Source organism: Trichocoleus sp. FACHB-90 (assembly GCF_014695505.1).
GTDB lineage: Bacteria > Cyanobacteriota > Cyanobacteriia > Cyanobacteriales > FACHB-T130 > Funiculus > Funiculus sociatus.
Map to the genome: position 1 here is coordinate 114,507 of NZ_JACJOK010000081.1, position 57,671 is coordinate 172,177.

General features: G+C 46.0%; 49 protein-coding genes (2 of these 49 cut by a window edge). 27 read left to right on the plus strand and 22 right to left on the minus strand.

The window, feature by feature from the left end; genetic code table 11:
* The 3 genes from H6F74_RS24210 to H6F74_RS24220 form a co-directional block, all read right to left on the minus strand.
* Positions 1-28, minus strand: partial view of an ABC transporter substrate-binding protein gene (locus tag H6F74_RS24210; protein ID WP_190444690.1) — the 5' end (the start) only. Its footprint begins 1,403 nt before the window's first position; only the first 28 of its 1,431 coding nucleotides appear in the window; it begins with the start codon at positions 26-28; its stop codon lies beyond the left edge, outside the window.
* A gap of 24 nt (positions 29-52) precedes the next feature.
* A complete protein-coding gene (locus H6F74_RS24215; protein WP_190444691.1) occupies positions 53-1,507 on the minus strand; it encodes a serine/threonine-protein kinase in 1,455 nt (484 codons plus the stop codon).
* An 83-nt stretch (positions 1,508-1,590) separates the two neighbouring features.
* Positions 1,591-2,595 (minus strand): LysR family transcriptional regulator, encoded by a 1,005-nt coding sequence (locus H6F74_RS24220; RefSeq protein ID WP_190424554.1) that lies wholly within the window; start codon positions 2,593-2,595, stop codon positions 1,591-1,593.
* A gap of 289 nt (positions 2,596-2,884) precedes the next feature.
* Here H6F74_RS24220 and H6F74_RS24225 point away from each other — a divergent pair, with 289 nt between their 5' ends.
* Positions 2,885-3,598 carry an NnrU family protein gene (locus tag H6F74_RS24225; protein WP_190444692.1) on the plus strand — a complete coding sequence of 238 codons (714 nt, stop codon included), beginning with the start codon at positions 2,885-2,887 and terminating at the stop codon, positions 3,596-3,598.
* 208 nt (positions 3,599-3,806) lie between these two features.
* Complete coding sequence (locus H6F74_RS24230) at positions 3,807-4,148, plus strand: thioredoxin family protein (protein WP_190424558.1); 342 nt, start codon at positions 3,807-3,809, stop codon at positions 4,146-4,148.
* Positions 4,149-4,182: 34 nt separating this feature from the next.
* Here the strand turns inward: H6F74_RS24230 and H6F74_RS30690 are convergent, their stop codons facing one another.
* Positions 4,183-4,311, minus strand: a complete 129-nt coding sequence (locus H6F74_RS30690) for a hypothetical protein (RefSeq protein ID WP_277875858.1) — start codon at positions 4,309-4,311, stop codon at positions 4,183-4,185.
* A gap of 92 nt (positions 4,312-4,403) precedes the next feature.
* Between H6F74_RS30690 and H6F74_RS24235 the strand changes: the two genes are divergently transcribed.
* The 5 genes from H6F74_RS24235 (at position 4,404) to H6F74_RS24255 (ending at position 10,934) form a co-directional block, all read left to right on the plus strand.
* A complete protein-coding gene (locus H6F74_RS24235; protein ID WP_190444693.1) occupies positions 4,404-6,500 on the plus strand; it encodes an NAD(P)H-quinone oxidoreductase subunit 5 in 2,097 nt (698 codons plus the stop codon).
* 143 nt (positions 6,501-6,643) lie between these two features.
* A complete protein-coding gene (gene ndhD1, locus H6F74_RS24240; RefSeq protein WP_190444694.1) occupies positions 6,644-8,221 on the plus strand; it encodes a photosynthetic/respiratory NAD(P)H-quinone oxidoreductase subunit D1 in 1,578 nt (525 codons plus the stop codon).
* Between the two features lie 325 nt (positions 8,222-8,546).
* A complete protein-coding gene (gene thrC / locus H6F74_RS24245; RefSeq protein ID WP_190444695.1) occupies positions 8,547-9,839 on the plus strand; it encodes a threonine synthase in 1,293 nt (430 codons plus the stop codon).
* Between the two features lie 91 nt (positions 9,840-9,930).
* Complete coding sequence (locus H6F74_RS24250; RefSeq protein ID WP_190424568.1) at positions 9,931-10,206, plus strand: MoaD/ThiS family protein; 276 nt, start codon at positions 9,931-9,933, stop codon at positions 10,204-10,206.
* A gap of 50 nt (positions 10,207-10,256) precedes the next feature.
* Positions 10,257-10,934, plus strand: a complete 678-nt coding sequence (locus H6F74_RS24255; RefSeq protein ID WP_190444696.1) for a DUF2996 domain-containing protein — start codon at positions 10,257-10,259, stop codon at positions 10,932-10,934.
* Positions 10,935-11,040: 106 nt separating this feature from the next.
* Here the strand turns inward: H6F74_RS24255 and H6F74_RS24260 are convergent, their stop codons facing one another.
* Positions 11,041-11,517 (minus strand): NINE protein, encoded by a 477-nt coding sequence (locus H6F74_RS24260; protein ID WP_190444697.1) that lies wholly within the window; start codon positions 11,515-11,517, stop codon positions 11,041-11,043.
* Between the two features lie 35 nt (positions 11,518-11,552).
* Between H6F74_RS24260 and H6F74_RS24265 the strand changes: the two genes are divergently transcribed.
* The 3 genes from H6F74_RS24265 to H6F74_RS24275 all read left to right on the plus strand — a co-directional run bounded on the left by H6F74_RS24265 (position 11,553) and on the right by H6F74_RS24275 (position 13,722).
* The gene (locus tag H6F74_RS24265) at positions 11,553-11,699 is read left to right on the plus strand and encodes a hypothetical protein (protein ID WP_190444698.1); all 147 of its coding nucleotides are present in this window, start codon (positions 11,553-11,555) and stop codon (positions 11,697-11,699) included.
* A gap of 116 nt (positions 11,700-11,815) precedes the next feature.
* Positions 11,816-12,892: a magnesium-protoporphyrin IX monomethyl ester (oxidative) cyclase gene (gene acsF / locus H6F74_RS24270; RefSeq protein WP_190444699.1), complete on the plus strand. Its 1,077-nt coding sequence runs from the start codon at positions 11,816-11,818 to the stop codon at positions 12,890-12,892.
* Between the two features lie 161 nt (positions 12,893-13,053).
* Positions 13,054-13,722 (plus strand): hypothetical protein, encoded by a 669-nt coding sequence (locus tag H6F74_RS24275; protein WP_190444700.1) that lies wholly within the window; start codon positions 13,054-13,056, stop codon positions 13,720-13,722.
* 375 nt (positions 13,723-14,097) lie between these two features.
* Here H6F74_RS24275 and H6F74_RS24280 read toward each other — a convergent pair whose 3' ends face one another.
* A complete protein-coding gene (locus H6F74_RS24280; protein WP_190444701.1) occupies positions 14,098-14,334 on the minus strand; it encodes a hypothetical protein in 237 nt (78 codons plus the stop codon).
* A 153-nt stretch (positions 14,335-14,487) separates the two neighbouring features.
* Positions 14,488-14,748, minus strand: a complete 261-nt coding sequence (locus tag H6F74_RS24285; RefSeq protein ID WP_190444702.1) for a MoaD/ThiS family protein — start codon at positions 14,746-14,748, stop codon at positions 14,488-14,490.
* A gap of 525 nt (positions 14,749-15,273) precedes the next feature.
* Between H6F74_RS24285 and H6F74_RS31195 the strand changes: the two genes are divergently transcribed.
* The gene (locus H6F74_RS31195; protein WP_190444703.1) at positions 15,274-17,709 is read left to right on the plus strand and encodes a bifunctional serine/threonine-protein kinase/ABC transporter substrate-binding protein; all 2,436 of its coding nucleotides are present in this window, start codon (positions 15,274-15,276) and stop codon (positions 17,707-17,709) included.
* 8 nt (positions 17,710-17,717) lie between these two features.
* On the opposite strand, the gene H6F74_RS24295 is transcribed toward H6F74_RS31195, so the two are convergent.
* The 3 genes from H6F74_RS24295 to H6F74_RS24305 form a co-directional block, all read right to left on the minus strand.
* Positions 17,718-18,326 (minus strand): J domain-containing protein, encoded by a 609-nt coding sequence (locus H6F74_RS24295; RefSeq protein ID WP_190444704.1) that lies wholly within the window; start codon positions 18,324-18,326, stop codon positions 17,718-17,720.
* An 89-nt stretch (positions 18,327-18,415) separates the two neighbouring features.
* Positions 18,416-19,009, minus strand: a complete 594-nt coding sequence (locus H6F74_RS24300; RefSeq protein ID WP_190444705.1) for an ATP-dependent Clp protease proteolytic subunit — start codon at positions 19,007-19,009, stop codon at positions 18,416-18,418.
* Between the two features lie 90 nt (positions 19,010-19,099).
* Positions 19,100-19,759, minus strand: coding sequence for an ATP-dependent Clp protease proteolytic subunit (locus H6F74_RS24305; RefSeq protein WP_190444706.1), 660 nt, complete (start codon positions 19,757-19,759; stop codon positions 19,100-19,102).
* Between the two features lie 391 nt (positions 19,760-20,150).
* On the opposite strand from H6F74_RS24305, the gene H6F74_RS24310 reads away from it, so the two are divergent.
* Both H6F74_RS24310 and H6F74_RS24315 read left to right on the plus strand, forming a co-directional pair.
* Positions 20,151-21,392 (plus strand): VWA domain-containing protein, encoded by a 1,242-nt coding sequence (locus H6F74_RS24310; protein WP_190444707.1) that lies wholly within the window; start codon positions 20,151-20,153, stop codon positions 21,390-21,392.
* A 163-nt stretch (positions 21,393-21,555) separates the two neighbouring features.
* The gene (locus H6F74_RS24315) at positions 21,556-22,029 is read left to right on the plus strand and encodes a GNAT family N-acetyltransferase (RefSeq protein ID WP_190444708.1); all 474 of its coding nucleotides are present in this window, start codon (positions 21,556-21,558) and stop codon (positions 22,027-22,029) included.
* Positions 22,030-22,323: 294 nt separating this feature from the next.
* Here the strand turns inward: H6F74_RS24315 and H6F74_RS24320 are convergent, their stop codons facing one another.
* The gene (locus H6F74_RS24320) at positions 22,324-23,403 is read right to left on the minus strand and encodes a PIN/TRAM domain-containing protein (RefSeq protein ID WP_190444709.1); all 1,080 of its coding nucleotides are present in this window, start codon (positions 23,401-23,403) and stop codon (positions 22,324-22,326) included.
* A gap of 368 nt (positions 23,404-23,771) precedes the next feature.
* Between H6F74_RS24320 and hemW the strand changes: the two genes are divergently transcribed.
* Together hemW and H6F74_RS24330 are read left to right on the plus strand one after the other, a co-directional pair.
* Positions 23,772-25,034, plus strand: coding sequence for a radical SAM family heme chaperone HemW (gene hemW / locus H6F74_RS24325; RefSeq protein ID WP_190444753.1), 1,263 nt, complete (start codon positions 23,772-23,774; stop codon positions 25,032-25,034).
* Positions 25,035-25,124: 90 nt separating this feature from the next.
* Positions 25,125-25,850, plus strand: coding sequence for a rhomboid family intramembrane serine protease (locus H6F74_RS24330; protein WP_190444710.1), 726 nt, complete (start codon positions 25,125-25,127; stop codon positions 25,848-25,850).
* 181 nt (positions 25,851-26,031) lie between these two features.
* On the opposite strand, the gene H6F74_RS24335 is transcribed toward H6F74_RS24330, so the two are convergent.
* Positions 26,032-26,325: a hypothetical protein gene (locus tag H6F74_RS24335; protein WP_190444711.1), complete on the minus strand. Its 294-nt coding sequence runs from the start codon at positions 26,323-26,325 to the stop codon at positions 26,032-26,034.
* Between the two features lie 841 nt (positions 26,326-27,166).
* Between H6F74_RS24335 and H6F74_RS24345 the strand changes: the two genes are divergently transcribed.
* Positions 27,167-29,572: an NACHT domain-containing NTPase gene (locus tag H6F74_RS24345; RefSeq protein ID WP_190444712.1), complete on the plus strand. Its 2,406-nt coding sequence runs from the start codon at positions 27,167-27,169 to the stop codon at positions 29,570-29,572.
* Positions 29,573-30,496: 924 nt separating this feature from the next.
* Here H6F74_RS24345 and H6F74_RS24350 read toward each other — a convergent pair.
* Both H6F74_RS24350 and H6F74_RS24355 read right to left on the minus strand, forming a co-directional pair.
* Positions 30,497-30,661, minus strand: a complete 165-nt coding sequence (locus tag H6F74_RS24350; protein ID WP_190444713.1) for a hypothetical protein — start codon at positions 30,659-30,661, stop codon at positions 30,497-30,499.
* 119 nt (positions 30,662-30,780) lie between these two features.
* Positions 30,781-31,206, minus strand: coding sequence for a hypothetical protein (locus tag H6F74_RS24355; RefSeq protein ID WP_190444714.1), 426 nt, complete (start codon positions 31,204-31,206; stop codon positions 30,781-30,783).
* A 478-nt stretch (positions 31,207-31,684) separates the two neighbouring features.
* On the opposite strand from H6F74_RS24355, the gene H6F74_RS24360 reads away from it, so the two are divergent.
* The 4 genes from H6F74_RS24360 (at position 31,685) to H6F74_RS24375 (ending at position 37,475) form a co-directional block, all read left to right on the plus strand.
* Positions 31,685-31,888, plus strand: a complete 204-nt coding sequence (locus H6F74_RS24360; protein WP_190444715.1) for a hypothetical protein — start codon at positions 31,685-31,687, stop codon at positions 31,886-31,888.
* 572 nt (positions 31,889-32,460) lie between these two features.
* A complete protein-coding gene (locus H6F74_RS24365) occupies positions 32,461-34,311 on the plus strand; it encodes a DUF5942 domain-containing protein (protein ID WP_190444755.1) in 1,851 nt (616 codons plus the stop codon).
* On the plus strand, positions 34,308-34,538 hold the full coding sequence (locus tag H6F74_RS24370) for a hypothetical protein (protein WP_190444716.1): 231 nt from the start codon (positions 34,308-34,310) through the stop codon (positions 34,536-34,538). The genes H6F74_RS24365 and H6F74_RS24370 overlap by 4 nt, the downstream gene beginning before the upstream one ends.
* A 447-nt stretch (positions 34,539-34,985) precedes the next feature.
* A complete protein-coding gene (locus tag H6F74_RS24375) occupies positions 34,986-37,475 on the plus strand; it encodes a CHAT domain-containing protein (RefSeq protein ID WP_199301589.1) in 2,490 nt (829 codons plus the stop codon).
* Between the two features lie 95 nt (positions 37,476-37,570).
* Here H6F74_RS24375 and H6F74_RS24380 read toward each other — a convergent pair whose 3' ends face one another.
* A complete protein-coding gene (locus H6F74_RS24380; protein WP_190444717.1) occupies positions 37,571-38,296 on the minus strand; it encodes a hypothetical protein in 726 nt (241 codons plus the stop codon).
* A 165-nt stretch (positions 38,297-38,461) separates the two neighbouring features.
* Between H6F74_RS24380 and H6F74_RS24385 the strand changes: the two genes are divergently transcribed.
* Both H6F74_RS24385 and speA read left to right on the plus strand, forming a co-directional pair.
* Positions 38,462-38,638 carry a hypothetical protein gene (locus H6F74_RS24385; RefSeq protein ID WP_190444718.1) on the plus strand — a complete coding sequence of 59 codons (177 nt, stop codon included), beginning with the start codon at positions 38,462-38,464 and terminating at the stop codon, positions 38,636-38,638.
* 34 nt (positions 38,639-38,672) lie between these two features.
* On the plus strand, positions 38,673-40,706 hold the full coding sequence (gene speA / locus H6F74_RS24390; protein WP_190444719.1) for a biosynthetic arginine decarboxylase: 2,034 nt from the start codon (positions 38,673-38,675) through the stop codon (positions 40,704-40,706).
* A gap of 189 nt (positions 40,707-40,895) precedes the next feature.
* Here the strand turns inward: speA and H6F74_RS24395 are convergent, their stop codons facing one another.
* The 3 genes from H6F74_RS24395 to H6F74_RS24405 form a co-directional block, all read right to left on the minus strand.
* A complete protein-coding gene (locus H6F74_RS24395) occupies positions 40,896-42,089 on the minus strand; it encodes an HhoA/HhoB/HtrA family serine endopeptidase (protein WP_190444720.1) in 1,194 nt (397 codons plus the stop codon).
* A gap of 316 nt (positions 42,090-42,405) precedes the next feature.
* Positions 42,406-44,793, minus strand: a complete 2,388-nt coding sequence (locus H6F74_RS24400; RefSeq protein WP_190444721.1) for a CBS domain-containing protein — start codon at positions 44,791-44,793, stop codon at positions 42,406-42,408.
* Positions 44,794-45,491: 698 nt separating this feature from the next.
* Positions 45,492-47,327, minus strand: a complete 1,836-nt coding sequence (locus H6F74_RS24405; protein WP_190444722.1) for an NFACT RNA binding domain-containing protein — start codon at positions 47,325-47,327, stop codon at positions 45,492-45,494.
* A 273-nt stretch (positions 47,328-47,600) separates the two neighbouring features.
* Here H6F74_RS24405 and H6F74_RS24410 point away from each other — a divergent pair, with 273 nt between their 5' ends.
* The 3 genes from H6F74_RS24410 to H6F74_RS24420 all read left to right on the plus strand — a co-directional run bounded on the left by H6F74_RS24410 (position 47,601) and on the right by H6F74_RS24420 (position 49,533).
* On the plus strand, positions 47,601-47,864 hold the full coding sequence (locus H6F74_RS24410; RefSeq protein WP_190421478.1) for a DUF370 domain-containing protein: 264 nt from the start codon (positions 47,601-47,603) through the stop codon (positions 47,862-47,864).
* Positions 47,865-48,040: 176 nt separating this feature from the next.
* The gene (gene gmk, locus H6F74_RS24415) at positions 48,041-48,619 is read left to right on the plus strand and encodes a guanylate kinase (protein ID WP_347269550.1); all 579 of its coding nucleotides are present in this window, start codon (positions 48,041-48,043) and stop codon (positions 48,617-48,619) included.
* 215 nt (positions 48,620-48,834) lie between these two features.
* Positions 48,835-49,533 carry a hypothetical protein gene (locus tag H6F74_RS24420; RefSeq protein WP_190444723.1) on the plus strand — a complete coding sequence of 233 codons (699 nt, stop codon included), beginning with the start codon at positions 48,835-48,837 and terminating at the stop codon, positions 49,531-49,533.
* 163 nt (positions 49,534-49,696) lie between these two features.
* Here H6F74_RS24420 and H6F74_RS24425 read toward each other — a convergent pair whose 3' ends face one another.
* The 4 genes from H6F74_RS24425 to H6F74_RS24440 all read right to left on the minus strand — a co-directional run bounded on the left by H6F74_RS24425 (position 49,697) and on the right by H6F74_RS24440 (position 54,923).
* Entirely contained in the window at positions 49,697-50,068 is a 372-nt protein-coding gene (locus H6F74_RS24425) for a hypothetical protein (RefSeq protein ID WP_190444724.1), read from the minus strand.
* A 67-nt stretch (positions 50,069-50,135) separates the two neighbouring features.
* Positions 50,136-51,848, minus strand: a complete 1,713-nt coding sequence (locus H6F74_RS24430) for an AarF/UbiB family protein (protein ID WP_190444725.1) — start codon at positions 51,846-51,848, stop codon at positions 50,136-50,138.
* A gap of 170 nt (positions 51,849-52,018) precedes the next feature.
* Positions 52,019-52,234: a hypothetical protein gene (locus H6F74_RS24435; protein WP_190444726.1), complete on the minus strand. Its 216-nt coding sequence runs from the start codon at positions 52,232-52,234 to the stop codon at positions 52,019-52,021.
* 70 nt (positions 52,235-52,304) lie between these two features.
* The gene (locus H6F74_RS24440; RefSeq protein WP_190444727.1) at positions 52,305-54,923 is read right to left on the minus strand and encodes a M1 family metallopeptidase; all 2,619 of its coding nucleotides are present in this window, start codon (positions 54,921-54,923) and stop codon (positions 52,305-52,307) included.
* 540 nt (positions 54,924-55,463) lie between these two features.
* Here H6F74_RS24440 and H6F74_RS24445 point away from each other — a divergent pair.
* Both H6F74_RS24445 and H6F74_RS24450 read left to right on the plus strand, forming a co-directional pair.
* Complete coding sequence (locus tag H6F74_RS24445) at positions 55,464-57,131, plus strand: DUF3352 domain-containing protein (RefSeq protein WP_190444728.1); 1,668 nt, start codon at positions 55,464-55,466, stop codon at positions 57,129-57,131.
* A gap of 332 nt (positions 57,132-57,463) precedes the next feature.
* A protein-coding gene (locus H6F74_RS24450) for a class I SAM-dependent methyltransferase (protein ID WP_190444729.1) crosses the window boundary here: on the plus strand, positions 57,464-57,671 show its start. 707 nt of this gene lie beyond the right edge of the window; 208 of the gene's 915 nt are visible here — the first part of the coding sequence; the start codon lies at positions 57,464-57,466; its stop codon lies beyond the right edge, outside the window.

A 57,671-nucleotide genomic window follows, 5' to 3' on the forward strand; every position in this document is an offset into this window, starting at 1 on the left:
GAACCGCAGTTTCATTTTTGTGAGACATAAAGCGGTCAATTATACAAGAGATTTAAAACATACTAGAAAGCAATTTGTAGATGAGGCGAAACAGAGCTGTAATTGCGATCGCGCCCGCCGCAGCTACAATCGCCACAAATAATACACCCGCGATCGCAGGATTTCCAGGTATCAAGCTGGCAATGAAGGGTTTCACTCCGGGGAGGAACATCACAACTAGCAGGGTAATGCCAGCGATAATTGGCAAATCCTTGCCTTCAATTATGCGGCGATATTGGACAAAAATCAGACCTCCGATAACCATCCCTAATAATCCAATGCTAATCCCTGGTGATGGCAAAAGACTGCTCAAGGCTATCAACAATAAGCCACCCTCAAACCCAGTGAAAGCTGCCCCTGCCAAGATTTCTATTAGAGAAAATCTCCGTTTAGAGGGAAGTGGGACGGGGGCTGGCGGTTGAGTCGGTGCGGGTGTTGGGAGGCTAACAGGCGCTACTGGGGCTACTGGGCGGGTTGAGGGAACCTGAGTCGGTGCTACTGGTTGCGGCGATGGCGTTGTTTGGTTGATGGCATTGATGGCGTTGAGAACTTCCTGGGCAGACTGAAAGCGTTGATTGGGTGCAGACAATAGCATTCGGTCGAGGATTTGGGCAAAGCGATCGCTTACTTGTGCCTGACTTCTCCAGTTCCACTGGTTGTTGAAAGTATCAAATAGCTCGTTTGACTGTTTGCCAGTCAGCAAGGTAATGCAAGTCACAGCCAAAGCATACAAATCTGTTGACGGGTAGATTTGTCCCCTACTCATTTGCTCTGGTGGCGCGAATCCCATCGAATAAATCCCAGTTGACGATCCACCTGGCGTTCCCTTCGTCACCTGCTTGACGGCACCAAAATCTAACAGATAAATCAAACCGTCTTTACGACGCATGATGTTAGAAAGCTTAATATCTCGGTGGATCGAGTTATTCTCATGGACAAACTTCAGCACCGGGAGGATTTCCTGCAACAGTTGCAACACCTCGGCTTGTGAGAACTGTCCCTTAGCCGCTAGTTCCTCCTCCAAGTTTTGTCCATCGATAAATTCCTGTACCAGATAGAAAAACTGATCTTGTTTTCCCGTTTGCATACTGGGCAGTGTTATTTCAAAGAAAGCAAACAAGTCTGGAATTTGCGGGTGTCTGCCCAAGTCTTCTAAAACTTCGCCTTCCCGTTCAAATAAATTTTGGGCGATTTGTAGCTGTTCCGGGTTTAAGTCGCCCACAGGCTGAAACTGTTTTACCACGCAGTAGCGCATACCAGGAGTGCGGCGATCGCGTGCGAGAAACGCCGCCCCAAATCCCCCACGCCCCAACAGCTTCGTTGGCACATAGCGCCCATCTAAAATTAGGGGCATTCCACAAGTAGTGCAATACTTTTGTTGCACCGTCTTGAGAATAGTGTTGTTATCGAGATCGGAAAAAAAGTTTTGGGGTCGGGGGCAGCCTGGACGGGTGCAATAAATTTCCATGAGTCATGAGTCATTAGTCCTTGCCGTTAGTCATTAGCCATTGGTCATACACTAAGGACTAAGGGCTAATGACTAACCTAAGCTTAACTTCCTGCTGGGTTAGGAGCAGCTGCTTTAAAAGCATCTGCTTCAAGGACAGATGACTCCTCCAGCACCTTTCCCCATCCAGGTGAGGCAAATTCTGGCAAAATTTCTTTAGTAAAAGCTTCTGCTGCCTTAGAGCGGTAGCGATTCGGGTTAACAATCACCCACAGCGTCCGTTTAACCACTACATCGTCAATGTGAGCCCTGTGGAGAACGCCCATCTGCAACTCTTTTTCTATCGCCGAAACTGAAACAAAAGCTGCTCCTAATCCTGCTTGCACAGCATTTTTTATCGCTTCAATCGAGTTTAGTTCCATCTCGATTTTGAGGCGGCGAGTATCAATGTCACTGCGGGTTAGCACTTGGTCAATCACCTTACGAATGGTTGATTGAGAGTCTAAGGCAATAAACTGCAATTTATACAAATCTTCTCTGTGGATGGTTTCCAGTTTGGCGAAGGGATGAAAGACTGGCAAGATCAGCGCCAACTCATCTTCGGCGTAGGGAATAATATCTAAGGAGTCATGTAGCTCAGAAGGAACTTCTCCGCCGATAATTGCCAGGTCAACTTGCCCATTAGCGACACTCCAAGCAGTGCGGCGCGTCGAGTGAACGTGTAATTGCACTGCTACATCCGGATATTGTTGCCGAAACATCCCAATCATCCGGGGCAACAAATACGTTCCTGTCGTCTGAGAAGCACCGATAATCAGTGTACCGCCTTGGAGATTTTGCAAATCTTCAATCGCGCGGCAAGTTTCCTGGCAAAGTGTCAGGATTTTTTCCCCATAGCTGAGGAGGAGATGCCCTGCTTCCGTTAGCTGGGCGCGGCGTCCACCCCGGTCGAACAACGGCACATCTAACTGTCGCTCTAAGTTTTGCACTTGGAGGCTGACAGCGGGTTGCGAGACATACAGGCTATCGGCGGCACGCTTGAAGCTCCCCTCAGCGGCGATCGCTTTAAGAATGCGGAGTTGGTCTAAAGTGAAAGGAAGGTCAGACATACAGGCTTTACCTGAAACAGGGGAAGGAGCGACTGAGGCAACTAACAATTTTGGAGATCGCGCTTCCTTTGAGCGTGATTTATTGCCCACGACCTTGTCAAGCCTCTCAGTCATCGACAGTAACACAACACGAGATCAAGTCCCGCGCTTAATATTTGGGGGTATGGTTTTTGCTTAGAGAATGGGTAATCGGTAATGGCGAAAAAGAAAATTGGCACCTACCTATATAAACCTATTACCTTTTTCGCCATTACCCAGTCCAAAAGTCCCTATTGTGTAATCGAAGTTTATGTTATTTGAGGTTCTTACTCCTAGCCACTGGGTAATGCTGGCGCTACTTTTAGGGTTTGCGATCGCTCACAGTGGGTTAGCGGCGCTAAGACCGTGGGGCGAAAAACGCATCGGCCCCCGACTCTACCGCATCCTGTTTGCCCTCGTCAGTCTTCCCTTGGCGGTGGTGTTGATAATTTACTTTTTCAATCATCGCTATGATGGTGTCCAACTGTGGCAAGTTCAAGGTGTAACAGGCGTGCAAACGCTGGTATGGGTACTCTCAGCCATCTCCTTTTTGTTTCTCTATCCTGCCACCTTCAATTTGCTGGAAATTGCCGCCATCGAAAAGCCCCAAGTCCATCTGTACGAAACTGGGATTATCCGCATCACCAGGCACCCCCAAATGGTAGGACAGGTAATTTGGTGTATTGCCCACACGCTTTGGATTGGCACCAGCTTCACCCTATTGACATCAGTAGGATTAGTGCTACACCATTTATTCGCAGTATGGCATGGCGATCGCCGTCTTTTAGCTCGCTATGGAGAAGCCTTTGTTGCTGCCAAATCTCGCACCTCCGTCATCCCCTTCTTGGCGCTTCTGCAAGGTCGTCAAACCCTTAAGTTGCAAGAATTTCTCCGTCCCTCCTATGCGGGAGTCGTCGGTTTCATCCTGCTGCTGTGGTGGGCGCACCCCTTGTTGATTGGATCAACAGCAAAACTCAATTGGTAGTTTAGTGATCAAAAAGATCAAAAAGCGTCACGCGATCCCAATTGGATGTAGCATGATCCCAAATAGCCATATGCAATTAGGAATAGTTAACAGGTAACAGGTGATATCGAGTAAGTAGTTTTACTCATTTATTGACCAAGTTTCCTATAGCCTACAACCTAATAACGCAGGCTATTAATAGTAAAAAACCATAAAATCTAGAGGGATCATGGTGCTTTCTGTAAGCGAACGGACGTTTACACAAGAAGTTTTAGAATCTTCGACCCCTGTTTTAGTTCATTTTTCCGCACCTTGGTGTGGAGTGTGTCGGTTGATCAACCCTCTCCTGACGCGATTTCAAGCGGAATGGGGCGGACAAGTTAAATTAGTTGGAATTAACGCCGATCAAAATTTGAAGCTGGCGAATACTTATCGCCTGAAAACTCTGCCAACGCTAATCTTGTTTGAAGGTGGCAAAGCGGTACACCGCATCGATGGCTTCCAAGGACGGGATGATTTACGGCTAGGGCTGGAGAAAATTATGGTTAGCTGTCTGCCGAATTCGGCTTAAAAAGGGGCTGGGGACTAGGACTAGGGGCTGGGGACTAGGGAGTAAGTAAGACTTTTCCCCAATCCCCAATCCCCAATCCCCAATCCCCAATTCCCCAAAAACAAACCCATTGGTTATCTCTACCGATGGGTTTATTTTTTTCTATTGCTTTGTCGCTTCCCAACCGGTTAGTTATAAATACTTTAGAGGACTGTATATGTCACAATGTAAACGGTCTTGCCAAATTAGTGAAGAAATATAAAGTAGGCGTTAGTGATGGAACCACTCTATCAGTATGCCTGGATCATCCCGGTGCTGCCACTAGCTGGGGCGATGCTGGTCGGTCTGGGACTAATTTCGATTAACCAACTTACTAACCGTCTGCGGCAGTTAAACGCCGTAGTTATAGTTTCCCTGTTGGGGGCGGCGATGGGTTACTCCTTAGCTTTGCTTTGGAGTCAATTTCACGGACACCCCCCCTACACCCGCGCCCTAGAATGGGCAGCAGCAGGAAATTTTCACCTGAATATGGGCTACACGATTGACCACTTAACAGCCTTGATGCTGGTCATCGTGACGACAGTAGCCTTCCTGGTGATGATTTACACCGATGGCTACATGGCTCACGATCCGGGGTATGTGCGATTTTACGCCTACCTGAGCCTATTTAGCTCCTCAATGTTGGGTCTAGTGGTCAGCCCGAACCTGGTACAGGTTTATATTTTCTGGGAACTGGTCGGTATGTGTTCGTACCTACTGATCGGGTTCTGGTATGACCGCAAAGGGGCAGCTGATGCCTGTCAAAAAGCTTTTGTAACCAACCGCGTTGGCGATTTTGGTCTGCTGTTGGGGATGCTGGGGCTTTACTGGGCAACTAGCAGCTTTGAGTTCGACGTGATGGGCGATCGCTTGCACACATTGGTCGAATCTGGCTACCTCAGCGCTGGTCTTGCCGCCCTGTTCGCAGTTTTAGTATTTATGGGGCCTGTGGCAAAATCTGCCCAGGTTCCCCTACACGTCTGGCTACCAGACGCGATGGAAGGCCCTACGCCCATCTCGGCGCTGATTCACGCAGCAACGATGGTGGCGGCTGGTGTTTTCCTAATTGCCCGGATGTATCCGGTGTTTGAAGGCATCCCAGTGGCAATGGATGTGATTGCCTGGACGGGAGCCGTTACCGCCTTTACAGGTGCCACAATCGCTATTACCCAAAACGATATCAAGAAGGGTCTAGCCTATTCCACTATGTCCCAACTGGGCTACATGGTGATGGCGATGGGAGTAGGGGCATACACTGCTGGTTTGTTTCACCTGATGACTCACGCCTACTTCAAGGCGATGCTGTTTTTGGGTTCTGGTTCTGTAATTCACGGCATGGAAGATGTTGTGGGTCACGATACCGCCCTAAATCAGGATATGCGGCTGATGGGGGGATTGCGAAAGTATATGCCGATAACCGCCATGACGTTTTTGGTGGGAACTTTGGCGATTAGTGGGATTCCGCCTTTTGCTGGCTTCTGGTCGAAAGATGAAATATTGGGTTCTGCCTTTGGCGCTAATCCGTTGCTGTGGGGTATCGGTTGGCTGACGGCTGGGATGACCGCTTTTTATATGTTCCGGATGTACTTCCGGACGTTTGAGGGCGAATTCCGGGGCAATGAGATGGATATTCGCAAGCAACTTCTAGCAGGCGCTAAATCTAGCTTAGAACTGAGTTCTGAGTCCGCAACCCTTAGTCCTAATTTTGGACCTGGGGCAATGGATACCAGAGAGTTGAAGGCTAAAGCACATGATAGCCACGACGGCCACAGCCACAGCGAGTATCCCCACGAGTCACCAATTTCTATGACGCTGCCACTACTAATTTTGGCAGTGCCTTCGGCGCTAATTGGTTTGGTGGGAACGCCATTCCACAACTACTTTGAAGAGTTCATTCACGCGCCAAGCGAGTCCGTTGAGGAAGTTTTGGAAAAAGCAACCGAGTTCAACTTGACGGAATTTCTAATCATGGGTGGTAATTCGGTAGGAATTGCCTTGATCGGAATTACTTTGGCTTCTCTGATGTACTTGCATGGCAAAATCGATCCGGCAGCGATCGCATCCAGAATCCCCTTCCTGTACAAGCTGTCTCTCAACAAGTGGTACTTTGACGAAATTTATGACAACCTTTTCGTTCAGGGATGCCGCCGCATAGCACGACAAGTTATGGAAGTGGACTTTCGAGTTGTCGATGGTGCAGTCAACCTCACCGGATTAGCTACCCTCTTAAGTGGTGAAAGCCTGAAATACTTTGAAACTGGTCGCGTCCAATTCTATGCGCTGATTGTGTTTGCTGCGGTGCTGGTAGGCGTGATTGTCTTTGGTGTCACTTGATATTGGGGAATGGGGACTGGGGACTGGGGACTGGGGACTAGCGGCTAGAGACTGGGTAAGACTTTTCACCAATTCCCAATAACCCAATCCCCAATCACCCTTTCCCCAATTGCCAATTAGCAAATAGCAATTAGCAATTACCAATGAATGCAAACTTTCCTTGGCTGACTTTCATCATTTTGTTTCCCGTCGCTGCCTCTCTGCTGGTGCCGCTGGTGCCGGATAAAGATGGCAAAACAGTGCGTTGGTACGCCCTGATTGTCGGGCTGATTGATTTCGCGGTCATAGTATACACCTTCTATACCCAGTACGACTTTTCTAACCCCGGTTTGCAACTGGTAGAGAGTTATTCTTGGGTGCCGCAGCTGGATTTAAAATGGTCGGTGGGCGTAGATGGCTTGTCAATGCCCCTGGTGTTGCTTACTGGCTTCATCACCACACTGGCAACTTTGGCAGCTTGGCCTGTAACTTTTAAGCCGAAGCTGTTTTACTTTTTGCTTCTGGCAATGTACGGCGGTCAAATTGCCGTGTTTGCTGTCCAAGATATGCTGTTGTTTTTCCTAGTGTGGGAACTGGAACTGATTCCGGTATACCTGCTACTGGCAATCTGGGGCGGTAAAAAGCGTCTTTACGCGGCGACCAAGTTTATCCTCTACACCGCAGGCGCTTCGCTGTTCATTTTAGTGGCAGCGCTGGCGATGGCATTCTACGGCGATACGGTAACGTTCGATATGAGCGCGCTGGCTGCCAAAGATTACGCCCTGAATTTCCAACTCTGGATTTACGCCGGATTCCTAATAGCCTACGGCGTTAAGCTGCCCATCATTCCCCTACATACCTGGCTTCCTGATGCCCACGGCGAAGCTACCGCGCCCGTGCATATGTTGCTGGCGGGAATTTTGCTGAAGATGGGCGGCTACGCGCTGATTCGGATGAACGCCCAGATCCTCCCTGACGCTCATGCGCTGTTTGCGCCAGCGTTGGTGATTCTGGGTGTTACTAACATCATCTACGCTGCTCTCACCTCTTTTGCCCAGCGCAACCTGAAGCGCAAAATCGCCTATTCCTCAATCTCTCACATGGGATTTGTGCTGATTGGGATTGCCTCATTCACCGATTTAGGTTTGAGTGGTGCGGTACTGCAAATGGTTTCCCACGGCTTAATTGGGGCGAGTTTGTTCTTCCTGGTGGGAGCGACTTACGATCGCACTCACACGCTGATGCTGGATGAAATGGGCGGTGTTGGGCAGAAAATGCGGAAAATTTTCGCCATGTTCACCACCTGTTCTATGGCATCTTTGGCATTGCCTGGGATGAGCGGCTTTGTGGCGGAATTGATGGTGTTTGTCGGCTTTGCTACCAGCGATGCTTATAACCCGACTTTTAAGGTGATAGTCGTCTTCCTAGCGGCTGTTGGTGTGATTTTGACACCAATATACCTACTCTCGATGCTGCGGGAAATTTTCTACGGTTCGGAGAACAAGGAATTAGTTGAACACGAAGCCTTGATCGATGCTGAACCACGAGAGGTGTTTATTATTGCCTGTCTGTTGGTGCCAATTATTGGCATTGGTTTTTATCCGAAGTTGTTGACGCAGATTTATGATGCGACAACGATACAGCTGACGGCAAGATTGCGAGATTCTGTACCGTCTTTGGCGCAACAGCGACAGAGTACGGAAACCGTGTCTTTGCGTGCGCCGGAAATTGGTGCTAATTAAAATGCCGAATGCCGGAAGGCGCAGCTACGCAAAAAGCCCCCGTGTGGGGGCTTTTTGTTTTGGGGATGCGATCGCGGTGAAGAATTACTTACCAAGCCAAAAGATATATTTATTCTCAGGTTGCTAATAATTTTGGTTCGTTTATCCAAAAGCTCTAAATTATCTTCACCCCAGAGCAACACACCTTGTTAACCGTGGGGAATAGTTAACACAACTAGCGTTCTGTTAATCCCGACTAAAATAGTCGGATATGTTTGACGGGTATTTTTACCTGTGCTAGTATCAACCGAACTGATGACGGAAGTTCAGTAGAGTGTAAATACCCATGACCCAGGCAACCCAGTCAACGACGGCAACCTTTAAAGCGCTTAAGTGTAAAGAGTGCGGCACCGAGTACGAACCCAAGGCAACTCATGTATGTGAGTTTTGTTTTGGCCCTTTGGAAGTAACCTATGACTACGATGCGCTGCGCCGCACCGTTACTCGTGAAAGTATTCAGAAAGGGCCGAACTCAATTTGGCGCTATCGTCCATTTTTGCCAGTTGTCACCGAAACACCGATTGATGTAGGAACTGGCATGACACCGCTAGTTAAAGCAAATCGCTTGGCACGTCGCCTGGGTATTAAAAATCTTTATATAAAAAACGATGCCGTCAATATGCCCACCCTGAGCTTTAAAGATCGGGTGGTGTCGGTGGCTTTAACAAGAGCGCAGGAGTTAGGTTTCACTACGGTGTCCTGCGCCAGTACAGGAAATTTGGCTAATTCTACAGCTGCGATCGCTGCCCACGCCGGACTAGACTGCTGCGTTTTCATTCCCGCTGACCTCGAAGCTGGCAAAGTCCTGGGTACGCTCATCTACGGCCCTACCGTTATGGCAGTTCAAGGTAACTACGACCAAGTAAACCGCCTCTGCTGCGAAGTTGCCAATACACAAGGATGGGGATTTGTCAATATCAACTTGCGCCCCTACTACTCGGAAGGTTCCAAAACCCTCGGCTATGAAGTTGCAGAACAGCTAGGCTGGCAGTTGCCGGATCATATCGTCGCCCCTCTTGCCTCCGGCTCTCTGTTCACCAAAATCTACAAAGGCTTCCAAGAATTTATCAAAGTCGGTCTAGTTGACGAAAAGAGCGTCCGTTTCAGTGGCGCACAGGCAGAAGGTTGTTCCCCCATTGCCCAAGCTTATCGGGATGGACGCGACTTTGTGACCCCAGTCAAGCCGAATACGATTGCTAAATCCATCGCTATCGGCAACCCTGCTGATGGAGTCTATGCGCTGGAAATAGCCAAGAAAACAAACGGCAGCATCGAATCAGTCAACGATGCGGAAATTGTTGACGGCATGAAGTTGTTGGCTGAAACTGAAGGCATCTTCACCGAAACTGCTGGCGGCACAACTGTGGCTGTGCTGAAAAAGCTGGTGGAAGCTGGTAAGATTGATCCTTCGGAAACCACTGTTGTATATATCACGGGCAACGGGCTGAAAACGCAGGAAGCCGTGCAAGGATACATTGGTGAACCGCTGACAATTGAGGCGAAGTTGGATAGTTTCGAGCGTGCCTTGGAGCGATCGCGTACACTGGAGCGTCTCGACTGGCAGCAAGTGCTGGTCTAATTTTCTTAGCACCGAGGTAGAGCCTCCTCCCGTCTCGTTCCCAGTCAGATGCTGGGAACGAGAAATTGACAATTACCAATTACTGATTACTATGTCCGTCAAAGTATTAATTCCCACTCCTCTACAAAAGCTGACAAACAATCAAGCCGCTGTCGAAGGTAATGGCAGTACGATTAGTGAATTGCTCGAATCCCTAGAGCAAAGCTTCCCTGGCATCAAAATGCGTCTTTGCGACGAACAAGGGGAGGTACGCAGATTTGTAAACTTCTACGTTAACAGCGAAGACATCCGCTTTTTGGAAGGAGCCAAAACACCTCTCAAAGAAGGCGATGAAGTAAGCATTGTGGCAGCGCAGGCTGGAGGCTGATTCAAGTTAGGATTGGCAATAAAGGAACCGTCAAGCCTTGGAGTAGAAGAATGCCAGAAGAAATTAATCATAATGATGCTGAAGAGATAGCTCCCAGCACTGTTGATAAACAAGCTCCCGATGTTTCTGAGGACAATGCTCCCAGTACCGACTCGGATGTAGCAACCAACATTCCTACAGCAAACGCCCCCGACCCCGCATCCACCAATCCAGAAGTCAACCCTAATGCTGCTGGGGAGAAATCTTCTACCGCGGCATCAACCCCAGATGACTCGGCTCAAGTGCAGCCAAATCCTAAAAAAACTGCACAAGTACCGAAAGAGGACAAGCCAGCAGCCAAAGCCGCAGCAGCAAAAAAAGAAAAAGCTCCGGCGGTTGAAGATAAGCCATTTATGGAATTTATCCAGCAAGACTACTTGCCAGCTTTAAAAACAGCACTTGAGAAAACGGGTGTTCAAGATTTAGAGTTGAAGTTGGAAAAGCGATCGCTTCAAGAAGTCTCGGACTGCTGGCAAGTCTACGGTAGTTGGCAAGGCGGTAAACGTCAATTTAACGTTTATTTCCCTGAACAAGACATCCAAAAACAAAGAGCTTTTTCCTGTTATGAAGGTTCTAAACCTAGCACGATTGAGCCTTTTTTGTGTGATGAGCGTAAAATAACGCTAGATTTGCTGGTGTTTGGGGTTACGCAGCGGTTGAATGCTCAAAAGTGGCTGACTAGAAATTAGTGAAAATGCCTGACGAATGTAGAGATGTCATATATAACGTCTCTACATTCGGCTTTAGCCCCAGATAACACCTGTAGGGGGTATTGCAAGTATTGGATAAACCCCTTTACAACTCGATGAACTCGTAAATAACAATGCCTGTTTCGGGATGATTGTCAATCATAACGTAGCCACTTTTAACCATGTCTTTCAACGTGGCTTCTACCTGGGTAAAGTTAAGCCCAGTTTCCATCACTGCTTGGGTGACGGAAAGTTTGCCCCCTCTAACAGCGGCGGCTTTCAGAAGTTTGAGCATCATTTCGTCACGAGTTAGCTCTTGCTTGGTGAGAGCGATCGCAGGCTGCGATAAAGGCACACCATTGGCAGATACCCCCAATTTGGCTTGAGACAGGGCGTTATGCTCTTCTACCATTCGGGGAATCAAAAATAAATCCACTACCTGCCCAACACCAAATAAACCAAAAGTAAACAGCCACAGCAGACCAGTCCCGATTTTTCCATTGTAAAGGCGATGCAGCCCCGCTATGGGCGGGGAAAATAAACAGCCGAGCCAAAGAAAATAGGCAGTGGAGACATTGTTCATAAAATTCCCGCTTTGCTTCAGGTATCCTGGTTTCAATGATAGATATTTTGTTTTGGGAATTGGGAGTTGGGGAATTGGGAATTGGGAATTGGGGATTGGGAATTGGGAAAAATCTTACCCAGTCTCCAGTCCCCAGTCCTCAGTCCCCAGTCCCAGCCCCCAGCAAATGTGACAAAAGTTGAAACTGCTTAGCAAGTCTTAACCGAACAGGTAAGCGATCGCTACCCTGGAGATTGGTAGACTGGAACGCAGGCGAAGAGTGAGAGCGACAGAATTTATAACAAGAGAGAAAGAGAATATGGTGGATTCCCTCAAAAAACCCAGCTTTGAAGAATTAAGACCAGGGGTGAAAGTACCAGCAAAAGAAACTTTGCTGACACCCAGGTTCTATACCACCGACTTTGATGAAATGGCGAAGATGGATCTCTCGCCGAATGAAGAAGAACTTAAAGCGCTGCTGGAAGAGTTTCGCGCTGACTACAACCGTCACCACTTTGTCAGAGATGCAGAATTTGAACAATCCTGGGATAGCATCGACGGGGAAACTCGCAAATTATTTATCGAATTCCTAGAACGTTCCTGCACAGCAGAATTCTCTGGTTTCCTGCTATACAAAGAACTGGGACGCAGATTGAAAGACAAAAATCCACTGTTGGCGGAAGGCTTTAACCTGATGTCGCGGGATGAAGCACGTCACGCAGGTTTCTTAAATAAGGCGCTGTCAGACTTCAACCTGTCGCTAGACTTGGGATTTTTGACCAAGACTCATAAATACACCTTCTTTAAGCCAAAGTTCATCTTCTACGCTACCTATCTGTCTGAGAAAATTGGCTACTGGCGCTATATCACAATTTATCGTCATTTGGAAGCACATCCCGAAAACCGGATTTATCCAATTTTCCGGTTCTTTGAAAACTGGTGTCAGGATGAAAACCGCCACGGTGACTTTTTCGATGCGGTAATGCGAGCGCAACCCCAGTTCTTGAACGATTGGAGAGCAAAGCTGTGGTGTCGGTTCTTCCTGCTGTCAGTGTTTGCAACAATGTACCTTAACGATATTCAGCGTTCCGGCTTCTACGCCTCACTGGGATTGGATGCACGGGACTATGATATCAAAGTGATTGAAAAGACCAATGAAACAGCAGGACGTGTTTTTCCAGTAATTCTGGATGTGTCGAAGCCGGAATTTTATCAGCGGCTGGATGTTTGCATCAACAATAACGAAAAACTGGGCGCGATCGCTAACTCCACCACCCCCAAATTCCTGCAATTCTTCCAGAAGCTACCGTTCTACGTTTCCAATGCTTGGCAATTGCTGCGGTTATACCTGATGAAGCCGATTGACATGACATCAGTACACGGCACAGTACGCTAACTTTAGGCTTCTTCAACTGAAGTGGTTTTGCACAAAGCAAAGCCACTTTTTTTGACGCAAAGGTACGGTTGACGCAAAGGTATGCAAAGAGGTTAATCTGGCTCTGCGTACCTTTGCGATTCCCTGCGCTACCTAAAGCGTTTAAACCTCAAAATTTTTGCATGAGATTAAATTATTGGTGGCTGTTAACATTCGGTATAAGCTTGATCGGGATACCGCCTGCATCAAGTCAAACCCAACCACAAGCGACACCGGAAAAAAGTGAAAATAGTCCAGCCTTGCAGCGGTGGCGGGAAAAAGTACCGAATGTTTTAGAAGAAATTCGTAATGACCCCAGCTTCCGTACCAGGGTACGCCTGGGTTACTCTCAGTTTCCCTCATCTGGGCAAGCGGGAGGACTAAATGTTGGTGTGGAAGATTTGTTTATTGGTCGCACTGGTTTAACGGTTAGTGGCGGCTATCAGGGAACCTTTGAAGGGGACAGGAGTGCCTACGGGGTAGACTTGCGATATTACGTGCGTCCCTTGGGCAGTTACGTCAACTTTGCGCCCGTCGTAGGCTATCGTCATTTGGAAACTGACAAATATTCGACGGATGGCGTTAATGTCGGTGCAAGAGTGTTGCTAGTTTTGTCTCGCACTGGTGCCGCAGATATCTCTTTAACTCAGAGTTGGGTTGCTCCAGCCACCAGTGAAGAAGTCGGCATCACAACGCTTTCTGTTGGGTATGCCTTCACCCGCAATTTCCGCTTATCGACTGACATCCAGAAACAAAACGCCCGACAACAAAAAGATAGTCGCGTTGGCATTGTTTTGGAATGGATGCCTTAATTTAGGGTTGAAATAAGCCGAAGGAAGGGAAGCGATCGCTTTGCCCCTGACTTCGGCCCGGACTGTAAAGATTTTTTCAATTAAATTTCAGCTTTTTCCCGAAACCCAGCCAACACTTGTGAAGAAAAATAATGTGCTAGTTGACAGCGCTAACAAATTGTGCTGATAGACAGCATTACTGAAAGGATGATGGTTCTACTCCATAAAAGAGCAAAAACAAGCTGCATCGCGCATCGACGATAACAACCTCTTGAGAGTGCGTTAAGCAATAGCGTTAGGTTTCCAGCTTGCAATTCCCATCTACCTTCGGCAATTACTTTGGAGGTGTTCGCTCTCATGCCATGTTCTTGCAGATCCGACTCTTTCTCTCAACAGTCATGCTGCTGCTGCAATCAGCGCCGTGAGCCTGCCTTTGGCGGGTTTGGTTTTGGAATAATGATCGTTATCGCCGTCCTGCTGGGTAATGCGATTATAGCCGAGCAGCCTCAGCTTTCGGAAACGACCACTCCCATCAATACAACTGTTGTTAACTGATATAGCAATCCTAAATGATTCGTGAAATCCTGTAAGGACACGGCACTGCCGTGTCCCTACACCAGAGCAAATACTCATTCACAACTTAAATAGGATTGCTATACGTTGCCTAAAAGCCAACACTTAGTGACCTAACCTAATCTATCAAGCTCAGACAATGCGAGGCTAAACGAAAAGACGCGAGAAACATCGCGTCTTTTCGTTTGATTAATCCAAAATCCTTGCATGGGGTCAGCCGCCGCTGACAGGTGGAATCAGCACAACTTCATCACCATCTTGGATAATGGTATCTGGCTCAACGAATTGGAGATTTACACCGAAGCGGGTAAATTCGCGCCATTTGTTGAGTTCTGGATGCTCAGTCATGAAACTATCTAGCACTGCTTTGACGGGTGTATTTGGCGGAAATTCTCGCGACAGTTCCGAAACTCCATAGGCTTCTTGATAGGCGGCGAATAATTTGACGGTAATAGCGATCGCTTGTTGGGACATAGGAACTGATGCTCTTCGATTGTCATTAGATTAGCGCGATCGCGCTAATTTTAGCTTACGCGATCGCGCCTTAGTAACCACTGGGTAGTAGTTGGTATATTATGGACTGCCAGCGAGGGAGCATCTACTACAACCTTCATCAAGAATGCGATCGCTGGGATTTTTGCAATAGTGTAGGGAGATCTACAGGTTCGTCCTTTTCTCTTAGACCAATCTAAATCATACAGAAGCTTGGCAAATATTTAAAACAAAATTATTGTCAGACGAATTCAATATCTCAAGTAAAGGATAATTTTTAACTATAATTTTCCACCAACATAAGCTCAGCCATCCAACCATTAGGACGTTATTCCCTGATCTAAAAGCTCTCCCGAAAGCAACGGAGTTATTTTCACACTCCCATCAGTTGGGAAAAGTTTGTTATAAGAAACTTTAATTAAACGATTATTTAAGAAATTAACTTACTTTGTGCCAGCAACTATAATACTATAACATTCCCACTTTAATCGGGATGGTGTATTCGTCGTGAGTTATTGCATCAATCCCACCTGCCTTCATTTCGATAACCCTGCCAATCAACTCGCTTGTCCTAGCTGTGGGCCAGAAATCTTAGTTACAGGACGGTATCGAGTAATTAAACGTCTGGACAAAGGAGGCTTTGCTCACACCTTTGAGGTGGAGGATACGTGTCGCGGAGGTACGCGAAAAGTCCTGAAAGTTTTGCACATTGACTGCGATAAGGCAATCTGCCTGTTTCAGCGGGAAGCAGAGGTACTAAAGCAGCTGAATTATCAAGGTATTCCCAGAGTCGAGTCAGATGGATACTTCAAAATCGATCTTGTAAATAGCAACAAGCCATTGCATTGTCTGGTAATGGAGAAAATTGAAGGAAGCAATTTGAGAGACTGGTTAAATCAAAACAATAAACCCATTACCCAACAGCAAGCTTGCAAATGGTTAAAACAAATAACAGAAATTTTAGACAAGATACATCAACACAATTATTTCCATCGAGATATTAAGCCGTCTAATATTATGCTGCAACCTGATAATCAATTGGTATTGATTGATTTTGGTGCAGTACGAGAAGCTACAGAAACCTACTTACATAACTTACAAGGAAAAGGTGGCACAGTAATTTTTTCCCGTGGGTACACGCCTCCAGAACAAGTAAGTGGCAGAGCAGTTCTTGCATCTGATTTTTATGCTTTGGGGCGAACTTTTGTTCACTTGCTCACAGGAATATCTCCCGATTTGCTGCCTGAAGACAGCGAGACAGGTCGCTTAATTTGGCGAAACAAAGCGCCGCAAGTTTCGCCAAACTTAGCCGATTTGATTGATGACATGATGGCTCCCTTACCGCCATATTCAACAAAGCGTCCGAGGAATGCACACGAAATTTTGCAACGGTTAAAACAAATTGAGACACGAACCAGTAGAAGCTTTCAGCTTATGCAACCTTCCCCAAAACCCCCAATTCCTCCTAGCAGTAATAATATAAACGAGGAAACTACAACGCTTGTCAAACCACAAAATAAAAAACTTACACTAGCAATTTTAGCTGGTGCAATTTTACTGTCGGCAATAGCAGCAATAATCTATATAATAAACCTGCCCAAGGCTTGCGATAAAATTATTGGGGACAATTTAAGTTGTGGAGAAGAAGTTTTAGTTCCTGACTCTGAAGTATCTTTTAAACAACAGGGAGTGGAAAAAATCAAAGAAGGTAAATATGCTGAAGCTGTCAGCTTATTAAAAAAGGCACGGGAAGAACAACCGAGCGATCCTGAAACTTTGATTTATCTGAATAATGCCCAACTTGGAAACCAAAAAGCTTACACTATTGCGGTTGTTGCTCCCATAGGCAAGAGTTCAGACACAGCAATGGAAATGATGCGAGGAGTCGCCCAATCCCAAAATGAAATAAATCAAGGAAAAAAGATTAATGGTATTGGTCTTAAAGTATTAATTGCCGATGATGCAAATAACCCTAAACAAGCTCAAGAAGTTGCCAATAAACTGGTGAAAAGAAGGGATCTTTTAGCAGTTGTCGGCCACTATGCCAGTGAAGTGACGTTGGCAGCTGTGCCTGTTTATCAAGAACATAAATTGGTAGTAATTTCCCCTGGTAGCACATCAGAAGAACTTTCGCGCTGGGGCGATATTCCCAATCACGTTTTCTTTCGTACCGTACCGAATACGCGAGTGGCTGCCCAATATTTAGCAAGCTACTTACTAGCTCAATCTCGTGACCAACAAGCAGCAGTTTTTTACGCTCCTGGGAGTAATTTTAGCCGTTCTTTACGAGAGCAATTTCTCATTAGCTTTACTGCTAGCGGTGGAAAGGTGGTAGCGGAAGTTGATTTGTCTAAACAACAGTTTAATGCAAGTGCAGCGATCGCGCAAGCACACAGGCAAAAAGCTACAGCCCTGGGCGTATTTCCAGATGGTGGAACCACTGCTTTTGGTATTAGTAATACTTTAAGATTAATCAGAGCTAATCGGGGCGATTATTGGATAGTGGGAGGTAGTACCCTCTACAGTCCTGATACTTTACTGCTGTTAGGAAAAGATGCTTTAAACCGCTTTGTGGTGGTTGTAACATGGCATCATTTAGAAAGCCATGACAACCCAGAATTTCCCCAAGCGGCTAGGAATTTATGGGGAGGTGATGTAAGTTGGCGCACAGCTACGGCTTATGATGCTACTCGTGCGCTGATAATAGCTTTAGAAAAACAATCATCACCGAGCCGTGTTAGTTTGCAACAAGCCTTAGCAGACAAAAACTTTAAAGCCCAAGGAGCTACAGGGACGATTAGTTTTCGAGGTGGCGATCGCAATGAGCCTATTTCTACTTTGGTTAAAGTAGTTCGAGCTAATTGCTCAACCGATAGTTACATTTTTGTACCTGTGAACTATCCCCCAACTAAAGCTAACAGCTTAGAGAATTGCAGAAAATAAATAAAGATTCAGAACAGCTGCTCTAGGCGGCGAAAATCTCGCTCAACCTCAGCCCAGAGGGAACGGTTGTGGGGATCAGTTTTCAAGGCTTTTTTTAGATAAATTCTTGCCTTGTCAAGTTGCTTTTCAGCGATTAGTTGACGACCCCACTGTTGATATGCGATCGCTTGCCACTGACGAACTTCTGGATCTTGTGGTAGACGTTGAGCAAGTCCTTCAATCAGAGCGATCGCTCGCGCAAAACGGCGATATTTCAGCAACTGTTGCAACTGCTGATACGAACTCCACTTCAGTTGTTGATCCATTTGCGACAACTGGGGAGTCTTTGGCAGTTGTGTCTCCTTGCGAGTAATCTTGGTGACGGTTTGTTGAGGTGGCGTTTCTCCGACTGTCTCTTGTTGGCTTAATTCCTCCTCTTGGGTTTCCGACGTTTGCACCACGCCGAGAAGGAACTTGTAAGCCTCAGTCAACTCAATAAACTTATCTTGAGCTTGGCGATTGCCAGGATTTGCATCAGGATGATACTTTCGTGCCAAACGCCGATAAGACGCTTTAATTTCTGCAAAAGATGCCCCTGAGCCTAACCCCAACAATCGGTAACAATCTGCGAGGTTCATCAGAGGTATCTTTAACTATCTTCTTCCAATTTTTGTTTATAGTTTCCATTGCCATTGTAGAGACGCGAGGAGCATCGCGTCTCTACTTATTACAGACGTTCTTCGATCACGCGGTCAATCAAACCGTATTCCTTAGCTTCTTGAGCAGATAGGAAAAAGTCACGATCCATGTCTTTCTCGATTTTTTCGATGGATTGACCTGTTCTGTCAGCATAAATCTGGTTCAGTTGGTGACGAATCCGCAGAATTTCCTTAGCCTCGATTTGAATATCTGTGGCTTGTCCCCGCGTACCGCCGGAGGGTTGGTGGATCATAATCCGCGAGTGAGGCAGAGCAAGGCGTTTGCCTTTTGTGCCAGCTGCCAACAGAAAAGAACCCATCGACGCAGCTAAGCCCACACAAATTGTCACCACATCAGATTTAATGTGCTGCATGGTGTCATAAATAGCCATGCCAGATGTGATCACACCACCAGGAGAATTGATATAGAGGTAGATGTCTTTACCTGGATCTTCCGAATCCAGATAGAGCATCACAGCAACAATCTGGTTAGCCAGTTCATCGTCCACATCTTCACCCAGGAAAATAATCCGTTCCCGGTAAAGACGATCGTAGATGTTAATCCAATCAGTATATTGTCCCCCTGGCATCCGGTAGGGAACTCTAGGGTAGCCAATAGGCATGGTACAAAACTCCGTTTTTGAATCTTTGAAATTGGTCTCTAAAGAATTAAAAATTAAAAATGAAGCATTTCCTTTTTAATTTTTAATTCTTTAGATCACGCCTGCGGGAAGCGGTGTTGGTAAGTCTGCTTTACTCTCCAGAACCCGGTCAATCAAGCCATATTCAACAGCTTGATGGGGTGTCAGGTAGTAGAGCCGATCCATATCCTTAGAGATTTTTTGTTTCGACTGACCCGTATGGCGCGATAGGATATCAAGCATCGTTTCCTTATTAGCCAACACTTCTTTAGCGCGAATTTGAATATCCGTCGCTTGACCGCGAGCGTAGCTCTTGGTCTGGTGCAGGATAATCGTGGCATGGGGGAGACTAGCTCTAAAGCCTTTGGTTCCAGCTGACAGTAGCATCGCCGCCATCCCCATCGCCGAACCGATGCAGATGGTGTGGATGGGCGGCTTAATGTAGTTCATCGTGTCACAGATGGCGAAGGCTTCAGTTTCAAAGCCAACGGGTTCACCGTCATAACGCGAAGTGCCAGTGGAATTGATGTAGATTTTGATCGGTTTTTCGGGGTCTTCGTACTGCAAAAACAGTAGCTGAGCGATAATTAGTTTCGTTACCTCTGGCACCAAGGGCGTTCCCAGATAGACAATCCGCTCCTTCAATATCATGGAGGGTAAATCTGGTGGCGGTGTACGGTAGAAGTTATCGCCGTAGTAAGGAGCTTGAACAGCCTTCATGGGTGAGTTCATGGCGTTGTATGGGCGGTCAATAATGGCGCTATCTTTAATTTGACATTAAATTCCGGTGTACCTCACCGTACTGCTTGGATTCTAGCAGTTTTGCTTTCATTACCGCTTACGGTTAAGGTTCGGTCTTAGGATACAAGGAATTGGAATCTAAGGATGCAAGGATAGGGGATTAGTAATGGATAATCGGTAATTACCACTGTCCCACTTCTCCGTGTTATTTAGCGTTTCTACCAAGAGTGGTAATTTTCGTGGTGGGTGCTTCCCCAGGGTTAGGCTGCAAGCTATTGTGGAAAATAAGTTCTGTAACTATTTGCGGTTCATTTTCCGTAGCGGCGGTATTTTGCGTTGTGGTTAGTCAGATCGTGTCTTCTCCTGCCAGGATTCAAGTGCTATGAGAGTTGGTTTACAGCCTGCCCTGAATGATACCAATATTGACGCAACTCAAGGGAGTAGCCAGCGTCAACTAGAGATTTCAATTTCTGCGATCGCCAGCGAGTTTGAAGGTCGCGCTCCCTTAAACTTATGTTTGGTTCTTGACCACAGTGGCTCGATGAACGGACGCCCTTTGGAAACGGTGAAACAGGCAGCTGTACGGCTGGTGGAGCGTCTCGTACCAGGCGATCGCATTTCTGTGGTTGCTTTCGATCACAGAGCCAAAGTCCTCGTCCCTAACCAAGTCATAGATAACCCAGAAAACATCAAAAAGCAGATTAATCGGCTCACTGCTGATGGGGGTACTGCCATTGATGAGGGTCTAAAACTCGGAATTGAAGAACTGGCAAAGGGGAAAAAGGAAACCGTTTCCCAGGTTTTCCTGTTAACCGATGGCGAAAATGAGCATGGCGACAACAACCGCTGTCTGAAATTTGCCCAAGTAGCTACTGGCTACAATCTGACGTTGAACACTTTGGGGTTTGGCGCTCACTGGAACCAGGACATATTGGAGAAAATTGCCGACGCAGGCGGGGGTATGCTGTCTTATATTGAGCGTCCAGAGCAGGCGGTGGATGAGTTTGGGCGCTTGTTTAATCGCATCTCTTCGGTGGGACTAACTAATGCTTACCTGCTACTGTCTCTGATGCCGAAGGTACGGCTTGCCGAACTCAAACCGATTGCCCAAGTTGCTCCAGATACAATTGAGTTGCCAGTGCAACAAGAAGGCAACTCCTTAGTGGTGCGTCTGGGAGACTTGATGAAGAATGTGCCGCGAGTCATCTTAGCTAACCTTTACGTTAGCCAGTTGTCCGAAGGCAGTCAAAATATTGCGAGTGTACAAATCCGCTACGACGATCCCACCCAGAATCAAACTGGGTTACTTTCCCAAACGATCCCAGTCGAGGCGAATGTTGTCCGGAGTTACCAACCCGCACCCAACCAGCAAGTGCAACAGTCTATTTTGGCGTTGGCGAAATATAGGCAAACCCAACTGGCAGAAGCGAAATTGCAACAAGGCGATCGCGTTGGTGCTGCGACAATGTTACAAACTGCCGCCAAAACTGCCCTACAAATGGGAGACAATAGCGCCGCGACCGTCCTGCAAACCAGTGCGACTCGCCTGCAATCAGGAGAAGAACTCTCAGAAGCCGATAGGAAAAAGACGCGGATCGTGTCTAAAACCATTTTGCAAGAATAACCCCCTCGACCCTCGTTCCCAAGCTCCGCTTGGCAATGCTTTCTACACAGACCCTCTTATTCTTAGGCAGCAACCACTCCCACCAGAGACAGCAGCCCATTGAATTGCTTTTGTTTAAATGAGTTGTATGGATTGCATTGAGGCAACACGAACCTATCTTCAAATGTTGTCACTTAATGAGTTGAAGCCAGCAACGCTTACAAATGATCACGTACAAGTTGAGCCGGTTGTCGAGTGTCCGCCTTCCTTCTTTCGTTATCTGTACTCCGAAGTTGGGCGCAACTATCACTGGGTGGACAGACTAGGCTGGACGGACAAGCGGATTCACGCACACCTAAGCCAACCGAGTATCTCATTATGGATACTTTATGGTGCAGGCGCACTAGGCGGTTATTACGAGTTGTGCCAACATGAGGATGGCTCGGTTGAAATTGCCTATTTCGGGTTGCTTAAAGAATTCATAGGACGTGGACTTGGCAAATATCTGCTCACAATTGCAGTCCAGCAGGCTTGGAAGGAAGGCGCTAATCGCGTTTGGGTGCATACCTGTACGCTCGACCACCCAGCAGCGTTATCCAACTATCTTAAACGAGGATTTAAACCGTTTCGCCAGGAAACGTACATCGCGACCATATGACAGAATGGGCAGCGATTTCAGCATTTGCTCTTGGAGGAAGCAAAGCTTTATGCGATCGCTTGCATCTGGAGGAGTATGCTTGAAAACGATAAAGCCCCCGCTCCCTATCCCTTTTTCCTGGCTTTCCAAGTACCGCCGTAAACGTAGAATGGATTATTTTGGCTGATAGAAGGCCAACACTGCTGGCACACAAAAATCCATTGCTCAGACTCATCATAACGAACTCGAAAAAGAACCGATGCAGGTTCGCTGCATCGGTCGCATGATTTGATTCGTATGGCTCTCGACATCTGTCTAGACAGGAACAGAAGCCTGGGGTCTGGCAAAAATCATCCGTCCCGCCGAGGTTTGCAAGGCACTTGTCACCACCACTCGGACTTCACCACCCACGTAGTCGCGACCATCTTCCACAACTACCATAGTGCCATCGTCCAAATAGCCGACACCCTGCGCGGGTTCCTTGCCACCTTTGAGAATTTTCAGCTCAAGAGTGTCACCAGGCAGATAAATTGCTCTAATTGCCTGAGCCAAGTCGTTAATATTCAGTACAGGCACCTTCTGCAAGGTGGCAACTTTACTGAGATTGTAGTCATTGGTTAACAGCGTGCCATTAATTTCTTGCGTCAAACGCACTAACTTAGCATCTACCGTAGCGATTTCATCATAGTCCGCTGGGTGGATGACAATGCGTTCTTGGTAAGCTGTTTTCATCCGGTTCAGGATATCTAACCCTCGCCGTCCCCGGATGCGCTTCATATCGTTGGAACCATCTGCCAGTTGTTGCAGTTCCTGCAAGACAAACTGCGGCACTAAAAGTTGACCTTCGATAAAGCCAGTGTTCAGCAGTTCTTCAATGCGACCATCAATGATGCTGCTGGTATCCAAAACTTTTGTAGAGGCAGGCTTGAGGGTTCCTTCTGATACCAACATCGTTTCTACTGAGTGGGGACTGATCAGCCTCAGGAAGGAACGACCGTGGGTATCTGCTAAGGTGACACCCAAGAAGGAAAACATTACGCTGCCTAAAATGGCAACCAAAGGCTTAATAAAAGCAAAATCGAAGGGCATTGGTAACAGGAAAACTGGTGCCAGCATCAAATTTGCTATTAATAAGCCAAGCACCAAGCCAACTGCTCTAGTCAGGATAACCTCTATCGGCATTTCGCGGACTTTCTTTTCTAGGCGGCGATAGGTTGTCTGCACCAGCAGCCCAGATGCACCCCCAATTATGGCGGCAAACCCAGCGAATACCCAGCGTAAAGCGTCCTGATTGCTGACTTGATCCAGCATACCAGTGGGTAGCAATTCTATAGCGTCGAAACCGACTCCCGCCGCTGCTAGGATGAATAAAAGAATTATGAGTGCGTCAAGCATTGTTTCAAGTTGATTGGGATGAATGCTTCAATTTCTGGGAGCGGATCTCAAAAACTGATGCTTGTTTAGATTTACCGTTATATTATATCTTTTGTGTTATGACATTCACTTTTTGGATGAGGTTCAGTTAATATCAGCATCTCTATACAATTTGATTTTTTTTAATGAAGTCAATTGTCTTTTATTAGAGATAGGGAAGCGAAAAATTTATCGGACTTCTTAATCTGCTAAAGGCTGGACTAGACTGGTGTCTGGGCTTAGGGCGGTGTGAGGTATAAAATTAAATGGCTGACGATAAATTTATTAAAGTTACAACTATTAATCAAATTTTTGAATATTTCATCGCTATATTGAGTATTGATGCAAACATGGTATTAAATTCTTTAAAGCCAGCTAAGAAATTTATTGATTTTGAGGTTCCCAGGAACGCTTATCTACATATCCCATTTTGTAGAAGGCGATGCTTTTACTGTGATTTTCCAGTGTCAGTGGTTGGGGATCACAAGACTGGCAACAACTCTGGGACAATTGAGCATTATGTTGAGGTGCTATTGCAAGAAATTGAAATAACGCCAGCGCTGGGATTTCCCTTAAAAACAATTTTCTTTGGCGGCGGTACTCCTTCGTTGTTGTCGGTGGAACAACTGGGGCGTATCTTGGATAAGCTAGACGGTTGCTTTGGTATTGCCGCTGACGCTGAAATCTCGATGGAGGTAGATCCAGGGACGTTTGATGGGAAACAACTCCAAGGCTACCGCTCAACGGGTGTGAATCGAATCAGTCTAGGGGTGCAGTCGTTTGAGCAAAAGTTGCTAGAAGTCTGCGGGCGATCGCATACTGTCTCTGACATTTTTGCATCTGTGGAGCTAATCTGTCAGGTGGGGTTTGCCGACTTTAGTTTAGACTTAATTTCTGGATTGCCCCATCAAACCTTAGATCACTGGCAAGAGTCTCTCTTTAAAGCAGTTGCGATCGCTCCTACTCATATTTCAATTTACGATCTGCAAGTAGAACCTGTAACTGCCTTTGGGCGGCAATATCAACCCGGTGCTAAACCCTTACCAGAAGATGAAACCGCCGCCCAGATGTATCGCCAAGCCAGCGAAATCCTTACGGGTGCTGGTTACGAACATTACGAAATTTCTAATTACGCCCAGCCCGGTCATCAATGCCGCCATAATCGTGTTTACTGGGAGAATCGCCCTTACTACGCCTTTGGTATGGGTGCGGCAAGTTACTTACAGGGGTGCCGTTTCACCCGTCCCCGCAAAACACGAGAATATTACGAATGGGTGCAACAGCTCCGTGAAGCTGGTGGGGTGTTGGACTGTCCTCAGATATCAGCCTCTGAGGTATTGTTAGAAACATTGATGTTAGGGTTGCGTTTGGCAGAAGGCTTAAGTTTATCAACCCTGGCTGAACGGTTTGGCGAACAAACGCTCTCAAAAATTGACAAATGTTTGCAACCCTACTATCAACTAGGTTGGGTAGAAGTTGTAACCGACGATGGGGAAGCCATTAGGCAACAAACTCAGAAACTCCCAGCATCAGGGCGGATAAAATTAACCGATCCAGAGGGGTTCTTGTTTTCTAATGTCATTTTGGCGGATTTGTTTAGCCAGTTGGAATAAATTATCTTTTGTTTTAACGCTCCAGATAGCCAAAGTACGCAAAGTAAAATAATTCTTCTGCTTACCTTGGCGTTCAAAACACTAAAATTCATGATTCCTATTGCAGATAATATTGCCAGTCCCCGCAAGCCGATTATTAATTACTTCTTAATTAGTATTAATATTGCTTTGTTCTTGTGGGAGCTAAAGTTAGAAGTTGCGGGTGAACTTACTAATTTTATCCAACACTGGGGTATAGTTCCGGCTCATTTAAGCGCAGTGATGTCAGATGCAGTTAGTGGGAATAATCCTGCTGCGTGGTTTGCTGTTTTGATTGTTTCTAGTTCTCTGTTATCAGCGATATTTCTCCACAGCAGCTTTAGTCAGATTCTAGGCAATCTCTTATTTCTATTTGTTTTTGGAAAGGGTGTGGAGAATATTTTAGGGCATAGGGGATATCTAATATTCTACCTAATTAGCGGTCTTCTTACTGGGATTGTGCAAGTTTTAGTTGAGCCTACTTTAAGTGTGCCATTTATTGGGGCAAATGGCGCGATCGCATCTGTCATCGGTGCCTATCTTTTGAATTTCCCTAAAGCCAAAATTGACACTGTTCTACCCTTGATAGTGGTTTTTATTCCTATCGAACTACCTGCGCTGTTCTTCTTATTTTGGTGGTTTGTACAACAGGTATTTTATGGAATCGGCAGCTTGAAAATTTCTAGCGGTGTTAATCCTGTTAATATTACCTACTGGACGCATGGAATTGGGCTGGCGCTCGGATTAATATTAGCGCGACTGATGGTTAAATATAAACCTTCTACGGCGATTTACTAAGGGATTAGAAAAAGGTTAGGAATGAGTAGTAAATATTTACTGACAATTGTTAGTTGGGTTGAGGCTACATTTCACCCCAACCAATCGCTCTGGCGATTCTAAGTAAGCTCTATGGATATCAGCCAAACCAGTCAGAAGGAACATTACCTGGGTAAGCTTCTTGCGGGATATGGTGCATAACTCAGTCAAAATTAGATTGGAGAATGTATTTAATGCCCTTATGGATTTGATTTTCTATGTGCAGTCGTAGTTCTAAAGAACGATAAGGAAACTTAGGGTAGATTATTCCTGGTTGCGCGTCCTCAACAACTGTATAAGTGCTAGGAATTGTGCTGAGGACATAAGCGATGAGTTTTTCTCGCAACTCAGGAATAGCAAAAGCTTTTTGATAGGGGTCTTCTGGATAAGTATCTAAGGTTGCTTCAATTTCATCTGTTACGATTGGCAAGGTTAGGTTGACAAGTGTTATGCTCATATTTTAAAATCCCCAAAAACGAGTTTTAAACAAGTAAAGATTTTATGTGTATAAATAATTATTCTTTGTATTTTCGTAGTTTATTTCTAATATTTTATTTACCTTCAAAATTTTATTGAACTTCAATTTCAACTTACAGTCAGTTGTTTTTGCTGGCACTTTTAAATCTGGACGGCGATGCCTTTAGTTCCTTCCTTTTCCAGATCCTCAATGTAACCCGCTGGAGTAAATTTAGCTTCTGGCTCGATAATAAAAGGACTAAAATAGTAAATATAGTTAGTAATATTCCTAAAAATTTAGACCCACCAAGCCACTTTTGTTTAAGTAAGACAAAAATATTTTCAATGGGCTTGAGAAATATCAGACGATGTTTTGTTGCTTCTGCAATTTTTGGTCAGACGATTACCTCAGACGAAAATATTCTTTTTATTCTTCCGTCTATTGATGGCAGGGACATTTTAGTGATTTATTCGCATCTAAAATGACATTAAGCTAGCTGTAAAATTGCTGAGTTACAGCGTCAAAAAAGATAAATTCTAGCTTTGCAAATTCTGATTATACGAAGTATTGTTTGTCTACCTCTGGTCTTGGTTCTTCAACTTGCTGCATAGACTCTCCGCCACAGATTGCCTTATAGCATAAAATATTCGTGTATGAAATAAAGTTTAGACAAAAAATCAAATCATGTATGATTTGTACCATTTGTTTTAGAATTATTAATTATTTACAAATATTGCTGTAAAATCGTAGTGGAGCTTAAGATTAATCGCAGTATATTTAAAAAAATAAAGTATGGTAGCCTAAAAAATATATAAAAAATACAGGGGTTGACCTCTGATTTATGGCTAAACGCTCTATTCAAGTTTCTTCACAAGCTCTCAAACACGTAAGGCAAGCCTTTGCCCGCAAGGGCTGGACGCAAGAAGATTTAGCTGTTGAGGTTGGGTTAAGAACTCGCCAGCCAGTGGGAAGATTTTTGGCAGGCAAACCTGTGGAGCGTCGGATCTTTATCGAACTTTGCTTTCAGCTGGATCTCAATTGGGAAGAGATTGCCAATCCGCTCAAAGGTGAAGGAGCTGAGCAAATAGAGAGTGTTCGCAACAATGGCTGGGAGATTGATACTTTGGTGGAGCAGGTGCGATCGCTCTACCGAGACAAAATTCAAGAACAGTGCGGTACGCTGCGCCTGTTGGATATTGCGCGGCGGGTTGGCGTAGACAATATTTATATCGATGTCAATATTCTAGAGGAGATCACCAGCCAACGTTGGTTGGAGATTTCGGACTTGGTGCAAGGCTTCAACCCAGATGCAGACGAGTTCGATCGTTTCGGATTGAGTCGGGTGCGTCAGGCAAGAGTTTTAGGGCTTGAGGCAGTAGAAAGTTATCCTAAGCTGATGGTGCTGGGTAAACCGGGTTCCGGTAAAACCACGTTTTTGAAATATGTGGCTATTCAGTGTAACAAAGGCGAGTTTCAAGGATACCGAATACCAATTTTTATTAGGCTGAAAAATTTTGCTGAGGATGCCAGCGATGAAGGCAGTTTCAGTTTAGTAAACTACATTAGTCAAGAACTTAGTAGCTGCGGAGTTTCGGCGGCTGTTGTGGAAACTTTGCTTTTGCAAGGTAAAGCTTTAATTTTGCTAGATGGTTTGGATGAAGTTCAACACCCAAATAGCGAAGAAGTTCTGAAACAAATTCGCAGATTTTCCCAAAAATATTACAAGAATCAGTTAATTATCTCTTGTCGAGTTGCTGCCCAGTTTCCTCGATTGCCGGGATTCACAGAAGTTGAAATTGCAGATTTGAATCCAGAGCAAATTGAGTCTTTTGCAAAAAAGTGGTTTGTAGAAGTTGGTAGAAGTTCACCCCCAGAAGGTTTAGCTACGGCAAATCGGTTTCTAGAAAAGCTGAAGCGACCAGAAAATAAACAAATTCGAGAACTAGCAGTCACGCCAATTTTACTAAATTTGACTTGTTTAGTTTTTGCGATGAAAGGGGAATTTCCCTCGAAACGCTCCAATCTATACGAGCAAGGATTGGATATCTTGCTTGTTAAACGAGATGAAGCTAAAGGCATTAAACGAAATGAAGTGTATCGAAATTTGTCTTTGCCACACAAGATTAAGCTGCTGACTCAGGTTGCAGCTATCACTTTTGAGCAAGGTTATTACTTCTTTGAACAAAGTAAAATCCAGCAACTGATCGCAGACTATTTGAGAACTTTACCCGATTCCCAGTCCGATCCAGAGACGTTGCGCCTGGATAGTGAAGCGGTGCTGAAATCTATTGAGTCTCAATATGGTTTATTAGTAGAGAGAGCGCGGCAAATTTACTCGTTTTCTCATTTAACTTTTCAAGAGTATTTGACTGCAAGACAATTTGTTACCAGTTCTAATCCACAAGCTCTGGAACATTTCGTTAATCATGTTGGCGAAAAACGTTGGCGGGAAGTGTTTTTGCTGGCAGCGGGAATGTTACGGAATGCTGACGATTTGCTGCAATTGATGAAGCAAAAAATCGATGCGATCGCAGCTTCTGATGGAAAATTACAGGAATTACTCATATCTATCAATAAGAAAACTCTTTCAGTCGAATATATCCAACAACCTGCGGCTATTCGAGCATTTTACTTTTCCCTTGCTTGCGCCTTTGACCATTCTCTGGCTTCTACCCTAAGCATTGGCCCTGTTAGCTTTTCTTTTCCTACCGTTCCTTTCTTTCCCTTACCGCTTTACCTTTGTCTTGCTCAGGCTATTGACGGTGACGTTGGTATGGATGATGACTTTGCTTATGCTTTAGACTTTTTTCTGAATCGTGATGCTTCTGGTTTGAATCATACTGATGCGCTGGATCGGGCGATTAATCGCGTTCTAGATTGTGCGATAGATTTTGCTCTGGCTTTGGATAGCGATCGCGCTCGCGAGTTACGGCGCAGCCTGCAACAACTCAAAGCTGAATTACCTAATCCAGATAAAGGTTTACAAAGATTTAAGACATGGTGGCAAGCGCAGGGACAAACTTGGACTGAGCTATTATCAGCCGCGATCGTGGAACATAATAATGCCAGTTACGATTGGCAGTTCAGCAATCAGCAGAAGCACTTGTTGCGGCAATACTATGATGCCAATAAGTTGCTTGTAGATTGCTTAAATAGTGATTGTGAAGTGACACCCGCCGTGCGATCGCATATTGAAGATACTTTATTATTGCCGATTGCGGCAATTGGAAAACTTAATTCTCTATAAAAAAGGCAACTCGTGGTCATTTTTGTGCCTCGTTCCCCGGCTTAAGCCTGGAGAATGCCTAATAGGAGACTCTGAGTTGAAAATAGATCATTTATACCTCTCCCTAACCCCACCCTTAATAGGGATGGGGCTTCAGTTGTAGGTTTAGTCCTTGCAACCTCACCCAATAAAATTGCAGGGTTTAGATGTTTAGCGTTTGTAGGTTGGGTCGAAATAACCTCACCCAACAAATGCTTATGGGTATTGGCTTTCGTTCCTACAAATATTCTTAAGAGAACTGTATTGCTTTATGGGAGGCGATCGTCTATTGAAAAGTGTTTCCAGACTGAGCCGGGAAACGAGGAGAATGTTGCGATCGCTTAACTTTCGTTGCAGTGAACTATCACTATTGAGTTACCTAACTTAATCAATTTTTGTGATGAAATGCAATGTTTTAAGTTGAAATTGTACAACTTATAGCTACTTGTAAAAAATTACTTGCATACTTAATTAAAGACAGACCAATAGCACTTGTGATTTTTTTTTAAACGGAAACACTTTTATGAATACCTTAAACCCTCCAGTTTCAGCCTGTCGGTACTGTCAATTTTACAATCCAATAGGAAGAAGAGGCGGCTGTTGTAAAACTCTTGGTGTCTCCGTTCAAGCTGGATGGCAAGGTTGCCAATTAGCAATCCCAGTATTTACAACTGTATGCCCGCGTATGCAGGAAGCTTCTTCCGAACCTGATAAAGCAATTGTATTTTAGCGCCCAAAAACACGTCAAGAGTCAGGAGTTACAAACCAATAATTTGTCACTCAAAAATCAAAACTCTCCTTTGTATTCCGTCCAGCAACTTTCGCAACTAAATTGGCAGTTTAGAACTCTGCTAGGAGAGCTTGTTTACGATCTTCATCTCTAGCATCAGCTGTCAATTTTCTGGATTAAAGCGTAGCCGTCATCTTCAGACATTGCACGCTCAACAATACATCTAGCTGGAAACGTTCGAGTAGTTCAGGAGCGCTTGATCTGCCCATGCTGCTGGTGTGACTGCGGCTCCAAACTCCTCCGGAGCCGCAGTCATAAACTCGCAGGATCTGCACTATCATTCACAATCACGACTTGCAACCAAGCTAGGGAGATTGGGATTAGGGACTGAAAAGAGTCTTTCCCAGTCCCTAATCCCAAACGGTATTGTCTAATACCTACAGCTACGATACAAAAATCGCTACCCGTTACCCTCTGCGATATTTTCTAATTCCTGTTGAAGAAACTTTCCCCATTGCACTGCCAGAGGGATTTCTGTAAAAGGAACTTTCACAGCAGCAAGTGGAAACACAAATTCCAGGGAAGCAACGCGACCTTTACTAGGCGGTGAATCAAAGTCAACTTGCTTGTCATCCACCAGCAACCTAATAGCTTGCACATCATTCAGCGAAAATGTCTGCACCTCCACCGGGCCTTTGCGCGTGGGTTTTCCCCAAGTCAAATTACTGTCATTTTGAGCCAGCACTGCATAGATATCATACTTAGACCGCTCAAACTGCCCTGCCCAGCGGCGATATGCTTCAACTTTTTGATACTCGTTCCACCCTTGCCAAGCCAGCCAGATAAATGCTGCCAAGAGGGGCAACCACAAGAGACCTCGTTCCATTGTCGGACTTTTGCCCTCAAATTATCCTAATATCTTGCAGCCTAACAGACGTTGGAAGTAAAGCAAGCCCAGATCCAACACTTTTGGGTTGTCTCTCGTTAGGAGTTTCTGACTGGGAATGCCTACACTAAGGCGATCGCCTCAGATTCTCTGTTTCCTTTTCACTGCTGATCGGCGTTCCCGTTTTCTGACTGGGAACGAGGATAAAATTATCCCAATTCTTTGCCAGGTAAGGGGTTGAGGCTTAAGTCTATCTGAAAAATATAGGAAGACAGCTGGTTTCTCTAGAGTCAAATGTGACCCCAATCACTTGTCCCTATAAGAGCTAGTCACAATCTCTTAGCCAGCGCGATCGCTTAAACTTTGGGATTTCAATCAGAAATTTACATCTAAGATGTCACATCTTGCTACAGGTTTCTATCACTTGATGTTCTTTATAAAAGCTTCATATTAAGAACATCGACTTTTACAAATCAGGATGCAATCTCAAATTGACCTAACCCAGTTCACCATTGAACAAGTGATTCATCAGATATTTACCTTTCGTAGAATTTCCCGCATGGATCAGCATTTACTGATGTCAGTGCTGCTATCAAAGGATTCCATCAACGACCTGGAGAAAACTCTAATCGACAAAGTGTTCGTTGCTGTGAAGCTTGGCAGGCTGAGAATTGTCGATTAAAACCGAGCGTAACTTTACCAGACATTCACATTTTAGCAAAATACTTCTCATACTTTGGATGGTTGACAATCTAAAATAATTGATTTTATTTGTAAAAATTATTTTTTTGTTATAACAACCAAGAAAAACTTATGGAACATATTCCTTAAAAAAATATTCAAGCTAACAAAAAGCTTTTTATCTTTCAATAATTTGAAAGTGCAGAAGTTACCTAGTATTAAGGGGATGTGATGGGGTGTTTTCTAAAAATTACAAGTATAGTTATTTTAATTATTATGATGCAAATGGTTAATATGAAAATGGTATTTTCCCTAGTAAAACAGCACAATATTATAGAATTTCAGAACTACGAACCGGTCGATTATGGCAGTCCAGACATTAGCCAAGGTGCAGGGAGGCGTTAAAGAACAGCTGCTTTGCTAGGGGAGAGGGAGACAAGCCAATAAAAAAGCACATCAACATAAGACTTATATAAATCTCAAAACTAAAAAATAATAAAAAAAATAAATACACCATCTGCCAGAGGCATGAGTTATCGTGGGGAGAAAACTGGCGATCGCGAGACGGTGGTTATGAGAAAGCTTTTGATAGCGTGCTTGTTTTTATTGGGGCTAGGATTTGCCCTGTTTAACTTCAAGGGATTGGCAGCTCAGGGAGAATTTGAGACGATTGTGCTGGACTTCCGCGAGGACGTGCCAGCCGAGGTGCGGCAGGAGCAGGTGCGATCGCTCGGCGCACAACTAAACAGCGAATTCTCCCAGGCGGATAATGTGTATATCGTCAAAGGCGATCGCACTACCCTGAAAGCCTTGAAAAAATCCGGTCTAGCCAAACTGACAGAATACATCGAGCCGAATTATATGTATAAGTTGCCGGAAGCTCCCGGCAACTCCAATTACCGGGCATTCTCATCCAGCAAGGATGAGGCGCAGCCTGCCTTTAGAGGAGCCAACGATCCCTTATACGGCAAGCAGTGGAACCTGCGTAACGTCAGCATTGAACCAGCCTGGGACGAAACCAAAGGCGCAGGCATTACAGTTGCCGTAATTGACACCGGAATCAGCCAAGTCCCTGACTTGAAAGATACCAAATTTGTCAAAGGCTACGACTTCGTAAGCGACAAAGTAGAAGCCGACGACGACAACGGACACGGCACCCACGTAGCCGGAACCGTAGCTCAATCTACTAATAACAACTACGGTGTCGCAGGTGTTGCTTACGAAGCCAACCTCATGCCCCTCAAGGTTTTGAGTTCCAGTGGCGGCGGTACAGTTGCCGACATTTCCGAAGCAATTAAATTTGCCGCCGATAACGGTGCTGATGTAATTAACATGAGCCTGGGTGGTGGCGGTGAAAGCCAAATCATGCAAGAAGCGATTAACTACGCCCACAGCAAAGGTGTCGTCATCATCGCCGCAGCAGGAAACTCTAACGAGAATTCTGCCTCCTATCCAGCTCGTTATCCCCACGTCATCGGTGTTTCCGCCATTGATTCATCTGGGGAAAAAGCCTTCTACTCCAGCTATGGTGCTGGTGTGGATATCTCCGCCCCCGGTGGAGCAATGCAAGGAGAGGGAGAAAATTCAGCAGCTGGTGGAATTCTGCAAGAAACCATCGGCTATGACGAAAATGATAATTTAATCCCCGTCTTTGCCGCCTTCCAAGGCACTAGCATGGCATCTCCCCACGTAGCCGGAGTTGCAGCTTTAATCAAAGCCGCGGGCGTGACAGAACCAGATGACATTGAGAAAGTTCTCAAGGAGTCAGCACGGGCGGTTCAGGATGACGGACTCAACTACTACGGTGCTGGCCATTTGGATGCTGGTGCTGCTGTAAAACTTGCCCTGCGCGGACAAATTACCTTCCGTGATTTCTTCCGCTGGCTGCGGGACAATGGCTATCTCAATCCTCGCTTCTGGATTGATGGCGGTGCTGTGGCACTGTTGCCTAAAGTGGCGATGGTACTGGGTTCCTATCTCCTAGCTTGGTTCTTGCGGAATTATTTTCCCTTCGGTTGGAGTTGGTCGCTTGCCAGTGGATTACTTGCTGGGAGTTCTGGCTTGTTTTTCCTGCGAGGGTTCTATATTTTCGATCTACCCCAGTGGCCTTTCCGCGTCATGGGTAGTTCGATTCCTGAGTTGGGAAGTGCAGTTCAAGGAAGCGGTTTATTGAATCCGATCTTTGCCAGCGTGTTAATTCCCTTTGTTTTAGTAGCACTGCTACTGGGACACCGCAGCTGGAAGTGGTTTGCTATCGGTTCAGCTGTCGGTGTGGCATCCTGTTTAGTGGTGAGCGCCGTAGTAGATCCGGCGGTATTGTGGTTGGGTGATGGCGCGATCGCTCGCACCTTCCTGATCACCAACGCCCTTCTGTGTTACGGACTCGCCTATCTAGCCTCTCAAGGAGAGAAACAAACGGCATGAGCATTTCAGTAACAGGCACCATCGAACGCAAAGGACTCGGCCCTGGAACCTGGGCATTAGTTACCGACGATGGCGAAACCTACGAACTCCAGAAGCCCCCAGAAGAGTTACGCAAATCGGGACTGAAAGTAAAAATCAAAGGTGAAGTCAAAAAAGATGTGATGACTTTCGCCATGATTGGCCCGGTTCTGGAAGTCAACTCTTTTGAGCAACTGAGTTCGGACTAAGGCTAAGGTCAGGATGGCTAATTATGTTCTGGTTAGCCATCCTGACCTTGAAAAAAAATCCCCGGCTCAAACCGGTGAGCCAGGGGATGTCAATCAGGGTGCATCTACCAATCTACTTTTCTCTGGCTTACACCACTTATCCGGAGAAATCCCCGGAAAATTTTTTTGTTCTAGGGAATGTCCGCTGTGAGGCGACCGCCTCACTTAAACTTAACTCCGTCTATCGTTAGGGGAGGCAGAGCCTCCAAGAATTGCGTTTCTAGGCACTTAGAAAAAAAAGTCTTTTATCCTTCTCTCGTTCGCTTCACCAGGTATGTACCATCAGAGAAGGAAAAACTGCAATTTATGGAAACTTTAAGTAAATTAAATCTATCTAGGAAAAGAGGGGAAAAATTACTCCTCCTCCAAAAAGAGAGCAGACAGATGTTCTAACTGAAGCAGGAGTGCATGGTAGCAGTGGCTCAGGAATTTCACATCTCTGTAAATCCCTTAGGGGAAAATAAATATTGGGTGCGGACAGAATGTGTTGGTACACCCGGTGCTGTGCCATTGGCCGAGGAGCAAGTGACGTGGCAGGTGGAGGGGTGGTTGGCCGATGCCAAGCACTTGATGAATGACCCGTTGTTGATGGTTTTGTCTCCAGGGGACACTTCTCGATCGGCATCGAACAACACACAGGCAAATCAATCTTCTCTAAACCTGGTGGCCTTGGGTCAGCAGCTTTACGAGGCGTTGTTTCAAGGTACGCTGCGAGATAGTTGGATGATTGCCCAAGCGATCGCGCAACATCGACAAGAGGTGCTGCGGTTGCGGCTGGGACTCAAAGACCCCCGCTTACTCAGCCTACCTTGGGAAGTGCTGCACGATGGCGAGCGTCCATTGGCAACAGGCACAGATGTCGCCTTCTCCCGTTATCAGGTGAATACCAGGTTGAGAAGTGCCGCCTTATCAGGGGCTTCCCAGGTAAATCAACCAATAAAAATATTAATGGCGATCGCTGCCCCCACTGACCAGGAAAGTTTGGATCTCAAACAAGAAGCAAGCCATCTGCAAGCAGAACTCAGTAAACGCTCTCATAATGGCTTGCCAGAAATTCAGCTCACTGTTTTGGATCAACCAGGCTCAGAACAACTGACGCACGAACTAGAACAAGGTCAGTATCAAGTTTTTCACTACGCAGGGCATAGCGACCAAGGTGCAGATGGCGGCGCTCTCTACCTGGTTAGTCGCAAAACTGGCTTAACGGAGACTTTAAGCGGTGATGACCTAGCTGGGTTGCTGGTAAATAACGGCGTTCAACTGGCAGTATTTAACTCTTGTCGCGGCGCTCATACCGCAATGTCAAATTCCGGCGATGGCGCAGCGGAGCGAAATCTGGCAGACGCTTTGGTTAAGCGAGGAATCAAGAGCGTCCTGGCAATGGCAGAACGGATTCCGGATCGGGTAGCTTTAACGCTGGCGCGCCGGTTTTACAGCAATTTGAATCAAGGTTATCCCATAGACTTGAGCTTGAGTCGAGCGCGGCAGAATTTAATATCTACTTATGGTTCTCGTCAGCTTTACTGGGCTTTACCCATCCTTTATCTGCACCCGGAATTTGACGGTTATTTGACACCAGCCCATCACGCTATGAATGCGGGAGCCGAACGCCTCCAGTTGACTGACGCTGCTGGTACAGACCTTCCTTGGGCGGGAATTCTTGATACACTCACTGGGGAAGAAGAAGCTGCATTTTTTGCCCCGCCTGTGTCTAGATCCGGTTCCCTAACTCCCGACAACAATTCAAATCTACCTCCCAAGGATGATGATTTATACGATGAGTATGATGAACCAGACTGGGCAGATCCGGGTGACGATCCATATGACGATGCTGGCTACGAGGACGACTCCGCTCTGGTGGCGGATTTGCTGCGCCAACTCAACCCCGATCCCGCAACGCCAAGCGGGGAGACTCAGAGCGGGGGAGACAATGTATCCCAGCCCTCCTTGTCCCAACCCCCAATCCCCAGTCCCCAGTCCCCAGTCCCCAATCAGCCAGCCCCTACTAAGGATTCGGTGCCGGAGACATCGCTACTGGGGTATTCTGGTGCCGTCAGGCCACCAAGGCGCTTCTGGAGACGTGGTGGTGAGGGCGGGAGACAACGGGTTAAGGTGATTCCAGTGATGTTGGGGGTGCTAGGATCGACGGTAGCGATCGCGCTTTTAGGATTCTGGTTCTTCCAAAGTCGCCAGCCCCAACCAGGAGAACTTTTAGAATCCCAAATAAGCTCTTTGCCAGTTACTCAGCTACCCAGTTCAAATCTCAAAGCTGTTGATTTGAAAACAGCCAACACCTCCACAGTCACAGTTGCCGCAATTGAACAGTTCGGTCAAAATAACTTAGCCGCCGCAGTTCCTGCTGTAGAAGAATTGCTAAACCGCGGAGCATTGCAGCAAGCCAAAGGAGCGCTAGATACTGTTTCTCGCCAGCAAATTGATGACGCCGCCATTAGTTTCTTGAGAGGGCGTTTGGCGTGGCAATCTATTCAAACTGGCAACAAGGATTACAGTCTGGATGATGCCCGTCGTTTTTGGGAGGTAGCTGTCAAAAAACAACCCAAATCTATCGCCTACCTCAATGCTTTGGGTTTCGCCTACTACGCTGAAGGCAATTTCAAGCGTGCTAATGAGGTTTTGTTTGATGCTTTATATTTAACTGGAGAAAACAAGCCCAATCAAAACACCTTGACTACCTATGCGGGCTTAGCACTGGGACTCAAGGAATTGGCAAAAACTCAGCCAGATGATAAGCGGACAAAACTTTTAGACGAGTCTAAAAAGCTTCGCCAAAAGGTGATGACAGACGATCCCGTTAACTTTCAACCCGAGGCGCTGAGTAAAAACTGGCTCTGGTCAGAAAAAATAATTCAAGATTGGCAAAAAGCAATTAAAAGTTAAAAATTGCCTCTTGAATTTTTATTGGGAATTGGGAATTGGGAATTGGAAAAAATCTTAACCAGTCCCCAATCCTCAATCCCCAGTCCCTTCTTTTTTCACTTCTTTAGCAGTGCTGCAAGAGGCTGCCGCTTTCGCAGATCCATAACTTCTGCCAAACTTTCCTCGCCCCAATCTAGAGGATGATTTTCCTCCGCAGGCACCACTGTTACTTCACTTCTTCCGTATGTGAGCGTTGGGGTCGGCGCTACTTGAATCCGAGAGCCTACCGTTGGTTGATTTGGGGACATGGGACGGCGTTGCATTGGACGCGCCAGCGTTGCGGTATTGCTCTTAGCAATTCGCTTTTTACCGACGCTAGCGGTAGGGGCGGGTTTTGTACCCGCTTTTGGACGTTTGAGCGATTTACGCCGAGATGTACGATTCATGTTCAGCGCTATCAAAAGAGAACCGCCACAAAAGCCGAAGGCGATCGCAGCATACAACCAAGAAGGCACTTTCTCTTTCTTTCGAGCTTCCACTTCCGGTTCTGGAACCGCCGTGAAGCCGGGCAGGGCGGTCTGCGAGTCTTCAGTCGGACTCAAGCTGGGTAGAGGCGTTGAGGATTCCGGAACCGTTGTTTGAGCAGGTACAGGATTAACAAGTACAGGCTCCTCTTCCTTGATTGGGCCGGTACTGACCAGACCCAGCGCTGCTATTGCACCAATTACCACTACCGATGCCCACAAGCCACCCCAGAAGGCAAGTGGGTAGTTGTAGAGCATCTGGTGCAGAAAATGAACACTGAGGCGCTTTTTATGAGGCTTATCGGGCTGATTGAGCATTGAACGCCCTCAACTGGCACAACTGACTAACATTGGGTAGTTTATATCAAAGTTTAGAACAACAGGTATAAATTAGCAGAGGCAGATAGCAAAAAGAAGGGATTGGGGGCTGGGGATTGGGGATTAGGAATTAGGAATTAAGAATTGGGGATTGGGAATTAAGAATTGGGAATTGCGAAGAATGTTACCCAGTCCCTAGTCCCCAATCCCCAGTCCCCAGTCCCCAATCCCCAGTCCCCAGCAGATTTTGTTAACAATAGAGGTGAGTTTATTAGACATCCAACCACAGATACAGGCTGGCTACAAAATGGCAGTTTAATCTTGCAGGATACGATAGACTAGCTACTCGACAGGGTATAGCGAGGTTAGAAAGAAAATGGGTGAGCAAGTCACTTCTGCAATTCCAGAACATTCACAAACCGATGAAGTCAACACGGAAAAGTTATCAAATGACCGTGCATCGGCAATTGTTAAACAACCTCAAATGAGTTTGTCGCGGACGACCCGCGAAGACTTGCCTAAATCCTGGGCAATAGAAAATAGTGAGAATTTATACCGGATTGAAGGCTGGGGTCAACCGTATTTCTCGATTAATGCAGCGGGTAATGTCACGGTTTCTCCCAAAGGGGAACGCGGTGGATCTTTAGACTTATTTGAACTGGTTAACGCCCTCAAGTTGCGTAATCTGGGACTGCCATTGCTGATTCGCTTTTCTGATATTTTGGAAGACCGGATCGAGCGATTGAATGCTTGCTTTGCTAAAGCGATCGCTCGTTACAACTATCCCGGTGCTTACAAAGGGGTTTATCCTGTCAAGTGCAACCAGCAGCGACACTTGCTTGAGGATCTGGTGCGGTTTGGCAAGCCACATCAGTTCGGCTTGGAAGCTGGCTCTAAGCCAGAAATGATGATTGCTTTGGCATTGTTGGATACGCCGGGAGCGCTGTTGATCTGCAATGGCTATAAAGACCGGGAATACATCGAAACGGCAATGTTGGCTTCAAGGCTGGGACAAACGCCGCTGATTGTGCTAGAGCAGATTGAAGAAGTGCAGCTGTGTATTGAAGCTAGTCGTCAGTTAGGAATCAAACCGATTTTGGGTATCCGGGCTAAGCTCTCTACCCAAGGTGTGGGACGCTGGGGAAGTTCTACAGGCGATCGCGCTAAATTTGGACTCACCATTCCAGAAATTATCCAGGCGGTACAAGAGTTACGAGATGCCGATCTGCTGGGATGTTTGCAGCTGTTGCACTTCCACATTGGTTCCCAAATTTCTGCTATTAATGTCATCAAAGACGCAATTCAGGAAGCTAGCAAGATTTACGTCGAGTTAGCCCATCTGGGAGCTGACATGAAATATCTCGATGTCGGCGGCGGTTTGGGAGTGGACTACGACGGTTCTCAAACCAACTTCTACGCTTCCAAAAATTACAATATGCAGAACTATGCCAATGACATCGTGGCAGAGTTGAAGGAAGCTTGCGCGGAACACAATTTGCCAGTTCCAACGCTGATTAGTGAAAGTGGCAGAGCGATCGCTTCCCATCAGTCAGTGTTGATTTTTGATGTTCTTGGCACCAGCGATGTCCCCTCTGGCGCGCCCGAACCCCCACAAGAAGGCGAATCAGCAGTTATTCGTTACCTTTGGGAAACCTACCAATCCATCAACGAGGAAAACTTTCAAGAACTATATCACGATGCGGCTCAATTCAAAGAAGAAGCTATCAGCCGCTTTAATTTGGGGATTTTGCGCCTCACCGAACGAGCCAGAGCCGAACGGCTTTACTGGGCTTGTTGCGAGAAAATTCTGGCGATTACCAGAAAGCAGGAATACGTTCCTGACGAACTGGAAGACCTGGAAAAAATCATGGCGAGCATCTACTACATCAATCTGTCTGTATTCCAATCTGCGCCGGATTGTTGGGCAATTGACCAGTTATTCCCCATCATGCCAATTCATCGGTTAGATGAAGAACCCACGCGGCGAGCGATTCTGGCAGACCTCACCTGCGACAGCGACGGCAAAATCGACCGCTTTATTGACCTGCGGGATGTAAAGTCAGTTCTAGAGCTGCACAACCTAAAGCCGGGAGAACCCTACTACCTGGGAATGTTCCTGAATGGCGCTTACCAGGAAATTATGGGCAATTTGCATAATTTGTTTGGCGACACCAACGCTGTCCACATTCAGCTGACACCCAAAGCCTACAAAATTGAACACGTAGTCAAGGGAGACACGATGACGGAAGTGTTGGGTTACGTGCAGTACGACTCTGAAGATTTGATTGAGCAGATTCGCCGTCTATGCGAACAGGCGCTACTAGACAAGCGGATTACTATACAAGAATCCCAGCGCTTACTGCAAAACTACGAGCAGAGTCTGAGTCGGTACACTTATCTGTCGTCGTAAGTAGCAGGGGCAATGTCAAAGCCCTTTAATATCGTAGACAAGTAAGCCCTAGTAGCTTGGGCCTGTGCAACCGCGAAACCAAACAAATGCCCTATTACCTATATTCCGCACCCCCAGTTGTCACATAGGACAATTGAAGGTGCGGAATTTGGGTTAGATGCCAAGTGAGGGAAAATCGTCAGCGTAAAACTACTCAACAGGGAAAGCACCGGGTTGGACTTGGACATTCTGGTTTTGACCGTTGCGATTGATTTCTACTTCCAGCTTGCCACCAACTGAACTAGCTTCTACCCGTTCCTGTACTTGATCGGCACTATTGACTTGTTGACCGCTAATTCTTTTAATAACATCTCCTTCACGTAAGCCAGCGCGGTCTGCTGGTGAGTTTTTGACGACTCGCACGATTAAAACACCTTTGTCCTGAGTGAGTTTAAATTGTACTTCCGGACTTTTGTTAATTTCTTCTTTCACGTCTGGGGTAATCGTCACCATTTGAATTCCCAAATAGGGATGTTCAGCACGACCTTGGCTAAATAGCTGATTACCGACTCGCGAAGCAGTTTCAATCGGGATAGCAAAACCGAGTCCCTGAGCATTTGCCCGAATTGCTGTGTTGATGCCAATGACTTCGCCACGAGCGTTTAATAACGGGCCGCCGGAGTTTCCGGGGTTAATTGCCGCATCAGTTTGAATAAATCTTACTCGCTTATCAGGGACACCCACCTGTAAACTGGAACGCCCTGTAGCGCTGACGATGCCTACAGTTACAGTGTTATCTAGTCCGAGGGGATTGCCAATAGCGATCGCCCACTGACCTGGTATCAATTTTTCCGAATCTCCCAGCCGTACCCACGGCAACTTATTAGCATCAATTTTGACCACAGCCACATCAGTAACTGGATCTGTCCCCACTACACGACCATTCAAAATCCGGCCATCTTTGAGCGTCACCTTAACTGTATCTGCCCCAGCGACAACATGAGCATTTGTCATCAAGCGACCATCTGAACTAAGAATGAATCCAGAACCCGTACCCCGCTCAACTCTGTCTTCTGGGGGAACTGGCATTTCGTTGCCAAAAAAGCGTCGGAAAAAGGGGTTTCTGAAAGCATCCGGAACTTGCTGGGACACTGTACGAGCCGAATCTATTCTGACCACCGCAGGGCCGACTTTTTCCACAGCTTCAGCAATAAAGTTCAGGTTATCTTGGGACGACCCGCGCCCTGGAGATATTTGTTGTACCGTTGGGGGAAATATTTGCTGCTGTCCGCTACTAACGCGAGTTTCGTCAGCATTAAAATAGCGACTGGCATATATTCCTGCACCACCGCCGATAGCCAACAAAGCGAGATAAGTGGTCAGCTGCTTGGCAAGTAAACTCATATTCTTTGCGCTAAACGACAGCAATACAGTAGATAATCCCACTGTAATCAAAAAAGTTCTTCACCGCAGCAGCAAATAGACTGAATGCGGTTTCTGTAGTATCTCAGACATCATGGGCATATCTAGGCTGCAAAAGAGAATGGCACACCCTTTAAGGCAAGACAGACGCTACAGAATCCGCAGGTTGGGAAGTTGCGTCTATCCTTTATAAATAATAAAAGAGCGATCGCGCATTTTTTGGGTTATTTCTCACGGCAGAATGCGATCGCTACCAGTAAAAAATTTTCACCTCAAATATAATTTATTTTATTAATTTTTAATCTTGCATTTTTAATCCCTCACAAACACACTCACTTTCGTGTATTCTCTGTGTTTCATTTCGTTCAATAGTAGGTTTCAATCGTCGGTTTCGATAAACAGGTTTGGCGTGAGATTGCTGTCTAATCGGAATTTGAATTATAAACTCTGTTCCATGACCGGTTGCAGAATTACAGTGAAGCTGACCGCCGTGTTTTTCCACAATAATTTGATAGCTAATTGACAATCCCAACCCAGTGCCTTTGCCTACAGGTTTCGTTGTGAAGAAAGGGTCAAACATCTGACGACGGATTGCCTCTGTCATACCGATGCCGTTGTCTGCAATGCAAATTGCCACTTGATTTTTGTCTACTACTTCGGTGCGAATCCGAATAGTAGGTAATTGGTAATTGGTACTTTCCTCCCAATTTTTGATTTCCCATTGCCCCTTATCACCAGAGGGAATTTCAAATTCTCCGCTCCGCATTTTCAGGGCATCAATGGCATTACTCAGTATATTCATAAATACCTGATTAAGCTGACCCCCTAAACACTCTACAAGAGGCAGGTTGCCGTACTCTTTAATGACTCTAATCCCAAAACGCCCTGTTCTTGCTTCTAGCTGATTTTGTAATATCAAAAGGGTACTATCTAGCCCCTCGTGAATGTTAACAGATTTTAATAAACTCTCATCTAATCGGGAGAAGTTCCGCAGTGACAGCACCAAATCCCGGATACGGTTCGCTCCCACTTTCATCGAAGCTAACAGTTTCGGAAGGTCTGTAGTGAGAAAATCCAGGTCAATTTCCTCAGTAAGACGCTGAATATCAGATGTTGGATCGGGATAGTGCTTGCTAAAGAGTTGCAGCAGCTTTAGCAAATCTTGGACATATTTATCTGCGTAGTTGAGATTCCCATAGATAAAATTGATGGGGTTGTTGATTTCATGAGCAACGCCAGCAACTAGCTGCCCCAGACTTGACATCTTTTCTGTTTGAATTAGCTGGGCTTGCGTTTTTTGCAGTTTGTCAAGAGTTTGTTGTAGATGTTGGGCTTGTTGTTTTAATTGCGCTTCTGATTGCCGCAATGCCGCTTCGACTGACACGCGCTCAATAATGTCTTCTTTGAGGAGAGCATTGGCTTTATTGAGTTCGGCAGTTTGTTCTTCTACCTGTATTTTTAAATCATCGTGTGCTTGCTGCAATGCCTTCTCTGCTCGTTTGCGTTCAGCAATCTCGGAACGCAGTCGCTCGTTGCTGTTTCTTAATGCGCTGGTTCGTTCCTCTACTGCTTGCTGCAATACTTCGATGACATTATACATATCTGCTGGGTTCAGCACTTGCAACAGACTGGTTTGGGAAACGATGCCTAGTAGTTGTCCGCGATCGCTACTCACAACCAAACGCCGCACACGCCGCCGTTGCATTTCTTGATGGGCATCCCACAGGGAATCTGAGGGGCGCAGGCAAAACAAGGGCGTACTCATTACATCTTGAGCCTGCGTTTTTGACAAGTCCAACTCTAACGCCTGGAACTGCACAACGTCTCGCTCTGTAACGATTCCCACTGGAATTAGGGGTTGGGGATTGGGGACTGGGGATTGGGGATTGGGGATTGGGGATTGGGGATTGCAAGGACTCTTACTTAGTCCCTTGTCCCCAGTCCCTTGTCCCTTGTCCCTAGTCCCTAGTCCCCAGTCCCCAGTCCCCAGTCCCTGTTCTGTAATAACTACACAGCTGACTAGCTGCTGAGCCATGAGCTGGGCTAAATCTAGAACAGAAGCGGTTAAAGGTGCATGAACGACTTTAGATGTCATCACATCGGAGACATATCGCAATCGCGTCAGGAGATTGACGGGTTGCAGCGCTTTGCGAATACTGTCGTTTGTCACTACCCCAACAATTTGATCGTTATCGTCCATTATTGGCAAGTGACGAATCCGATGCTGACGAAATAAAGAAAGGGCAGTGAAAACATCCTGAGCTTCCGATTTCCTCAGTGTAATCGCTGTTTTTGTTACTATATCGCCAATTTTGACGTTTATTAGGGAAGTTCCAGCAGCAGTCAGTCGGACTATATCCCGCTCTGTGAATACTCCCACTAACTGCGTACCGTCAATGACCAATACGTAACAACCGGAAGAATCGGCGGTGTCAAGAACACTTTCCCTTTTTGGAAACACCGACGTGGGCGATGCGACACTTCTCTGGTAACTCCTGCCTATGGGATCTTCTGAAACGTCATTGGTATCTGTTTCTATCCTGTTGGGTAGCACACAACTACTCCTTAACTGACTCATGAGCGCCAGAACATCGACTAGAAGTGTGTCAGGCTCAACGGTTAGAGGTTGACGCTCAATGGCAGGCTCTAGAGATAGTGAAGGAATAGGCAAACCGTTTAGGTGCATATATAAACCCAGCCAGTAATTTCCACAGGGGTTCTGTTGCCAATTGTAAGCTAGGATACAGCCAAATTTGTTGTTATTCTTAGCTGGGTGCAATAAATCATTACTTTAGCGTCATAAATTATTACATACTCCCATGTTTATTTGCTGCTGAAGTTTAGACAGGGCAAGGCTGAGAAAGCTAAAAAAGCAAATACGGAGGGAAAAAGCCGTTTTCCCTCCGTATTGGTTATTTTTAGCAACTTAATTGTTACAGCCCCCGCTCAAGCAAAGCTATCGCGATGGCATAGGAAAAAGGTGAATAGCGAAAATAGAGGATACACAGGGCAGCGATCGCGTAATATTCTGAACAATAGCGATCGCGTCCATTTTTAGTCGTTAGGCTTGATGATCAAGCTGGTTACTTTGGGGCGTAACGGCGCGAACGGGTGAAAAGCTCAAAAAGGCGAAAAGCCGGAAAACTAATTGGGTTTTTAATTGATAAATTTAATGTTTCAATAGATATTTATCTCTACCTAATAAAAAAGACCAGCTGTTACCACAGCTGGCGCAAAAAACTCGTTAATTCTGTTGTCGTTAATCTGAGGAAATCCTAACCTGCGCGTTCCCAACCGCCAGCCTAAAAGATTTCTTAATATTTACTGTAACAGTAAATACAAACTTTGGATCATAAAAATTTACATTTTGTTGAAATCTTCACACTAAAGATAGTTGACGGCTTTCTGAGGACGACCCCAAATGATGCGCTCATGCTTATAAATCGCAATCCCAGGTTTAGCACCTTTAGGCTTGTAGACGTGTTTGGGTTGAGTGTAGACCACTGGAACCTGGTCACTTTGTCTGGCGCGGCTGTAGTAGGAAATTAGGTCAGCGGCAAATTGCAAATCGGCTTCGTCAGGGACTTCCCCCGGTGCGACGCGCAGCAAGCCATGACTTCCGGGAATTTCCTGAGTGTGGAACCAGAGGTCGTAATCTCCAGCCATGCGAAAAGTTAGCTGATCGTTCTGGCGGTTGTTGCGCCCAATGAGTAATTCAAAGCCGCTTGGTGTCTGGTAATTGTATGGGTGACTCGCTTCCTCATCCCTACGGCTGCGATTGTCTGGATCTTCTAGATATTTCTGCCCAATCAGTTCATCGCGAATTTCTAAAAGTGTTTGTAAATCTTCGGGGTCGTCGTAAGCATCAAGCTGGGTGAGCGTTGCTTCCACTTGCTCCAGGTAGTCAATTTCCTCTTGCACCTGTTGGAGTAAAGGTTCAACGGCTGTACGAGCGCGTTTCAGTTTCTGGTGTCGCTTGTAGAGGGATTGGGCATTTTGGACAGCGTTTTTTTCTGGATCTAGGGGAATTGTGACTGGCTTACCTGTTTCAAAATCGTTGAGTGCGATCGCCTTCATCCCTGGTTCCCAGTCTTGGAGGTAAGCCATCAGCAAGTCTGCTTGTTCTCGGTACTGGTCTGCTTGGTCTGATTGCTGCAAGCGTTCTTTGAAGGTAGAAGCTTTCTGACGCAATTTTTGCAGAATATTACTGAGTTTCTGATTTAACTGATGGCGGATCTGGTTGAATTCTTGTTGATTTAGTTGGTCGGTGTAATAGCGGTTGAGTAATTCTTGGACTGATGAGGCAGGCTTGATAATACCCCAACCTAAGACGTTATAACCCTCTGGTGTAAAGCCGGGATGAAACTGGCTCTTGACTGGGGACACGGAGGACAACGCTTCTTCCTTGTCTCCCCTGGTTCCCCTCTCCCCTTGTTCCCCTTTCTCTCTTTTCCCAGTCCCTAGTCCCCAATCCCCAGTCCCCAGTTCAACTACTTGCAGCCACTCTTGCCATTTTTGAAATAATTTATCCCAGTCGGATGATATCAAGCTATCGGTGGTAGCCTCTGAATCTAGACCTGCGGCTTGTGCCATTGATACGACCAGCGCTGGACTTAAACCCCGGTAGTTTTTCAGTAAGTTCCGCCGCAGCGTTCCTGGTACAAGACTGACTCGCTCTTGCCAGCGCTCTTGGGATTCTCTCAAACTGGGAGTAGTATTGGTGAGGGCTGGGGGTACTTCGTAAGGTTGTCCGGTTTGGATAGGACGGACGCTGGACTGCTGGCTGCTAACTTGATGGGCGACAGTGACAATTAGGTTGTCTGCACCTGTGAGGATAACGTTGCTGTATTTGCCTATGACTTCGACGTACAGGTGCCAAAATACCGGGTCTCCGGGACGTTTGGCAAATTGCAGGTCTAGCACTCGCTCCCAAGGCGCGATCGCTTCAATCGCCACCAAGGCAAATCCTCCCAGTTGATGTCGCAGCTGGTCGCTGAAGGTAAATGTATCCGGTGTCCGGGGCGGTGGATTTCCTATACAAACTCTCGCCGCTTGCGGATGCCAACAAATGGTCAGCCAACCCCGTCGCTTCAAGGTTCGCAGTGCTAGAGATATTGTAAAGCGATCGCGCTGATAAACCTGTTCGGTGCGCGCTGGTATCCATTCATCGCGCAGTTCGCAACAAGCACCAGTTAGGGTAGTAAAGTCAACAAGTTGCACGAGAGAAGGTAGTTTTTATTGTTACAAGCTCACAATTAGTTTACTTCCATCCTTGCTAACTAAGTCACCTGCTCTGGAAGCAATTCACATGAAACCGCTATTTTTATCTATTTCTTTTGGAAGAGTTAAAAAGAACTGAAAGGTAAAAAAAAGCAGTTAGTACCTAAAAACGGGGTTTTTCGTGGATTTTAAGCTTGTAAGTCAATATTATTGTAGATAACATGGGAACTAGACTCTATGAAGCTTTTTATGCGGCTATGCCGTTAGTTTTTTATGGACATCCAGCTAATCAACATCGGTTTTGGTAACATTGTGTCTGCAAACCGAGTTGTTGCCATTGTCAGTCCAGAATCTGCCCCGATTAAACGGATCATTACCGATGCCAGGGATCGAGGCCAGCTGATTGATGCCACTTACGGGCGTCGTACCAGAGCAGTAATTATTACTGATTCTAGCCACGTCATTCTCTCGGCTATTCAGCCGGAAACTGTTGCCCATCGCTTCGTTATCGGCAAAGACGGTAGCGCCAACAACTAAAGACTAAAAAGGCAATCATGTAAAAGGCAAAAATTATTCATTTTTGCCTTTTGCTGCGCTCCTTTCTTGGGGGATAGCCTGAAAGCTTTCTTATTGAGAGACGAAGGAAATATATAGTTCCTATAGTCCAAAGTCTCAATTCAATGTTTTAAAGTAGAAAGTCTACAGTTTGTTGCATGAGTCAGAAGGGTATGGGAAAAGGGAGACTGATTGTTTTGACAGGGCCGAGTGGAGTAGGCAAAGGCACGCTGCTGCGATCGCTTCTAGCGCGTCATCCAGAACTATATTTTTCTGTATCTGTCACCACTCGCTCCCCTCGTCCTGGGGAGATTGACGGTAAAAACTATTATTTTGTCAGCCGCAGCCAGTTTGAGGAAATGGTAACAGCTGGTGAACTGCTCGAATCGGCTGAGTTTGCCGGAAACTATTATGGCACTCCCAAACGCCGGGTGGAGGAACACATCCAGCAAGGGCAGTGGGTGATTTTAGAAATTGAACTCGAAGGAGCGCGGCAGATCAGGAAAAATTTCCCGGAGGCATTGCGGATCTTTATCATGCCTCCTTCTGTAAGCGAGCTAGAAAACCGGATACGGGGACGGGGACAGGATTCTGAGGTAGCGATCGCCCGCCGTCTCAGTCACGCCCAAGCAGAAATTGCCGCCGCCAGTGAGTTTGATATTCAGATCGTCAACGACGACTTGAAAGATGCTCTTCAAGCGATTGAAGACGCTATTTTTACGACAGCAAACTATTGATTTTTTTACGCCCAGGACGCAAAGGTTCACGCTTTAGGTAGCACTGGGATCTGTCTGTCTCTTGAAATGTTCCTTTGTTTATAAAGAATCACCCTTTCGGGTGATTTGCCATTGCACAGTGTGTTGTAATCCGAAAAATTTGTTTGTGTATTTGTGTCTAATATCATGCCGAGAAAAAGACACTCGCAGACTGAATTAAAGGACACAAAACTGCTATGCAATTAGGAACTCTCAAAAAAATTGGCGCTGGCTTAACAGCTTTTACCTTATTAGGAATTACACTAAGTGTTGCCGTTCCCAAAAATTTAGCCGAACCATCTAACGCAGGTAATAAGTTTGCTCCCAGAACTGTCGCACCAGAACAAGCAGGAGGTGCAGTTAGTGAAGCCGATACCGTCCGCCAATCCATAAAAGCTAGAGTAGGTACGGCAAACGCACTCGGTGCAGGTGTGGCAGGTACAGCCACAGATGATGGTCGGGTTTATAACGTGTTAAGTAGCGTTAATATCCGCTCTTGTCCCAGCACCAGCTGCCGTATCTTGCGCGTCGCTCGACCGGGAGCCGATGTTTTAAACGATCCTAGCGGAGGCACTCAGCAAGGCAATGGTTATACTTGGGTTCGCGTTACCTACGGTTATACTTCCGCCAATGTCTGTGCAAGCGGTCGTCTTCAAGGCTGGATGATTGTTAACCCACTGGCTCCGGGAACGGCTCATGTAGTTAAGTCACCTGTAAATCTTCGCAGATCGCCATGCAGTGGTCAAATTATCAAAACTGTACCTATTGGCACCAAGTTGAACTTTGCTGTAGATAACAACCAGTGGATCAATAAGTGGTACAAAATTACTGTGCCAGGATCAACACCAGGGACATTAGGTTATGTTGATGGTTGGGACTATGTTGATGTCTACTAATAATTAGGCTAATTCTTGTTGCTGATAAAGCAAAGCCCGGTATCACTACCGGGCTTGTTTTTTAGAGCGTAGAGAGTAAGGTTGGACTACTCCTGTGCTGCTTTTTTAAGAGAGTTGTAGGGTGATTGAGGTTAGAAAAACCAACCTATAACTAACTAATGGCTTATTCCCAAACGTCCAAATCAAGCGCTCGCGAACCACCCCGTTCTAGCATTAACAAAAGGTTCTTGAGTTGTCCCCAAATCAAGAAGCCGATAAATAGAGTCAGTGGCACAGAAACCCCACAAGCCAGCGATCCGGGAAAGCCAAAAATCTCTAATCCAGCGACAAGAAATACGCAGACACCCGCACAAATTCCCAGAAACGGCAGTTGTAACTGCATACCTTGCATTTGTGCTAGGGTGCGGGTGGAGCGGTTTTTTGCCCACTCCCGTACTTGTTGTTTCAGGGTGGCTTCAAAAGCAGCGCCACAGGTTAGCCCAGCAAATAAACCAACAACGAGTAAAAAATACGGCGGGTCTGGAAAGTAATACACTAATAACTCCTAATGGTTAATGGCTAATAGCTAATAGCTAATTATTAAAAACCATTAGCTATTAGCTTCAAGATTTGTGCTGAAAAGCAGAGAATGTGGAAACAGTGGGCAAAAGCGCTGCGACTCCCTCAGTGGAGAGTTCAGTTAAGGCTCCCAGTGCCACATTGAACAACCGTGCTGGTTTCAGGTCGTCTTTAACCAGATTCCAGAGGCGTCGGACTTCCTCGGTATGAAGGCGGTCATCTTCTGTTAAAGCTATCAGTAATTGCCGTCGCAGAAACTGACCTTCTTCAGAAAGGATAAACTGTAAACCGAGTTGTGCTGTGGGTAATAGATCGAAGTTATCATCACTGCGAGCGATCGCAATCATATTTTCCAATCGCTGCCACTGGAATTTACCATCTTTGAACAGCACCTCAATCAACCGCCGCCGCATTTCGGGAGTTTCCCCGGTGAGTAAACGCCGCGCCACATAGGGATAGCCAACTTCGACGATTTTGAAATTCGGATTCAAGCTTAAAGCTAATCCCTCTTGCGTCACCAGAGAACGAATAATCAAGGCAAATTTTGCGGGGACGCGGAACGGATATTCATACATCAGTTCCGAGAACTTGTCTGTAACTGTCTTGAAGTTGAAGTCTCGCACACTTTCGCCTATCGCTTGATCCAGGACGGTTTCCAGCGCCGGAATGATGGGAATAATGTCTGTCTCTGGTGTCAAAAAGCCTAGCTTTACAAAGTCTTTGGCTAACTCGATGTAGTCTTTGTTAATTAGGTGAACTACGGCGCTGACGAGGTTTTCTTTGGTATGCTCCTCCATCTGATCCATCATGCCAAAGTCAATGAATGCCATCCGCCCGTCTGGCATGGCAAACAGGTTGCCTGGATGGGGATCGGCGTGGAAAAAGCCGTGTTCTAGCAGCTGTCGCAGTCCTGATGTTACGCCAATTTCAATCAGGCTATCTGTGTCCAAACCTGCTGCTTTGATCCGCTCAGTATCTGTCAGCTTGAAGCCGTTAATCCACTCTAAGATAAGAACGCGGTTGCTGGTGTATCGCCAGTAAATTGCTGGAACTTTGACGGTGGGATCGTCGCGGAAGTTTGTCGCGAATTTTTCGGCGTTGCGTCCTTCGTTGAGGTAATCAACTTCTTCAAATAACTTGGTGCCGAACTCATCGACAATTAAGCGCAGGTCATGCCCTAAATTTAGGGGAAGCCAGGGAGCTAGCCAACCAGCAGCCCACCGCATTAAGTACAAGTCTAGGGTAATGGTTGGTAGCAAGTTGGGGCGTTGCACCTTGACTGCTACTTCTTCGCCAGTGTGGAGACGGGCTTTATATACTTGTGCTAGGCTGGCTGCGGCTAAAGGCTCTGGGGAGATTTCGCTAAATATCTCTCCTATAGAGCGGTCTAGCTCTGTCTCGATAATATTGAAGGCGATCGCATTATCAAACGACGGCAGTTGATCCTGTAGTTTGATGAGTTCTTCTAAAAAGTCTTTCCTTATTAGATCGGGGCGCGTGGAGAGGGCTTGACCGACTTTAATAAATGTAGGGCCGAGGCGAGTTAGCATTTCTCGCAGTTCGGTGGCGTGTTTAGACGCGACTTGTCGCATCTCTACATTCCACAATTCATCCCACTTTAACCCGATAAAGAATCTCGCAAAGGACAAAATAATGTTAATGCCACGCCAGATAACTAGCCAAGGACGATAAAGGTAGTATTGGGCGATCGCTTTTTGATCGTAGCCCCCAGACTGGACGAGTGGATACCGATTCACGCTTGTGTCTGCCTCTCAAAACAAAACTTATTAGTAAGTAGCGGCTTGCTAGTAGTAAAGCCACTTTTTAACTTGATCAATCAAATAACACTTATTTCCAGAGATTCCTTCCGCAATCTCTCGTAACTTTATACATTGTTTTTTACCAGTTTTTTAACGTTTTATTAACTCTAGTATACAAAAATACAGACACCATCGGGGATCAATATTCTGGACTGGGGGCTGGGGGCTGGGGGCTGGGGACTGGGGACTGGGGACTGGGAATTGGGAAAAACTTTTTGTAAAACTTTTTCCCAATTCCCAATTGTCAATCCCCAATTCCCAATTCCCAATTCCCAATCCCCAATCCCAGCTCCAAGATTGCAGGGGAAAAACTTTTTGTTCAAAAGGGGGAAATTTCAGGAGAATTTTTACCCTCCCCGACATGGGGAGGGATCAACACGTTCGGGCTTCTGACTAGCTGCTGGACTTGGCTTCTAGGTTTTCCATGCGACTTTTTAGTTCCTGATTTTGCTTTTTCAACTGATCGAGTTCCTCTCGCAATTGTTTGATAGCTTGATCAGAACCAACGTTTTTTTGCACCCGTTCAACTGCTTCCTCCGCGATACGACGAACTCGCCCATCGGGAGTTTGATCGGCAAGACTTTGTAAAATCGCGATCGCTTTCGGTGTCTCCATCTGTCCCAGTGCTATAGCAACTGAAACTTGCGTTAAGAAGAACGTTTCTTTAGAAAGTTCGCTTAATTGCTCTAGAATCCGTTCCAGGTTGACATTATTCTGACCCGTGGAAATGGCTCCTAGTGCGCGAATGGCTGCAAGGCGCAAAGCTTGCGGAACTCCGGGCGCGGTATATTCTAAAATCAGATTCAAAGCTTCTGGTGAAGTTTTGAGTTGAGATAAACCTGCGATCGCGCCCGTCCTGACAACCTCATTCCAACCAGCTTTTTCCTTCAGTACCCAGTGCAGCAGTTTTAGTACCTTTTCTTGCTTGGGCTTTTCATCCAAGTGTGCTGCTCCAATTCCCGCGATCGCGTTAGCTGCGGCAGCTTCCACATAGTAGCTGGCATCTCCTTTTTCTACTAGCGGTTTCAGTGCTTTATAGCTTTCTTGCGTCTTGATTTGCGCTAGTGCTTGCACCACTGCACGACGTACTAAAGCCTCTTTATCTTGCAACCCGACAACTAAAGCATCAAACGACTGATCGAGTTTAACTTCAGAAAGTTGTTTGGCAACTTCCGCCCGAACTCCCCAGCAAGAGTCATTCTGCAAAGCAGCAGCAAGAACCTTTACCACCTCCAATCCACCTTTTTTCGCCAACGCCTCAGCAGCGTAAATGCGAGAAACCGGATCGGGATCGAATTGCAGTTGTGCTTTGAGTTCGGCAACTGGGTACTCTAAAGACACAGTTTTCAGGAAATTATTTCCTACATCAAAGCTTACATATTCGGGTTTCTCTTCTAAGGGGAAGTAAAAACTTTGTTCCCGCTCATTTACCCGAACCTTAAAAATCTTTGATTTTGGATTTTGCTTATCAGTGCCAGTTTCCTCTGGCTGACTATAACCGAAGGCAATCGGAATTTTCAAGTCAAACAACTCACTCTTACTGCCGTTATTATCACTTGCAGCTTGAGTTTGCGTAACTGTAACTTTTGCCAACTTGCTGTCAGCATCCCAAACATAAGCAACTTTGAAATCTGGATGACCGCCGCGATAAACGTACTGGTCGAATAGAAATAATAAGTTGCGTCCGGTAGCTTTTTCAATTGCTCTTAGCAAGTCAACTGTTTCGACTGTTTGGTGGGCATTATCCTGAACAAACGTATGAATTGCCTTGAAAAATAGCTCGTCTCCCAACTCTGTCCGAATCATGTGATAAACGCAAGCGCCTTTTTCGTAAAGGTGCCTGTCGTATAATTCAATTGCTTCCCGATAAACATGAGTTACAATTGGACGACGGTAGCGACTACTATCTTCTGAAATGTAGCTACGAGCTTCATTTAATAGATAATAAGCTGCATCTTGCGCTCCATATTCTTCGTCTGTCCACAGCACTTCTGAATAAGAGGCCATGCCTTCTTTAATCCAAGCATGAGACCAGTGCTTGATAACAACTAAATCCCCGAACCACTGGTGAGCGAGTTCGTGAGCAACTAAACTTTCAGTAAGGCGATTATCTAACGATGCCCGTTCATCTAACAAGCAGCGGTCAGTTAGCAAGGTGGTGGAAGTGTTTTCCATACCGCCAAAAATGAAGTCATCAACGCAGACTTGGGCGTATTTAGGAAAAGGATAGGGATAGCCAAATTTTTCGCTGAAAAATTCAATCATCTGGGGAGTTTTGCCCATGCTGCGGCGGGCATCTTGTTCCCGATTTTTCTCCACATAATATGTTACGGGTTTGCCGTTCCATTCATCCTTAATTTCTGCAAAGTCACCTACAGCTAAAGTGATCAAGTAGGAGGGATGAACTTGCTGCTGTAACCAGTGGTAAATTTTGCGATCGCCATCTTCCTTTGTTTCGATCAATTCTCCATTGGAAATAGCGATCAGAGGTTTGGGAATTTTGACGCGAATTTCTGAAGTTGCCAACTGCCCCGGATAATCAAAGCAGGGGAACCAGAAGCGGGAGTCTTCATCTTCTCCTTGCGTCCAGACTTGCGTCGGTTTGTGGGGATAATGTTTGTTGGGGGTGATGAAGTAGATGCCGCGCTGGGGTTTTTCGACCGAGTAAGCGATCGCTACCTTTACCGCTTTTCCCATTTCCGTAGGTGTCTGCATTTGAATATGCAGCTCGTTGCCATCATAGTCAAACGTTTGCGGCGATTCGTCAACCTCCACTGAATGAATATTTAGGTTAACGGCATCCAAAGTTAAACGGTCAATCCCACTCCGCACAGGGGATAATGTGATGCTGCAAGTGCCGACGACGCTTTGATTGGGAATGTCGAGGGCTAAATCCAGAAAAATATGTTCGACTTGTCCGGGTCGGTCTGGGTTGTAGTGGGGTCTAGCACCCGGTAATTCAAAGGATTTATGACGTGTATTGTCGGAATCAAAACTAAGCTGGAAATTCATGTTCGCGATCGCGCCCTTGAGACAATAGGGGTATGGCTACAACCCCTTAAACAAAGCCATTGAACTATATTTTCCACATTAGCGCCTTTCCCGCGATTGTACTTAGGATTCCATGCACTACAGGGTATTTTTCATCATTGGCACGCTTTTTAAGCGATAGAATTGCTTTTACTCCACTTTTTAAGCAATTTTATTGCTTACAGCCTCTCTTAAAAAGGATATTTAACGGTATCTCCACATTGCTCAATCCTCTCCAATTTATCGGAGGTTTGGGGATCGCCTCGTGAAATCGCACGCAACTCAACTGTCTTGACTTGTATTCCAATTAACAATGGCAATTCCCCCCCGCTCCTCTGATTTTATTTAAACTTAATGATTCCATTTGCGGAGTTTCTTCTAATCGCATTGAAGTAGCCCTATGACACTCCCATAAAAAATAATTTAATGGGAAATAGTGCATAAGTAAAATTACCAATTGAGCTGCCATCGCTGGCAGCAGCGACGGCAATCAAAGAAGAAATAAACCGAGGAAAAATTAAAATGTCTGAAAGAAAACCAAATTCTTTAGTTCCTATTGTTGTTGGCACTGCCGTTTTAATTGTAGGTGGCGTAGGTGGCTATCTTTACCTCAAAGGTGGTTTGGGTGGCGATGCGACGAGTCCTCTGGGGAGTGCCAAAGTGGTGCCAGATGAAGCATTAATGGCAGGTTTTGTCTCGACAGATCCGAAAGCTTGGGCGCAATTGGAACAGTTCGGCACCCCGGAAGCCCAAAAGTTAGTTGCCAAAGGTTTAAACAATTTCAACAAAGATATGTTGACTGAATCCAACGTCTCTTATGAGAAAGACATTAAGCCTTGGTTAGGTAGCGTGATGTTTGCTGTGCTGCCATCGTCTCCAGTAAAACCTGTACAAGCTACGTCACAATCCACACAGGAACCGAATGTTTTGATGGTTGTCGGTATCAAGGACAAAATTAGCGCCTTGAATTTCGCCAAGAAGGTGAAAAAAGCTGGAAGCAAGGAAATTGACTACAAAGGTATCAAAATAACTGAAGATCAAGGGAAAGCTAGCAAAACTTATACAGCGGTTTTAAATAACCATTTAGTGTTTTCTGACCAAATAAAAACTGTAGAATTAGCGATTGATACCTTCAAAGGTCAGCCTTCATTTGCTGGTAAAGAAGGTGCAGCCAATATTCTTTCGAAGGGTACAAACGTACAGAACTCCTTAGCTCAATTTTATGTGCCTGACTACGGCAATATGGTAGAGGAATTGTTGGCAACCAATCCTAATGCAACACCATTGCCTCCAGAAACAATAAAGCAGCTGAAAGCATTGAAGTCAATGGTTATCGGTGTAGGGGTCGATAATGCGGGTATACGCATGAAGGCGATTGGTAAGATAGACCCGACAGCAGTTGTGCAAGCAGAGTATAAACCGAATGCTGGCAATGTGGTGTCTCAATTTCCTGCTGATACTATTGCCTTGATCAGCGGCGGCGGTATCAGCCGTACTTGGGATGCGGTAGTTGAACAGTCGAAAAAAGATCCCGAAGCCCAGAAAGCATTTGAACAAACACGCCTACAACTAAAGGAAAGCCTGAATCTTGACCTAGATAAAGATATCTTTGGTTGGATGGATGGTGAATTTGCTATGGCTGCAATTCCATCTAGTCAAGGTATTTTAGCGCCAGTTGGCTTTGGTGGAGCTTTGGTGTTTCAAACAAGCGATCGCAAAACCGCTGAAAATACCTTCAGTAAACTTGATGCACTTGCTAAAGGCAACTCAATCACGGTAGCCCAAAGAAATGTTAAAGGTAAAGCTGTCACTGAATGGCAGATCCCGCAACAAGGCGCATTTTTGGGACGTGGTTGGATAGATGAAAACACTATGTTCATCGCTATCGGTGGCCCCATCGCTGATGTGATCGCCACCAAACCTAGCCAGACTTTGGACAATAGCCCATCGTTTAAAGCCGCCACAGCGTCGTTGCACAAGCCAAACGCAGGCTACTTTTACCTAGATATGGACAAAACCATGTCTCTAGTAAATCGCCAGCTACCTGCTTCCCAAAAGAATGCGATCGCGCCAGAAACAGCCGCTGTCCTCAATTCGATTCGTGGTGTCGGTCTAACTGCTACTCAGTCTGACAAAACAACTGCTGAAATTGAGGTGTTACTAGCTCTAAAGCAGAAAACTGGGAAGTAGTCAATAGTTATTGGTCATTAGTCAGCAGTCAGGGAAGAGTTTGAAAGTTGGAAGGAGAATCTCTACCCACGAATGGCACTTAATTTTTGCCCTGCGCTCAAGCCTTGAACTAAAGTTCCGGCTGAAAGCTGAAGTCCGTTAAAACGGACTAAAATGCTTGCACTATATGGATTTCAACCTGTTTCAACAGGTTTTAGCTTTTAGCCTAAACTTTAGTTTGAGGCATAAGTCAGTGACATTCATCCCTACCCACCGTTTCAACCTTCAAACGTTGCCACGCTAACAGACAACAAACCATAAACTAATAACTAATGGCTAATAACTAGGGACTAATGACTACTGCTGTAAAAACTGCTCCCGGAATATCTTCGCGCTTGGTGAATGGGTTGCTGGCGATCAAGCCGTTAGCCAATCTTGCCAAGCATCAGGCGCGAACTATGATGATTAAACGCGCCGAGAGAATTGGAGTACCTTGGACAAAGCAAGTAAAGGAACTATCGCAACTCGACTGGGGAACTGGGTTAGAGAAAGTACAAAACC

Bases quoted from the DNA above. Each gene is read 5' to 3' on its own strand.
- ndhD1 (WP_190444694.1), top strand. From the start codon at position 6,644: ATGAATGCAAACTTTCCTTGGCTGACTTTCATCATTTTGTTTCCCGTC.
- hemW (WP_190444753.1), top strand. From the start codon at position 23,772: ATGGTATTAAATTCTTTAAAGCCAGCTAAGAAATTTATTGATTTTGAG.
- H6F74_RS24320 (WP_190444709.1), bottom strand. From the start codon at position 23,403: ATGCTTGACGCACTCATAATTCTTTTATTCATCCTAGCAGCGGCGGGA.
- H6F74_RS24360 (WP_190444715.1), top strand. From the start codon at position 31,685: ATGCAATCTCAAATTGACCTAACCCAGTTCACCATTGAACAAGTGATT.
- H6F74_RS24235 (WP_190444693.1), top strand. From the start codon at position 4,404: ATGGAACCACTCTATCAGTATGCCTGGATCATCCCGGTGCTGCCACTA.
- H6F74_RS24370 (WP_190444716.1), top strand. From the start codon at position 34,308: ATGAGCATTTCAGTAACAGGCACCATCGAACGCAAAGGACTCGGCCCT.
- H6F74_RS24285 (WP_190444702.1), bottom strand. From the start codon at position 14,748: ATGTCCCAACAAGCGATCGCTATTACCGTCAAATTATTCGCCGCCTAT.
- H6F74_RS24335 (WP_190444711.1), bottom strand. From the start codon at position 26,325: ATGAGCATAACACTTGTCAACCTAACCTTGCCAATCGTAACAGATGAA.
- H6F74_RS24255 (WP_190444696.1), top strand. From the start codon at position 10,257: ATGCCAGAAGAAATTAATCATAATGATGCTGAAGAGATAGCTCCCAGC.
- H6F74_RS24310 (WP_190444707.1), top strand. From the start codon at position 20,151: ATGAGAGTTGGTTTACAGCCTGCCCTGAATGATACCAATATTGACGCA.
- H6F74_RS24230 (WP_190424558.1), top strand. From the start codon at position 3,807: ATGGTGCTTTCTGTAAGCGAACGGACGTTTACACAAGAAGTTTTAGAA.
- H6F74_RS24250 (WP_190424568.1), top strand. From the start codon at position 9,931: ATGTCCGTCAAAGTATTAATTCCCACTCCTCTACAAAAGCTGACAAAC.
- H6F74_RS24345 (WP_190444712.1), top strand. From the start codon at position 27,167: ATGGCTAAACGCTCTATTCAAGTTTCTTCACAAGCTCTCAAACACGTA.
- H6F74_RS24355 (WP_190444714.1), bottom strand. From the start codon at position 31,206: ATGGAACGAGGTCTCTTGTGGTTGCCCCTCTTGGCAGCATTTATCTGG.
- thrC (WP_190444695.1), top strand. From the start codon at position 8,547: ATGACCCAGGCAACCCAGTCAACGACGGCAACCTTTAAAGCGCTTAAG.
- H6F74_RS24265 (WP_190444698.1), top strand. From the start codon at position 11,553: ATGATAGATATTTTGTTTTGGGAATTGGGAGTTGGGGAATTGGGAATT.
- H6F74_RS24260 (WP_190444697.1), bottom strand. From the start codon at position 11,517: ATGAACAATGTCTCCACTGCCTATTTTCTTTGGCTCGGCTGTTTATTT.
- H6F74_RS24400 (WP_190444721.1), bottom strand. From the start codon at position 44,793: ATGCACCTAAACGGTTTGCCTATTCCTTCACTATCTCTAGAGCCTGCC.
- H6F74_RS24375 (WP_199301589.1), top strand. From the start codon at position 34,986: ATGGTAGCAGTGGCTCAGGAATTTCACATCTCTGTAAATCCCTTAGGG.
- H6F74_RS24315 (WP_190444708.1), top strand. From the start codon at position 21,556: ATGTTGTCACTTAATGAGTTGAAGCCAGCAACGCTTACAAATGATCAC.
- speA (WP_190444719.1), top strand. From the start codon at position 38,673: ATGGGTGAGCAAGTCACTTCTGCAATTCCAGAACATTCACAAACCGAT.
- H6F74_RS24395 (WP_190444720.1), bottom strand. From the start codon at position 42,089: ATGAGTTTACTTGCCAAGCAGCTGACCACTTATCTCGCTTTGTTGGCT.
- H6F74_RS24280 (WP_190444701.1), bottom strand. From the start codon at position 14,334: ATGAGTATTTGCTCTGGTGTAGGGACACGGCAGTGCCGTGTCCTTACA.
- H6F74_RS24445 (WP_190444728.1), top strand. From the start codon at position 55,464: ATGTCTGAAAGAAAACCAAATTCTTTAGTTCCTATTGTTGTTGGCACT.
- H6F74_RS24275 (WP_190444700.1), top strand. From the start codon at position 13,054: ATGAGATTAAATTATTGGTGGCTGTTAACATTCGGTATAAGCTTGATC.
- H6F74_RS24420 (WP_190444723.1), top strand. From the start codon at position 48,835: ATGCAATTAGGAACTCTCAAAAAAATTGGCGCTGGCTTAACAGCTTTT.
- H6F74_RS24300 (WP_190444705.1), bottom strand. From the start codon at position 19,009: ATGCCTATTGGCTACCCTAGAGTTCCCTACCGGATGCCAGGGGGACAA.
- H6F74_RS24440 (WP_190444727.1), bottom strand. From the start codon at position 54,923: ATGAATTTCCAGCTTAGTTTTGATTCCGACAATACACGTCATAAATCC.
- H6F74_RS24215 (WP_190444691.1), bottom strand. From the start codon at position 1,507: ATGGAAATTTATTGCACCCGTCCAGGCTGCCCCCGACCCCAAAACTTT.
- H6F74_RS24225 (WP_190444692.1), top strand. From the start codon at position 2,885: ATGTTATTTGAGGTTCTTACTCCTAGCCACTGGGTAATGCTGGCGCTA.
- H6F74_RS24365 (WP_190444755.1), top strand. From the start codon at position 32,461: ATGAGAAAGCTTTTGATAGCGTGCTTGTTTTTATTGGGGCTAGGATTT.
- acsF (WP_190444699.1), top strand. From the start codon at position 11,816: ATGGTGGATTCCCTCAAAAAACCCAGCTTTGAAGAATTAAGACCAGGG.
- H6F74_RS24305 (WP_190444706.1), bottom strand. From the start codon at position 19,759: ATGAACTCACCCATGAAGGCTGTTCAAGCTCCTTACTACGGCGATAAC.
- H6F74_RS24220 (WP_190424554.1), bottom strand. From the start codon at position 2,595: ATGTCTGACCTTCCTTTCACTTTAGACCAACTCCGCATTCTTAAAGCG.
- gmk (WP_347269550.1), top strand. From the start codon at position 48,041: ATGAGTCAGAAGGGTATGGGAAAAGGGAGACTGATTGTTTTGACAGGG.
- H6F74_RS24410 (WP_190421478.1), top strand. From the start codon at position 47,601: ATGGACATCCAGCTAATCAACATCGGTTTTGGTAACATTGTGTCTGCA.
- H6F74_RS24350 (WP_190444713.1), bottom strand. From the start codon at position 30,661: ATGATAGTGCAGATCCTGCGAGTTTATGACTGCGGCTCCGGAGGAGTT.
- H6F74_RS24330 (WP_190444710.1), top strand. From the start codon at position 25,125: ATGATTCCTATTGCAGATAATATTGCCAGTCCCCGCAAGCCGATTATT.
- H6F74_RS24380 (WP_190444717.1), bottom strand. From the start codon at position 38,296: ATGCTCAATCAGCCCGATAAGCCTCATAAAAAGCGCCTCAGTGTTCAT.
- H6F74_RS24295 (WP_190444704.1), bottom strand. From the start codon at position 18,326: ATGAACCTCGCAGATTGTTACCGATTGTTGGGGTTAGGCTCAGGGGCA.